Below are 57,671 nucleotides of genomic sequence, written 5' to 3'. Positions count from 1 at the left end.
CCGTGCGTATCTCCGAGATTAAAGGAGGCGCTCACGAAGGGATACCACGTGACGGTGATGACCGATGGCATTACCGCCCTCAGGTCTTTCTCTCATGACCCGTCCCGGTTTGACCTCGTGCTCACCGATCGGACCATGCCCGGCATAACCGGGCTCGAATTGGCCGGGAATGCCTTAAGATCAGACCGGACCTGCCGGATATTCTTTGTACGGGCCATAGCGACGCCGTCACGGCGGACATTTCCCGATCAATGGGTATCATGGCGTTTCTGATGAAACCCCTTTCGAGGGCGGAGCCGGCGGAGGCGATCCGAGGCGCTCTCAAGAGAAGGGGCCATAGGGTTTTATTGACGGTCTTACCTGAAGTCGATAGCATTGCAGAGGCCTGTCTGATCCATCGTGGAGCCGAAGGACTCTTTAAGGAGGTATCGGATGAAAACGTATTTTGCCCCTCCCGGGCGTTCACGTGACGATGAGCTGGCACGGGAGATAGAGGCGGCCGGCAATAACTTCGTGATCGATGAGGTGCTCCATTCAATTGGGGGGGTCATTGCGGTACTGAACGCACACCGTCAGATCGTCGCAGTGAATGACGGTTTAATTGAAATGCTCGGTATTCCTCATGGCCGTGAGATCCTTGGCCTGCGACCCGGAGAGATGGTCCATTGCATCCACGCCCAAGAGATGGAGGCCGGCTGCGGGACGAGCCGGGCCTGCGCTTCCTGTGGCGCGGCGATCAGCATAGTCGCCTCTCTTGCGACGAATAAGGCGGAAGAGGCAACCTGCGCCCTTACGGTCCGGAACGGAGGTAAGAGGAAGGACATGTACTTCAGGGTGCGATGCGCCCCCGTAATGCACTCGGAGACGCGACTTCTCCTCCTCTTTCTTCAGGATATCTCTTATCCTCAGAGGCTCGCCGCGCTGGAGAGGGTCTTTTTCCACGACATCAACAATATAGTGGCGACCATAGTCAATGCGACCCATATTCTCGCCAACCCGGAATTTGACGAGTTTGAGGACAAGCAGCGCCTTCTCGAGACCACCCGGAGCTGCTCCGTTCGTCTTGCAAACGAGATACAGATCCAGCGTTGCATGAGCAGGGACGATGGGAGCGCGTACCGGCTCGCCCATGATTCTCTGCCTGTGGGCCAGGTTCTGCAAGACTTGGAAGAGATCTTTTCCGCGAACGATCTCGTCAACGGCAAGCGCCTCTCTTTTCAGAAAGAGGTCCCTCCAGTCCACCTCGTGACCGACGCATCCTTGCTCGTGAGGGTACTCAACAATATAATTACCAATGCCCTTGAAGCAACGCCGAGAAATCGGGAAGTAAGGGTATGGGTCGAGCAGCTTCAGGGGAAAGTCCGGTTTTGCGTGTGGAATGAAGCATATATCGTTCCGGAGGTAGCCGCGAGGGTCTTTCAGCGCAACTTCAGCACCAAAGCGAAAATGGGAAGAGGTTACGGCACCTATTCTATGAAATTTTTCGGAGAAGAGATACTTGGAGGCGAGGTCGGTTTTACCACCTCGATAGAAGAGGGTACCACATTCCGGTTCACACTGGAAAATTCGGGAGACGAACCTCGGGGGCGGGAGGGATTTCCGTCCTCTTAGGTTTTATGCGTCCAATACTTCCCGGACCTTCCGCAGCAGCTCATCAGGTGCAAGGGGCTTGGCGATAAAATTGAGCGCCTCGTCGCGGACCCCCTTGGTGAAAATGATATCGCCCGTATAACCGCTCATGAAGAGGACCTTCACGTCCGGCCGTAGAGGGCGTATGGCCTCCCACGCTTCCTTTCCGTTTCTTTTCGGCATGACCACGTCAAGAAGCAGGAGGTCGATCGTGTCAGTCTGCTCCATGAACCGGCAGACCGCATCGTCCCCATCCATAGCTTCTATTATCGTATATCCCGCCCTGGTGAGCACCTCCCTCGCGAGCCTTCTGACCCCGTCGTTATCTTCGGCCACGAGAACGGTCTCCCCTCCTCCCGTTACTGGCTCTCCTCTTTGGAAGGTTCTCTCAATCTTCTGCTCTACCGCGGGCAGATAGACGGTAAAACGGGAGCCGTGGCCGGGCTCGCTCTCCACCACAATATGGCCGTTATGCTGGGTGATGATCCCATAGACGATGGAAAGGCCGAGGCCCGTGCCTTTGCCCACTTCCTTCGTGGTGAAGAAGGGCTCGAAGATCTTCTCCCTCGTCTTCCGGTCCATGCCTTCGCCCGTATCCGCGGCCCCTATCACGGCATAGGTCCCGGGGCCGGCCAGACCCAGTGCGGCAGCAGCCTCTTCATTGAAATGTTCCATCTTCGTGCTGATAGTGAACCTGCCTCCCCTGGGCATGGAGTCGCGCGCATTAGTCGCGAGGTTCATGAGCACCTGGTCTATCTGGGTCAGGTCCGCCCTTATGGTCGCACCAGGTTCGGCAAGGACCACCCGGAACTCGATATCTTCGGTGAGAAGCCTTTTCAGAAGCTTTTCCGCCTCCGCGATGATCTCGTTTATTTTATGCGGTTTCAGCTCCATCACCTGTTTGCGGCCGAAGGCGAGGAGGCTCTGGGTGAGGACCGCGGCCTTTTGGGAGGAGGCGAGTATCTGGTCCACGTACACGGTCTTCGGATCGTCCCTCTCCATGTGCATCTGAAGAAGGCTGCCGTATCCGATGATGGCGGTAAGGATATTGTTGAAATCATGGGCCACGCCGCCTGCAAGGGTGCCGATGGCCTCCATTTTCTGCGATTGCCTGAGCTGTGATTCCAGGCGGGTCTTCTCTTCCTCGGCACGTTTTTTTTGTGTGACATCATGGGAAAATATGGCGAGTCTCGACACTTTCCCGTCGCTGTCACACACGGGATTACAAAAGCTTTCAAAATGCCTTCCCGTCCGGGAATCTTCGAACCGGACCGGTTGGCCCGTGTGGACCGCCATGTCATAGTATCTCTTTCTCCTGACCGCGACATCGGGCTCAAAATAGTCATACTGACAGGTCCCCACGACGCTCTCCACGCTGCCCCCGAGTCTTTTGGCCACTACCTCGTTCGCCACGAGTATGATCCCGTCGGGATCGGTCATAAACATCGATTCCATGGTCGCATTGATAAGGGCCCTCAGCGTCTTCTCGCTCTCTTTCAGGGTCTCTTCCGCCTGCGTCCTTAGGGTAATATCCTCACAGCTTACGATCTGTCCCCCCGATTCGAGATGGACCAGTATAAAACTGACGATCTTTTGGCTTCCATCCTTGCAGGTTACGGTAAAGGACCTCGCCTCTTTTGTCCCCGTCCTTTCGAGATCGCCGACCCAGGCCGCTACGGCCCTGCGCCTGTACGCAGATTCGGGAAAAGCGGCGTGAAACCACGCGGCGCCGTCCGGGATATCCGACTGATCGTACCCGAACATCTCCCTGCACTTCGGATTCAGGTAAGTGAGCCTGCCCTCCCTATCGACCATCATCATGCCGAAAGGCGCATGCTCGGAGATTGCGGAGAAACGGGAGCTTTCGTAGGCGAGGATCGCCTCCGTCCGCTTCCTCTCCGTGATGTCGACCATGACTCCGATAAGGCCCGCCACCCTGCCCGAATTGTCATAATATGCGGCCTTGGTGAGGATGATATCCCGCTGAATACCGGAATTGTGTCGGATCACCGCTTCGTAGGACTGGATGCCCGGATGGGCGAAGAGCTCGTTATCTTTGCGGTAATAAACCTCCGCCACCTCTTTCGGGTGGATTTCAAAGACGGTTTTACCCACGACCCGGTCTCTGGCGATCCCCGTGTATTCCTCGAATGCCTTGTTGCAGCCCCGGTAGATGCCCGATGAATCTTTATGAAATACCGCATTGGGCATGGTGTCGAGCAGGTTCTGGAGGAACCGGAATTGGGAAGAGAGTGCTTCCTGAGCCTCGAGTCGTCCCTGTTCTTTCAATTCCAATGCGACCGCCATGGCATCGAAGGCCGCCGCAAGCCGGCCCAACTCGTCCTCTTCATGGGGCAGTCCGGTCCTTGCCCTGAGATCGCCCTTCCTTAACCGCAGGGAGGCATCCACCAGTTTATCGAGCCTTCGCACGATCACCGCCTTACCTATGACCAGAGCGAAGACGAGGGCAATGGAAAAGGCGATGCCGAGGAGGATGAGGTCGATGAGGAGAAGCCTTCTCGCATGAGCGAGGGCCTGTTTCTCCGGGAGACTGACCCGTATATAAAGATAGGGTGTTTCGCCCTCGGCAAGACGGAACCTCGTGTAGGCGTAGAGAGCCTTCCTCCCGTCGCGCTGGTAGGAGAAAGTCCCTTCCTCGGGGCCGCCCATCATGATGTTCATCACCTCGGGCCGATCGCTCTGTCCTATGAATTTTTCGGGAAAGGGATACCGGAAAAGGCGGACGCCCTCATAGTCCGTGAGGGCAAGGGCGGCGCCCTCGGGGAGCTTTTCATTGAGGAACTTCTGTCCGTAACGGTTGAGGTCGATACCCGCGGCGAGTATCGCCTTGAGCCGGCCTCGCCTGTCGAGCACGGGATAGGCGAAGTGGATGAGCGGAGTTCCCGTGATCCTCCCTATGGTGTAGCCGCCCACGGAAAAATCCTTTTTCATCATCGCATCGCGAAAATATTTGCGATCCCTTACGTTGCTGACCGTGGACCGCAGGCTCGAGGCGATGATGTCTCCATGGAGGTCGGTGAGGAAGAGGTTCCCGTATACGGGGTTCTGGGCCCGGATATCCTCGAACAACTGGTTGCATGGGTCGCTTCTCAGACCCTGAACATCGGGAAGTTTTGAAAGGGTGGCGAGGATCTGGCGGGTACTCTCCACAATACGGAGGTGTTCGGAGGCAAGACTGTTCGCCACCGCCAGGATGCTCAGCTCCGCGTCCCTCATCGCGTCTTTGCGCCGTTCGATGCCGGAGTAGAGGATGATCCCGAGCGCCGGCAGGAGGCAGATGAGGACCAGGAATAAAAGGTGGGCCTTAATGGATTTGTAGAACCGGTGGGTCACGAAACTCCTTTTTCTTATCTTTGCGCCCTCCGTGAAAGGGATCTCCGGCGAAAGGGGGTAAGGAGGTCATGCGCCGGGCACAGTCTATCACAGGGCAACGCCATATTCCAGAGACCGGGCTTTCTTACCGCCAACCGAGGGCGGCAACTCTTTCCCTGGGCCTCTCAATATTATCGGCTTTACGGGGCTTCGGCTTAAAAGGGCGAGGATAGGGGGTCTATATCACTTCCTCTCGCCTGGATTGATTCCCAAAGTTCGCACTCCCGTCGTTGACATGAACTCTTGATGGACCTATGTTTATGAATGGCCTGTCCGGTTTTCCACCAATTCGGCAACTGCTGCGATATGTAAGGCTTGCCCATGACGAGTAAATTCAGCATCGGATTATTGATCGTTCTTGGGGCGGTCCTCGGTTACCTTGCCTACCTTGTCATGGCGCCCTTCATTATTCCCGTCGCATGGGCCTCCATTTTCGCCATAACTTTCTATCCCGTATATCTTTTTACCCTCCGCTACGTGAAGCGGCCGGTTGGGGCCTCCCTCATTACGGTCACGGTGGTCCTGATCGTGATCCTCGGGCCTCTTTCGTATCTCTCTTATCTTCTGGTGGGGGAGCTTCAGGGTATTGCCGATACGGGTCTGACCATGGAATCGATGCGGTCCGCGTACCAAAACTCGGCCGTTCACGATCTTGCGAACAGGGTATTACCCCTGTTTCGCCTCGATGAACAACAGGCGATCGCTCATGCGGGAAGAGCTCTTACGAACCTGTCGAAGGGGCTGCTCCAGCGCCTTCCCGCGGGGTTGGGAAGTGTGATGAACGCCTTTGCGACCTTTTTTATCATGGCATTTATCCTTTTTTTTCTTTTTAAAGACGGCAGAACCTATGTGGCGACCATTCTCGAGTATCTGCCCTTTTCAGAGCGCAATAAGCAGCACCTGTCAAAACAGGCGAAGGATGTGATCGTTTCGACCATTTACGGCGGTGTGGCCGTGGCTTTGGCACAAGGGATGATCGGGACAATAGGGTATGTTTCCGTAGGAATGTCTTCGCCGGTGCTGTGGGGTCTGGCTACCGCTATTACCTCCTTTATCCCCTTTGTCGGATCACATATTGTATGGGTGCCCATGAGCCTTTACCTTCTTGTCACGGGGCACATCGCGAAAGCGCTTATCCTGGCTGCTTTCGGCGTACTGGGAATCGGTCTCGTAGATAACGTGGTGCGGCCGCTCTTCATCAGGGGCCGGGCAAGCATGTCCTTTCTCCTCACCTTCTTCGCAGTCCTGGGCGGCATCCAGGCCTTCGGCCTCATCGGCATAATCGTGGGGCCCCTCATAATGGCGCTCACCGTATCACTCATGACCATTCTCAAGGAATCATGAATCAGGGCAGATACAGGTAAAGGATAAGAAATGCATGAAGGGCAAAATCAACGGTACTACGCTTTTCCTTTCCTGCTCTTATCCAACACGCGGCGGACGGCCCGGGCCATCTCCCTTTTTATGACCGGCTTCATGAGATATTCCCTGATACCCGCCTCTTTCGCGATTTCGGGGGATACGGCGTCGCTGTGGCCCGTGCAGAGAATGATCGGAAGGTCCGGCCGAATCCTCAGGAGTTTCACGGCAAGGTTGATGCCGGGTATTTCAGGCATAGTCTGGTCCGTGAAGACCAGGTCGAAGCGGGAGGGGTCTTTGGAAAATATCTTGAGCGCTTTCACGCCGTCTGTCATGGCCGTGACCTTGTAGCCGAGTTTTTCGAGGGTGGCCTTCCCCAATTTCGCGAGCACCTCCTCATCATCGATGAAGAGGATACGCTCCCTGCCCCCCGATATTTCCTCCGCCGATTGATCGGAGATACTTTCCAATTTCGCCTTGGGAAGGAGAATCACGAAAATCGTGCCGGTTCTCAAAGAGCTGGTAACGGATATGTCGCCGCCCAGGCTCTTCACTATCCCATAGGTCATGGCAAGCCCCATCCCGGTCCCCTGGCCCACTTCTTTCGTAGTAAAGAAGGGCTCGAATATTCTTTTCATCACCTTTGCATCCATCCCGACGCCGGTATCCCTTACCGTGAGCTGGAGGTAAGGCCCCGGGACGAGGTTCGATTCGAGGGGCGAGCCGGGTATGACGTCGGTATCTGCAAGGGTGATGCTCAACTCCCCGCCCTTTTCCCGCATCGCATGGGCGGCATTCGTGGAAAGGTTCATGAGGATTTGCTGGATCTCGGTGGCATTTGCAAGGACCACGTCGGATCTCGCCTCGGGACGCATGATAAGTTGAATCGTGGAAGGCAAAGATGCCTTGAGCAGTTTGGCGGTTTCCTCGACGATAGATGAGACCGAAAGGGGACTTCTCTCGTACTTTGTTTTGCGGCTGAAGGCGAGGATCTGCCTTACGAGGTCACGTCCCCTCACGCCACTTTTGAGGACAAGCTCCAGGTGGCGACGGGTCGGACTGTCGGGGGGCGTATCGTCAAGGGCCATTTCAGTAAATCCGATAATGGCGGCGAGAATATTATTGAAATCATGAGCAATACCCCCCGCCAGCGTCCCGATCGCCTCCATCTTCTGGGCCTGGAGCAGGCGCGACTCGAGTGCCTCTTTTTCCTCCTCCGCCCGTTTGCGGTCGGTGATGTCGAGGATAGCTCCGACGAGGCCGCTGACGTTCCCCTGACTGTCGGTGAAAATCGCTTTATTGAAGATTACATCGCGGAGCACACCTTGGGCGTTTCTCAGTTGAGACTCGTAGTGCTGTTCCCCTCCGCCCTCGAAAAGCTCGTCATCCCTTAAGCGATAGATTTCCGCAAGCTCCGGCGGATTGATGTCGAACACGGTCTTGTCGATAAGACGCTCCCTTTTTTCACCGAAGAACGCCTCGTAAGCCCGATTGAATCCCCGATACCTGCCTTCCCTGTCCTTGTAAAACACCGGAATAGGGATCGCGTCGAGAAGGGTGATTAAAAAGGTTTCGCTCTCCCGCCGCGCCTTCTCGGCATAGAGACGGTCAGTGATGTTTTCATGGGTGATTACCAGGCGCAAAGGTCCGTTCTCGGGGAAGCGGGTGACGCGGCCGATGAACCACCGCTCTTTCTGCGATGTATGACAGGGGTACTCCATGCTGAAATCATCTACCACGCCCTCCATTACGGAACGGATTCCTGCAGCGAAGGGCGCGGCCTCGCCGGAGTCGTAGCCGGTTGCATGGTCGCACACGTTGAGATAATTCATCCCCACCGCATATTCGGGCGGTATGGGCGGGTTCTCATCGGCAAATTTCCGCCATGCCCGGTTCACGCTCAAAATCGTCCCTTCTTTATCGATGACGCAAAGAGCAGCAGTTAAAGCATCGATGGTGGCCCGGCCGGCCCGCTCCGATTCAAGGATCGACTCCTCCGCCTTTTTCCGGTCCGAGATATCGATCACTACTGCCCGTAATCCTGTGACCCTGTTGCCGCGCATGGCAACACTCGCATGGATGAAGGCGGGAAACCTGCTGCCTTCCTTCCGCACCATGGTAAACTCGCCGCCGCCCCTTCTGCCTCCGCGCAAGATTATTTCGATGGCTGCCTTCATCCGGCCACAATCCCCCGGAACGATGGCCTGAAAAATGTTGAGACCATTCTCAAGGTCTTTCGGGGTATATCCGAACATATGAAGGCCATGGAGGTTTACATAGGCGAGGTTGCCTTCAGAATCGATCTCCACTACGGTTCCGGGCAGCTGATCGATGAATTCCTTGTAATTTATCCCGTCCTCCTGCAAGACCTTTTCCGCCTGGTTCGGTGCGGTCTCCAGATCCCGGAGCGGTGAGATAACCCGGTTAAGAGCGGGGGGTTCGGTGAGCGGTTGCTGCGAGGATAACCCTTGTTCGTCTTCTGCGCCCTCCGGCTTGGTTTCCGGTCGCTCGGGCCCGTTGACGGTCGTCTTCCTGGTGCGTTTCGGTTTTGTCCTGGAGGTATCTTTCATACAGCCCTCCTATAATGATTCCCGTAGCGCCAAAATCGTAATATACAAAGAAGATTAGCGGAAACCCGTTCAAGTGTCAAATGGGCCCGGCCATAGCCCGCCCGAAGTGCGGTCCGGCGGCAATTCCGATTAATGATGATGCCGGCACAAAGCCCCGGAAGGGGCGGCGGGTGGAGCATAACCCTCAAATGTCCAATACATGACCTGTGCCGGAGCCGGGTTTCCCGTCCAGCACACGACGAACCGCCTGTGCCAATTCCAGCCTCGCAAGGGGTTTCATGAGGAATTCCCGGATGCCCGCTTTTCTGGCGGTGACCGGGGAAGCCGTCTCGCTGTGGCCGGTGCACAGGATAATAGGGGTATCGGGTTTTATCTTGAGAAGCTCCTTCGACAATTGGATCCCGGACATTCCCGACATGGCCTGGTCGGTGATCACGAGGTCGAACCGGAAGGGATCGGAAGAGAAGATCCTCAGGGCCTCCGCGCTGTCAACTACGGCGGCTACCGTATAGCCGAGCCTTTCGAGTACGCCTTGACCCCATTTGACAAGCATATCCTCGTCATCGACAAAGAGGATTCTCTCCTTGCCGGGGGGAATTTCAGTGCTGTGAAGCTGTTTTTGTTCCGGCTCAGCCGTCACTTTGGGGAGGAACACCCGAAAGGTGGAGCCCACCCCGAACTCGCTCTCCAGGGTGATGGCCCCCTGGAGATCCTTCACCATCCCGTAGACTACCGCAAGCCCCATGCCGGTACCCTTGCCCACTTCCCGTGTGGTGAAAAAAGGCTCGAAGGCCCGTTCCATCGTCTCGGCGCTCATGCCGATACCGGTATCATTTACCGCGAGCTGTAAATATTCTCCAGGCACTATGTCCGGCACCGCGATGGGAGAGCCGGGCCTTATGCTGACATCGGTGAGGCTGATCTCCATGGTCCCCCCTTCCTCCTGCATGGCAAGGGAGGCGTTGGTGGCGAGGTTCATGAGAATCTGTTGCACCTCCAGCGGGGCGGCCAGGACGACATCCGAGCGTGCGGTGTTGATAAGATTCATCTCGATGGTCGCAGGAATGGAAGCCCTCAGGAGCTGGATGGTCTCTTCGATAAGAGGAGAGACGGCGAGGGGGCTTCTGGCGTAATCGGTCTTCCGGCTGAAGGAGAGGATCTGTTTCACAAGGTCTCTGGCCCTCGTGGCCGATTTGAGGACATTATCGAGGTTTTTTTCTGCCAGGGGATGGTCCGAGATTTCATCGAGGGTCATTTCAGTGAAACCTATGATGGCTGCGAGGATGTTGTTGAAATCATGAGCGATGCCTCCCGCGAGAGTGCCGATGGCCTCCATCTTCAGGGATTGGCGGAGCTGTTCCTCAGCCAGGGCACGCTCCCTGGTTTCTTTCTTCAGACTTTCGTACGCCTTGCGCAGCTCTTCGGTGCGCTCGTCAACACGCAGTTCGAGCTCGTCACGGGCTTTGCGTAAAGCCATCTCGGCCTTTTTGCGTTCAGTCGTTACCTCGGTATACATGATGATGCCCCCTATTTCGCCGTCGGCACGGCGCCATGGCCGGCATTCCCACCGGTTATAGGTGATCGACCCATCGGGTCGCTCAAAATAATCATCGTCATTCCGCTCTATCGCGCCCGCGAGGCACCGCTGATGCACGTCCTTCCACCTTTGGGGCATCTCCGGAAATACGTCATAGTGACGTTTACCGAGCACATCCCCCTCCTTGACGCCATAATCCGAGAGGAAACGGTTGCTGACGGCGATGTAGCGAAGGTCGCAATCGTACACGGCGATGGCATTGGGATCGTTCTTGACAATGTATCGCATTATTTCTTCGCTCTCCTTGAGCGCCGTCTCGGCTTTCTTGCGGTCCGTAATGTCCCGCACAATGGCCCATAGGCCTGAGGGCGCGCCTTTGTCGTCCTTAATGAGGAAAGCTCGCAGCTCGACCGGAAAGACGATACCGTCTTTGCGGGTGTATTCCTTTTCATATACTTCAGAAAAACCTCGCACCATTACCTGCTCTTTGATAATCCTCGACTCGAAGCGGTGCCATTTTACGGGCGTAAAATCATGATAAGCCAGCCGGAGCAATTCCTCCTCCGAGTAGCCCAGCATATTGACGAATGATTGGTTCACTTCAATGATGTGTCCGGACATATCAACGAGCGCGAAGGCGTCGGTCATGGTCTCGTGGAGCCGCCGATATTTTATTTCGCTCACTCTGGTCTTCTCATGGGCTTCAAAAAGCTCGAATGCCATATCTATCGAAGACTTAAGGACGAAATCTCCGGAATCCTTGATCACATAGCCGTAGCGCGTGATGCCTCGCACCTTTTCCACCATCTCCTGCTCTGGATGGGAGGTGAGAAAGACTACCGGTACTGTTCTTTTTGAGAGGATCTGCCTTGCAGCCTCCGTACCATCAATGCCCTTGCCCGGATCGACGTCTACGAGAATAAGGCTGATATCTCGATTTTCAGCGGCGAGCCGGACTGCTTTCCTGCCGGAATCGGCAACGATGACCCGGTACCCGAATTGCCTGATTGTTTTGGCCTCGACCTTTGCAAGAATGGCCTCATCTTCAATGAGGAGGATGGTTTTCTGTTTTCGGGCGCCCATGGTCCACCAGTCGATAAGAAGGTTTCTCTCGGTGGCAGGAAGGCATGATCTTTCAAGGAGGCGGGATACCGGGAAATTCAGGTCTCCGCCTTTACGAAGCACCCTCTTTTATCTAACCCATACCACTTAATCTGATGCTTTACTTGACCAGAGTCAATAAGAGCGGAAGAAAAAGAAATTATTGTCCTCCGTCACGCCGGCCAAGCCCATTCCTGACGTACCCATACAACTCCTTCAGCGGGGACATTCCCGGCTTTGAAGCCACCCGAACCCGGGAGTCTCCTCCCGGAGTAAGCGACCTCCTCATTGTTTCCATGTCTCGAAAAAGGTTGCAGCAGCGATCCGAAATGCTCATATTGTGATTTGATGGGCCCCTCATTGAGCAGAGGCGGGGATGATCCCTTCGCAATAATAATGACAACGCCCTTCGCAAGGCATAGAGAAAAGTTTCGTTTTTCCGCCTTACCCGTAGTAGCATATGCAGGGCTCCACGTGAGCCGGGAAGCAAAGGACAAGAAAAAAGGAGGTGAACCAAATGAAGAAGGCACTCGTCATACTGATCGCATTACTCATAACCGTAGTCTTTGTCTCACCTGGATTTACACAGGAAACCACGACCCCGCCATCCTCTGCCCCGGACAGTGTCACTGTTCCCGAGAAAGCAGCACCCGAGCAGAAGGCCAAAAAGACGAAGAAGAAGAAGAAAACCAAAAAGATGAAGGTCAAGAAAGCAAAGAAGGCAAAGAAGGCTCCGGCAGCGTCAACCGGATCGCCTGATTAATGGTAACAGGGGGGGCTTATGGCCCCCTCTGGATCTCGCTTTCCGATTTAATCCGGAGAAGCCCGTCAGAAAACAGCAGACCCACATTTTTCGCTGATCCCGGATTATAGGGGGCAAATCTATCTCCTTGGCCCGCGCCATACTCAACCCTCTCAACCGGATTTGCACCCCACCCCCATTTCTGCTATTCTATTGATTATTTCCTATCTCATCGAATCCGAGAGACATCGTGCCAATGCAAAGTTTTTATGACCTTACGCTGCCCGAGCTGGAGAAGGTGATCGGGGCCCTCGGGAACGAGAAGTTCCGGGCCCGCCAGCTTTATAACTGGATTTATAACCGGGGGGTACTCGATTTTTCGGAGATGACAAATATCTCCAAATCCCTTCGCGGGGTCTTCTCGGACATGTTCTCCACCTCCACTCCTGTCATTAGCGATACCCTCGAATCGGAGGACGGCTCCATCAAGTTCGGCCTTCTGACCGAAGACGGGAGCCTGATCGAGAGCGTCTTCATGCCTGAAGAGGGGCGAAATACCTTGTGCGTCTCGAGCCAGATCGGCTGCCGCATGGGGTGCCGGTTCTGCGTAACCGGGAAGATCGGCTTCAGGCGGAACCTCTCCGCCTCGGAAATCGTGGGCCAGATCATGGCGGTGCGGCAACACCTCGGGGATATGCGCATTTCCAATATTGTGTTCATGGGCATGGGCGAGCCCATCGATAACCTGGACAACGTGCTCGTCTCCCTCGACATCATCAAGAACTCCCTGGGCCTCGATTTTTCCCACCGGAAGGTGACCATCTCCTCCGTAGGACTCATCGGAGGGCTCCAGTCGATCCAGACGAAGGTGGCGAGCCTCGCCATCTCCCTTAACGCGGCGAACGACGAGAAGAGGACCTACCTCATGCCCATAAACCGGATGTACCCCATCCGGGAGATCATCAGGTTCGTGAAGGAGTTCAAGGCGAGCGGACGGGTGCGGATCACTTTCGAATACGTGCTGTTAAAAGGGGTCAACGATTCTCTGGAAGACGCGAAAGAGCTCGCGGAGCTTCTGAAAGGCGTAAAGTGCAAGGTGAACCTCATCCCCTGCAACGAATCCCCCTATATCGAGTTCAAAACCCCTTCACCCGAAACAATCGAGCGGTTCCAGGCTTACCTCCATGAGAAGCGCTTCATCACCATCATACGGGACTCCCGGGGAAAAGACGTTTCCGGGGCCTGCGGCCAGCTCGGCATGAAATATCTCGAGGAGTGCGCCCCATGAAAGGCAGATTGCCTGCATACAGGGATTCCTTTTACTGCGGCACCGAACGGCCGGAAGGACTCCAGCTTACCCTTACCTATGACGATCACCTTGTCCTATGCGACCTCAACCTGGACCGCCGGTTCGACGGGTACAGGAACGTGGTCCACGGCGGCATGATCTTCGGCATCCTCGATGTGATGATCTGGTCCGTGATCTTCATGGAGACGAAAAAGATCTGCATGACGAGAAAAACAGAGTCGGAGTTCGTGAAACCCGTGATGTGCAACACCCTCCACAAGGCCAAGGCCCGGTACCTCTACACGGAGGACAGGGACTTCCACGCCGAGGCATGGATCGAGACGACCGGCGGCGAGATGTGCGCCCGGGTCGATGCCCTCTTCCGCGAGGCAAAGGGCCTGCCCCTCGGGCAGTTCATTGAGCGCTTCGATTTCTCCGTGGCCGACCCCTCGATAAAAGACCATTTTTATTCGATACTTCAGGCCCCCTGAACGGACATCCCGCGGGACGGGAAAATTGACAGAGGGGAGCCAACTCTGGTACATTTCCCCATGCCCGTACACCACCACCTGCCGAAAGAAGGGATGCTCTACCAGAGGGACCAGTACGCCAAAGGCGGACCCGGACGCTGGTATTGGGACTTCCGGGACAATATCGTCTTCTCCCAAATCCTGCCCCGCCACACGCGCATTGTCGATATAGGCTGCGGAGAGGGCATCGCCCTCGAGAAGCTTGTCTCCCTTTTCCCCGGAAAAGAAGTGGTCGGCGTGGACCTCGAAGAGGAGAACATCGATATCTGCACGAAATTCGGGTTGACCGCGATCCGCTCGAACGTCTATGACCTCGCCATACCCTCGGGCCGCTTCGATGCGGCAATATGCATCGATGTGCTCGAACACCTCGCGAAGCCCGCCGAAGGGGTGGCCGAGCTCTACAGGGTCTTAAGCCCCGGGGGCCGCCTCATCATCGTCATACCCCACGACCGGAATTTCCTCCTCTCCCGCCTTGCCCTCGGCATGATCAAGGAAGCCTTCTACGACGCGGGACACGAGCGGCAGTGGAAGCCCCGGCAGGTGACCGCCTTGCTTACGGAAACCGGGTTCGAGGTAAGGAAGGGAAAGAGCATACCCTTTCTTTTCTGGCAGACGAGCCTCCACCACGTGGTAATAGCGGATAAAGGGAATTAGGCGATGGCGGCACTATGAAGATCACGAAACGGGCGCAGGAGATTACCCCCTTCTATGTAATGGAGCTTCTCGAGAAGGCAAAGGAGATGGAAGCCAGGGGCGAGGACATCGTCCATATGGAGGTGGGGGAGCCCGATTTCCCGAGTCCTCTTTCGGTCAAGGAAGAGGCGGTAAAAGCGATACGGGAGAACAGGACGTTCTACACCCACAGCCTGGGACTCAGGGAACTCCGGGAGAAGATCGCCGGATCTTACCGTAAATCGCATGGGGTCAACATCTCCCCCGACAGGATAATCATCACCAACGGGACCTCGGGAGCCTTTATGCTCCTCGCGGCGGTCCTTCTCGAAAGAGGGGACCTGCTGGCCCTCGCCGACCCCGGCTACCCATGCTACAGGAACTTCGCCGTCTTTGCGGATGCCGCCATCATGCCCATCCCCGTGACGGAGGAGACGGGATATATGGTGACGGCGGAGCATTTCCGGGATCTCAGAGAGATGCCCCACGTGGCGGTGGTCTCCAACCCCTCCAATCCTACGGGCGCAATATATGGGCCCGGGGCCCTCGCAGACCTCTACCGCCTCCTCTCCGGCCGCGGGGTGACCCTTATTGTGGACGAGATATACTCCGGTCTCTGGTATGAGGGGCCTATAAAGACGGCCCTTGCCGTATCGGACGGGATCATCGTAGTCAATGGTTTTTCGAAGACCTATGCCATGACGGGCTGGCGCCTCGGATGGATGGTGGTGCCCGAAGAGCTCGTGAGGCCCGCCCAGAAGGTTGCCCAGAACGTCTTTATCTCTCCCCCCTCCATCTCGCAATTTGCGGCGCTCCACGCCTTCGATGCGGGCGATGAGCTCGAGACGATGAGGAGGACTTATTGGCAGAGGCGGGATTTCATACTCCCGAGGCTCAAGGACCTCGGATTCCGCATCCCCCTCGATCCCGAAGGGGCCTTTTACGTGTACGCAGGCATCGAGAGGTGGGGACTCGACAGTATGGAGTTCGTCGAAAGGGCGCTCGCAGAGGCCAAGACCGCCATAACCCCTGGATATGATTTCGGTTCCTTCCGCGCGGGCTCTCATGTGCGCTTCTCCTATGCAAACAGCCTGGACCGGCTCAAAGAGGGATGCGACCGGCTGGAGGCATGGCTCCGGACTTTATAGTTGGATCATTCTGCAATCATTCCGAAGGGCAAGGGCGCGGGCCTTCCTGAAAGGCCAATTGTACTATTGACAAACCCCGGCCGCTCTTCTATAAATATACACAATTTAAGTCTCCGGTCGTCGCAATGAAGGATGAAAATAGGATTTCACTCAAGGCTCCCATAAAGATAGGCATCGGTCTTCTCGCCCTGCTCCTTTTACTCAATTCCGTCTTTCTTTACCTTCTTGTAAAAGAAAGGAAGAGAACCCACGACCTTGTCAGGGCCGTGAACCAGACCAACGAGAAAGTGAGCCGGCTGCGGGAGGCCCTCAATAAAACTCCCCAGGGAAGCGCGCTGCTCGCATCGTTAACGGCCCCGGAGCGCGAGAAGAAAGCGCCCGCCCCTGCCCCTGAAAAATCATCGGTGGAGACGGTCCGCGCAAAACCAGTCGAGGCCCTCCCGGAGAAGGCGGTCCCATCCGCCCCGCTGCCGGGGAAGAAGACCGCTCCCGTAGAAGAAGCCAAAAAGACCCCGCCAATGGAAGAAGCGAAGAAGACCGCTTCGCTGCCGGAAGCCAAAAAGACCGTTTCCCTCGAAGAGGTAAAGGCGGCGACCCCGCCCCTTGAAAGGGCCGTGAAGCTCGCGATTCCCTCCAATTCGATACCTGCGCCTCTTTTAGTCGCGGACCAGGGCGAATACCTGCTCATATGCGAGAAGGATGCGAGGGCGCTCCACGTGTTGCGCTCCGGCAGCGGCAGATTCACCCTTGTCAAATCTTATCCCTGTATCCTGGGGGCAAATAACGGCGACAAAAAGAAGGCGGGAGATTTCGCGACTCCGAAGGGCATCTATTTCATGGTCCGCTATACCCCCGGCAATAAGCTTCCCGGCGATTACGGCACCGGCGCTTTTGTGCTCAACTATCCGAACCTCATGGACCGCAAGGAAGGCAGGAACGGGAACGGCATTTGGCTCCACGGCCACAACGATAAGAAAAACCTTACCGACCTCCTCAATACGAAGGGCTGCATCGTGGTTACCAACGACGTGCTCAAAGAGCTGGCAGGGATCATAAAACCCCAGGGCACCCCGATTGCAATCGTCGACACCCTCCAGTTCACGGAGCATCAAAAATGGCAGGCCGCATCGGAAGAGATCAGGGGCTTCGTGAGCGCATGGAGGCATGCATGGGAGAGCATCAATACAAAAAAATATTTGAGCTTCTATGCCCCGGATTTCGTCAACAGCGAGGGGATGAACTATGAAACCTTCAGGAAACATAAGGAAAAGGTAAACAGCAACAAAAAATCGATCCACATAAAAGTGGAGCATATCGCTGCCCTCATGGCCCAGGACAAGGACGCGAGGTTTGCGGTGGTGAGGTTCGACCAAAAGTACCAATCAAACAACTTCAAGAGTGACAGCAAAAAACTCCTCTATCTCCGCAAAGGAAAACAAGGCTGGCAGATCATAGGCGAGTCGGTATTTTAGGGTGCCGGATAGAGACCTCAATTTGTAACTACCTTATTTAATTAATCATCGTCCCATCTTTCGGGCCGGCTCGTCCGCAACCGCGACGGTCACAGGCGGCGATCCCCTGAAATCCTGCTAGCGCAAAAGGTAAAGTTACGATTTTTCTTGACAAATGAAGCTTAAGTTCCTGATAATAATGATATTCTATTGGAGAGGACCACGAGATGATTAAGCTGAAGGCCCCCGCGATGGCGGTAGCCTGTAAAAAATCATGTCCCGGGGCCGCTTTACAGGGATTCCATACCAGATCATCTTGTAATGGTCCGGGGTCGCGCAAAAAAATGAAAAGGTTAAGGTGGAAATGAACAGGATGCTCCATGCAGGTTTATTTCTTTGCATTTCTATTCTCTTCGCGTGCTTTGTGGGGGGATGCGGGGTCCGCACCCAGGAAATGAAGGTGGACGGCACGGTGAAGGTAATCGACGAGATCAGCGATACGGAAAAGTCGAAGATCCGTATGAGCATTATTAAAAATATCCGCGAAGGGCTGAGCCTCTACAGGCTTTCTCCCGGGGACGTGCTCGAGATCATGTACCACCTTTCCCTTACCGCCGAGGCCCAGGACTACCGGGTCGGCGTGAACGATGAGCTGAACGTCGACTTCTTCTATCAGCCGGGGTTCAACAGGACCGTCGTGGTACGCCCTGACGGCAAGATCACCCTCCCCATCAAGGGGGACTTCGCCGCGGCCGGGCTCAAACCCCTGGAGCTCGCATCGTCGATCAGCGAGACCTACGGAGATATCCTCAATAAACCGACAATCACCGTCACGGTGAATAAATATTCGTCGAAGATTACGGAGCTTCAAAAGGCCATAACCAATGCGCCCAGGGGCCAGGCAAAGCTCGTGACCGTAGGCCCTGACGGCAATATATATCTCCCCCTCCTGAGGGGAATGAAGGCCGCGGGCAGAACGATCGACGAGCTGAAAGACGCCATCGTGCTGGAATACAGGCATGATTTCAATAACCTGAATGTTTCCGTCCTCATCGAAACCCTCGCGGGAAACCGTACATTCGTTTTTGGAGAGGTCCAAAGGCCGGGCCCTCTCGTGATGGCGAAACCGATGACGGTGTTGCAGGCGATTGCCATGGTGGGAGGGGTCCTTACCACGGGGTCCTTGGGCAAAGTAAAGATCCTTTACTGGGATGACAAGAACCAGCCCGTGATCCGGACCGTCAACCTCAAAAATGCGATGCACAGCCTGAGGGTGGAAGAAGATATAATAGTCCCGAACAACAGCGTTATTTTCGTGCCGAGGACCGCGATTGCGGAGGCGGACCGCTTCGTGGACCAGTACATCAAGCAGCTTTTCCTCTGGCAGGGAGAGAGCTTCGCCTTAACATACGGCGTGTACAACGCACCTACCGTTGTCAGATGATGAAGATCAGCACGTATGGGGCCGATACAACTATCATAGGGGGATAAGGCCATGGCAGGGGAAAAAAGACTCATCACAACGAGAGACATACTCAACACCTTTTTCAAGAATAAGGTGATCATTTCGATCGTCCTTCTTGCCGCTCTCGGAGGTGCCCTCATTTACTGCGCCTTCACCTCGCCGCGTTACAGGGCGGAAACTAAAATCCTGATCAAAATGGGGAAAGCCCAGATCTCGGGCATGCAACAGTTTCCCCCGGAGCAGTTCAACATGGTCTTCCAGGAGAGGAGCCAGAACATCAGGAACGAGATGGAGCTTCTGAAAGGCGAATACCTTACCGAAAAAGTCGTGTCGAGGCTCAAGGATCAGATGAACGGCCCGGGATTCCGGAAAAGCTACTACGAGAGCGCCAAAGAGGAAGTGCGCAATTTCCTCTTCCGATATGGAATCGTACAGAAACCCGCTTCGACTGAAAAGAATATGGTCGGCGTCTTTTTGAAGGCCCTGGGCGTCACATATCTTGAAGATACGGATATGATACGGTTGACTTTCGACTGGACCGATCCGCAAATCGCCGCCATGGTAGCAAATGCCTATGCCGATGAGTATGTGACCCAGCACACGAAGGTGTATGAGACGCAGCGCTCCTATCGTTTTTATATCGATCAGATCGAATTATTCGAAAAGAAGCTGAGGGACGCGGAAGACGAGCTCCAGGGCTTCATCTCGAAATCAAATCTCGCCAACATCGAGCTGCAGAAAGAGATATTGCTGAGAAATATCGGCGACCTCAATAATCGTTTGAACCTCGTAATGGTCGACGCGGCACAGGCGCGCACAAAGCTCAAGAAGGTCCAGGAAATGGCCAGGACGCCCGGCGTATGGATCGAGACCCCGGACATCGGAAGCGCCATGCTCGACAAACAGGCCTATCTCAGGACTCTTGACGATTCTTATTTTAAGCTCAAGATCGATCGCGAGCGGCTCCTCAAGAACTATACGACTGCCGCGAATGAAGTGAAGGCCATCGACCTTCAGCTCGGCAACCTTCGGAGTCAGAAAGCGGAAAGTTTGACGAACATAGTCAACATGGAGCTTGCCCTTGCGGAAAATAAGAGGACCAGCCTTCAGCGTGAAATTTCCGAGGAAACGAAGAAACTTGACAGCGTGACCGCAAAGACCCTCACCCTGAAACAACTTCAGAGGACGAGGGACCTCGTGGAAGGCAACTACCAGATCTATAAAAAGAAGGCAGAGGACCTGAGGATATCGGACGACCTCGACGCCAGAAGGATTTCAAGCGTCAAGATCGCGACCCCCGCTATCCCGCCTCTCACACCCGCCTACCCGAGGAAGGGGATTATTATCGGGATGGCCGCATTCCTGGGACTCTTCTTCGGTTTCGGGTTTGCCGCGATCCGGGAATTCTTCGACCATACGTTCAAAGACGAGGATAATGTACTCACGAACCTCGGCGTGCCCATGCTTCTTTCGGTGCCTTTTAGCGGGCGCAGGGAAAGACGCTCGATCATAGACGATCTGGTCGCCATGGGAGACCGCATGAGGGGCAGGATCCGTACGGGGGTTCCGGCTCCCGTGGACGCCCACTCCAATATGAGCATGAGAAGCACGAGCGGGAGCTGGATATCCGTATTGTCCCTGAGTGCGCTGAGTCTCTGCATCTACTTTTCCGTGAACGGCTCCCCGTCCGACCAGTGGAATAACAAGCCTACCGCGTCAGAGCGCTACCTCGCCCAGGTGGTTACCGCGCCGAAGGCGGGCAGCGGTCATGAAGACCCTAGTGCGGGCGCCGGCATTGGCGATTCCCACAAAACACTTCTTGAGGCCCTTCCTTCAGATCCTGCCCGCGAAGAGCTCACGGCTGAGGCGGGACGGAGTAAAGCTGCCCCATCTGCAATCAGATCGGGAGAGGAGGCCTCTCCCTCCGTAGGGCGAAGGACCGAGCCGGCGACACAGGAAAAGAAGAAGCCGGTTGCGATCGAGCACACCGTGACCCGCGGGCAGACTTTGGTCGGCGTCCTGAGAGATGTGTTTTCAGTGCCCGATGATTTTATTTTCAATGAAGCAATAGAGCGTGTCAGGGCCGCAAACCCGGGAATAGGCGCCAACCTCTGGGTCGGGCAGAAGATATTGATACCGGAAGAGGTGGCTGAAAAAGGAAAGACGATCCGCAAGGGGAGCTGACAGGGAAATTGCGCTCCTTTTCTCATAGGAGGTTCGAATGGACAGGTATAAAACGAAGGAAGAACCATGATAGATAAACAAGAACTTTCCGATGAATCGGGTTATTATGGCGGTCCCCACGGTTTTCCGCCCGCCCTTCGCCTTATGCCCGGCCTATTCGACCATTTTTACCGGGTCACGTGGGACCTGCTCTCAGTCCCCAAGAAAACGAGAAAAGGCAGAAAAGGAAATTGCGCCATGGTGGTCGCATCATGCAACCGCCGCGAAGGCGCGTCGACCATAGCGCTCAATATCGCGAGTGCCTTCTCCAGCAGCTCGATGAAAAGCGTGGTCCTTATCGATGGAAACCTCCGGAACCCCGTGCTCCATGAGTATTTCGGGTGCGACAGGGAATACGGCCTCTCGGAGCTCGTCATGGAAGAGATATCCCTGAAAGCGGGCGTGGTCGAGGTCAGGCCGGAAAGGTTCTATTTCATTCCCGCGGGACGAAAAGTCCAAAATCCCATACTACTCTTTGAAACCCCTGAATTCATAAGGCTTCTTGATGAGCTGAGGGATATCCACGATCTCATCATCTTTGATTCCGCCCCCCTGACTCAATATCCGGAGACGCCCATTCTTGCGAGCCATGTGGACGGAGTCGTGATGGTGGTAGAAGCCGAGGGTACGAGATGGGAAGTGGCCTCGGCCGCAAAGCATAACCTCGAGACCGCCAACGCGAACATTTTCGGGGCCATTCTGAACAAACGAGAATACTATATTCCCCGCGCTGTCTATAATCTCCTGTAGCCCTTCGGGCCATGAGGCGCAAAGGGCAAGGCACCGATGTATCCCGCTTATCGTAAAGAATCATACGCCAGGATAGTACTCCCCTTTATTCTAGGGATAGGGGCTGCCGCTACCGCTATTTTTCTCGACGAGCTGAAGGTGAAAACCATCCTCGCCCTCCTGGCGGCCCTGGCGTTTCTTGTGGGGGTACTCTATTTTGCGAGCCGGAAGAACCTCACCTCCATCGCCATAATATTCCTCGGCCTGGGCATCCCCTTTAACCTCGACATCAACCTTCTCTATCGTGAGTACGTGGGGGTGACGAGCATCGACATAGGGCTGAGCCTCCTCTCCGCCCTTCTCTTATATGTACTTTTCCTGTACGAGCATTATACCAAGAGGACGACGGAGCCGACATTCAGGTATAACCGCACCCTCCTGTGGGCCCCCATTATTTACATCCTGAGCGGCATGCTCAGTTTCGCCAACGCGGCTTCCCCGGAGCTCAGCCTGCTGGAGTTGGCCCGCCTGGGATCGCTCCTCATAATCTTTTTTATCGTGATGAACCTGAAGGACAGGTCCCAGGTAGATACATTCCTGCTGACCCTGTCGGCTGGCGTGGTCATTGAAACGGCAATTGCCATGTACCAGTATTACACCGGCCACACCCTCGGTCTCTCCGCCCTGGGAGAAAGGGAGCTGGGAACCCTCGAGGTGTGGTATGCAGGCAGCCGGGCCAGTGGGACCATCGGCCATGCGAATATCCTCGCCTATTATTTCGAAATACTCATACCCCTCATGTTCGCCATGTTTCTGGGCGAGGAGAGGCCTCTGCGCAAGATATGGTACTCCTTCGTGACTATCGTGGGTCTGGTGGGCATCATGACCACCCTGTCCCGTGGCGGATGGATGTCCCTGCCCCTGCCCCTTGCCCTCGTCTTCTTCTGCCTCATAAGGAAGAAGATCACCCAGAGCAAGACCCTCGTGGGGCTTTTCTTCGTGGGAATGATCTTTTGCGGTCTCGGCATACTCGCCTATCCCACGGTCCAGAAGCGCCTGACCTATGAAGATTTTGGCTCCGCGGCCACAAGGGCGCCGCTCAACAAGGCGGCCTTGTCCATCGTGAGGCAGTTCCCGGTTTTCGGGGTGGGGCTCAACAATCTTGCCAAGGTCTTCAAAACCTACGATACCACCGGTGGTTCCAGTCTGTTCAGGACCTCGACCCACGTGGTCCACAACCTCTATCTTGCCGTCTGGGCCGAGACGGGCACCGTCGGCCTCATCGCGTTTTTGTGGATGTTTATTGCCGCATTGGTGATCGCCTTCAAAGTGATGCTGAGGGCCCCTCCCTGGCAACAGGCGATTGCAGTGGGAGCAGCCGCGGGCCTGATTGCCCAGCTGATCCATGGCTCCGCCGATCCCGGGTTCAGGATCCTGATGAATGTGTCAACCCTCGTCTATTCCATGTTCGGCCTCATAGGAGCCATGAGCATCCTCAGGAGAAAGGAAGAGAGCCCTGGTCTTTAGGCCTTTCCCCGATACCGCGCCCGGCCTCCGCCATTGGGGACCTGCTGTGGTGCGTCCTCTCCCCGCTTAAGCGCAATCCCGCGAACTTACCTGTGAGAAATGATTTCCTTAAGCTCTCGATAATAATAGTTACCTGGAACACCGAGAATTTTGTTGCCGACTGCCTCGCCTCCGTTACGCGGGATGATGTGGGGGTACCCCATGAGATAATCGTGGTGGACAATGCCTCCACCGACGGCACGGCAGCGGCTGTAGCGCAGTTCGGGGGAGTACGGTTCATACAAAATGAATCGAACGAGGGGTTCGCGAAGGCAAATAACCGGGCGATCCGGGAGGCGAAAGGGGAATATCTCCTTCTCCTCAACCCGGATACGATAATACCCGATCCTGCGATATTCAAGAACTGGATAGCATTCATGGACCGCTCGGCGGATGTGGGTGCGAGCGGTTGTGGTCTCGTCTTTCCCGACGGCAGCCGCCAGGTAGGAGACGCAGGCTTCAAGCCGGGGCTGATCACCGCCTTCAATTTTGCCTTTTTCCTCTCCAGAGTATGGCCTCGCCGATGCAAGGGCCTCTTTCTCAACGGCAACCCGGGCGGCAATGAGCTTGACGTGGACTGGATATGCGGGGCCGATCTCCTCGTGAGAAGGTCCATACTGCCCGTCACGGGTCTTCTGAACGAAGGGATCTTCATGTATGCCGAGGATGTGGAGTGGGGCTGCCGCATCAGGTCTTTCGGGTACCGGATTTGTTATCTGCCTCGCCTTAAGATCGTGCATCTCCAGGGCGGGAGTGCGGACCGTGGTGTTGAGGAGCGTATTTCCCCGGTCTGGCTCGAAAATCTTCGCAGGCTGTACCGAACGTACCACGGGGGCCATACCGCCTTTCTCTTCGACGTTATCCTCGCCTGGGGATACCTGGGCAGATTCCTGCTTTACCGCCTCCATAACCTGAGACAGGGGAGAGATATGAGCAGGAGGAAAGCACGGATGATGGGCGCCTATGCCGGATACCTCCTCACCCACATGTTCCGCCATCCCGCCGATAGCGCCTTTTTCAAAAAGGAATGAAGGGGAGCGTAGGCGGTCTTTCTTTGAGCCGGATTGCCGGGCCGGCCGTGAAGGGAAGGCCCATGCACCCGCCTCACCCGAAGGTCACACTCCTGATGCGCGCACGGGGAGCGGAAGAAAACCGCACCGACGGCGGCTCTTACGTTTTTCCCCTCTTATCCGATAAATAAAACAGAGAAAGAATGCATATGAGGATAGGGATCGATTTTCATCTGGCGGAGAGAGAGGGTACGGGAAACTGTACGTATATGAGGAACCTCGTGGAGAGGCTCGTCTCCCTCGACAGAACGAACGCCTATCTCCTCTACGTGACCGATTCCGCGTATGCTTATTACAGGACCTTCGATTCCTATCCCCACGTAAGCCTCCGCTCTTTGGGGGCGGGGTCGCCGCCCGTCAGAATGCTTCGTATGGGCCTTATGACCTATAAGGACCGGATCGACATTCTTCATGCGAATTATTACGGCCCTCCTTTTTTCAGGGGAAAACTTATCCTCACGGTCCATGACCTTTCTTTTCTTGCCATCCCGGAATGTTTCACCGCCTTCGAAAGGGTGAAGGACCAGATCCTTATCCCCCATAATGTGAGACGGGCCTTCAAGGTGATGACCGTCTCCGAATTTTCGAAAGAGGACATCGTCAGGAATTATCATGTGCCGCCCGATCATGTCGAGGTGGGGTATAACGGCGCGGGGCCCCTTTTCAAGCCCCTCGAGGATAGAGAGGCTGCCCGGGCAGTGGTGAAAAGCTACGGGGTCACAGGGGAGTACATACTCTACGTGGGAAGGCTCAATAAGAGGAAGAACTTGAGGAGCCTCGTTGCCGCCTACGGGGCGTTGAAAACGGAAAAAGGAATCCCCCACCAGCTGGTGGTGGGAGGCGTCAGGGATTTCCTGCCCCCTGACGAGATGGAGGAGATCAGCCGTTCACCCTGGAAAAACGAGCTCATTTTCACCGGGTTCCTGCCCGAGGAGCACCTTCCCCTCTTCTACGGCCTTGCAGATGTCTTTGTCTATCCTTCCCTATATGAAGGTTTCGGGCTCCCCTGTCTCGAGGCCATGTCTTCGGGATGTCCGGTAATAAGCTCCGACCTCACCTCCCTGCCGGAAGTGGTGGGAGATGCGGGCATACTCCTCGACCCCCTCGATGTGAAGGGTCTGGGTGACGCGATTTTCCGCGTGGTCTCCAATGACGCGCTAAAATCGGAGATGAGGGCGAAGGGATTTCAACAGGCGAAGAAGTTCGGCTGGGATAAGACCGCGATGAAAATGCTTGAAATCATGAAGGAAGTGTCCCGTGACCATTGAGCGTGAGATCAGGATGATACGCACCGGTTATAATCGCGCCCTCACGTGGGAGAAGGAAGCACACGACCCGCGCACAAAATTCCCGGAGAGAGATAAATAATGTCCGACCGGAATATCCTTGCCACCGTGATCATTCCCACCTATAACCGGGCCGAGATACTCGAAAAATGCCTTGACGCCCTCTCGAAGCAGACCCTTCCCCTCGCGGATTTTCAGGTGATCGTGGCCGACGACGGATCCGGGGACGATACAGGCCAAAGGGCGAGACGCTTTCAGGAGGAGGTGTTTCCCAACCTGCTCTACCTCCGTCAGCCGAACAGCGGCCAGAATGCCGCCCGCAATAATGCGATCCGCCACGCGGCCGGACCGATACTCTTCTTTTTCAACGACGATACCGTGGCGACCCCGGGGGTACTGGAGACCCATCTCGCGTGCCATAGGGAATATCCGGCCGAAAATGTGGCGGTCCTCGGGAGGATCACCATGTCACCCGATATGCCGCCCTCTTTATTCGCCAAATTGCACCTCGATACCGCCTTTGACCTGTGGAAGGGCCGTACGGAGCTGGACTGGCACGCCTTCTTCACGTGCAATATATCGGTAAAGAAGACATTTCTCGAGAAATACGGCCTTTTTGACGAGAGTCTCCGCTACAACGACGATGTCGAGCTGGCCGAGAGGCTGTCCCACCACGGTCTCAGGATCATGTACAAGCCGGAGGCGCTCGGCTACCACTACCACCACCTCACGGAGACGTCCTATCTCGAGCTTGGGAAACTGAGCGGGAAAACACTCGCCCTTTGGTACAAGAAATCGCCCCACCTGAAGGACGAGCTCGCCTCCGTCGGTTTTTATCTCGGGCTGCCGGCGAAGAAAAGGCTTAAATACCTGGCCGCGGGCATCCTGGTCAACAGAAGGACCATTCCTTTGATGCTGTTTCTTGCGCGGCGGCTCTCAAAGTCAGACGAAAATCTATCCCTCATGTTCTACAGGAAGATATATAAAGCTCTGGAGCGGGAGAATATACGACATGAAATGCGCCGCAAATAAGAAGAACAATAAGACGAGTACGAAACTGGCCCTCTATGGAGGGACCCCTGCCCGTCGAAAAGGGAAGTTCCTCGTCTTCGGGGCGCCCCTCATCGAAAAATCGGAGATCAACCGGGTGGTCGCCTGCCTGAAAAGCCGTTGGATCGGCACGGGGCCCCTGGCCCATCAGTTCGAGGAAGATTTTGCCGCCTACAAGGGAAAGCGCTTCGCCGTGGCGGTCAACTCGTGCACTGCGGCCCTCCATCTCTCCCTGCTGGCGAGCGGAGTAGGGCCGGGCGACGAGGTGATCACCACCACCATGACCTTCTGCGCGACGGTCAATGCCATCATTCACAGCGGCGCCACCCCCGTGCTCGTCGATTGCGATCTCCCATCCATGAATATCTCGCCTTCTCTCATAGAGGAGAAGATCACGGCGAAAACAAAGGCCATCCTCGTCGTCCATTTCGCGGGCCGTTGCTGTGATATGGACCCCATACGGAGGATCGCGAAACGCTATAACCTCATGATCATCGAGGATTGCGCCCATGCGATCGAATCGGAATACAGGGGCGAGAAATCGGGCAGCTTTGGCGATATCGGCTGTTTCAGCTTCTATGTCACCAAAAATATCATTACCGGCGAAGGGGGAATGATCGTGACGGACGACGAGAGGATCGCCTCGACCGTAAAAGTCCTCGGCCTTCACGGCATGAGCAAGGATGCGTGGAAAAGGTTTTCCGACGAGGGGTACAAGCATTACGACGTGGTCTTCGCGGGCTTCAAGTACAATATGCCCGACATAACCGCCGCCATAGGGGTGGAGCAGTTGAAGAGGATCGAGCCCTACTGGGAGAAGCGCAGGGACATATGGGATACCTATAACAGAAGCTTCGCCGACCTCGCCTGTACCGTGCCGGCGCCGGTGGAGGAAGAGACGCGCCACGCCTATCACCTCTACACCCCGCTCATCGATATCGACCGCCTGGGGAGGAGCCGCGACTGGGTGCTCAATGCCCTCACCGCGGAAAACATAGGGACGGGGGTCCATTATATCCCCATCCATCGTCATCCCTACTACCGGAAGACCTATGGCTGGAAAGAGGGCGAGTTCCCGAATGCGGAGCGGATCGGGGACAGGACCATCAGCCTCCCCCTTTCCCCGGCCCTTTCCCCGACAGACGTAGAGGACGTGATCCGGGCATTCCGGAAAGTCATGAGCGAGGCGAATTAAAATGAAGATCGCCGTCGTCTCGATCGTATTTAAAAAAACGCCTCCCGATGGATATGGAGGCATAGAGCGGGTCGTCTATACTCTCGTCGAGGGCCTCGTAAAGGCGGGTCATGATGTCACCCTTTTCGCCATCCCCGGCAGCTACTGCTCGGGAAAGACGGTGGAGGTGCCGGGATACGATCCTTCCAAGGCCCCGAGCGGCATCAGGCGGCCGTCGGATGTCATATCGGAAGAGCCTCTCTGTGCGGCCATGGAGGAGTACCTGAGGGCGAACCCGGTGGACGTGATCCACGACTGGTCTTTTCAGAACCTCTTTGTCCTGAGGCACCCGGAGATCCCTTCCGTGATCTCCACCTGCATTCCCCCGGCGCCCGATTACAGGAGGCAAAACCTGGTGGCATGCAGCGCGGCCCATGCAAGGCAATGCGGAGGCGCCACCCGGTACGTGCAATACGGACTGGAACTGGACAAGTATGACTACAGTTATGATAAAAAGGATTATTTCATCCATATCTCGAAGATTGCGAGATATAAGGCGCAGCACCTCGCGGCCCTGGCCTTCAGAAGAATACCCGAAAAATTGCTGATCGCGGGAAACATTGAAGACAAGCTCTACTATCATACGGTCTTGAAGCCGCTCCTCTGGTTCTCTCCCAATGTCTCCTATATCGGCGAGATACAGGGCACCAACAAATACCTTCGGGATGCACGGGCCCTCATTCAGACGCCCCGTTGGTTTGATGCCTTCCCCCTGGTGGTGCTCGAGGCTTTCGCATCGGGTACCCCGGTGATAGGATTTGCCGAAGGGGGCGTGCCGGAGCAGATTGTGCACGGGGTCAACGGCTTTCTCTGTAATTCCGTCGAGAGCCTGAGGTCCGCGGTCGGTCGGATAGACGAGGTGAGGCCCCAGGACTGCCGGGCTTACGCGGAGGAGCATTTTTCAGACGCCCGCATGGCCCGGGATTATGTCGAGCTCTATACGAGGGTCATGGACGGAGAGGTCTGGTAATCTCTCCCGGATATGAGCACGGCGCGACAATATCTCACCAACCTGATCGCACAATCGGTGGGGCGTTTGTGCACCTTCGGGGTCAATTTCTCCATCTTCGTCCTTATTGCACGGGCGGGAGGGACGGAATTCTTCGGCCGTTACTCCTACGTGATCACATTTCTGAACGTCTTCACCCAATTTGCCGATTTCGGCATGACCTCCGTACTGGGAAAGGATATCGCCCAGGTTCAGGGAGACAAGAAATCCTATTGGGGAAACTTTCTCGTGCTGAAGACCGCGTTCAGCCTGATATCGGTGGCAATTGCGGTCATCGCGGGGTACATGATGAGAAAGGACCTCTTTTTGGTCCTTCTCATCGGCTCCCTTTTTATACCCTTCCTCTCCGCCAGGTTTTTCGAGCCTGTCTTCCAGGTGCACAGAAGGCCCTGGCTCTCCATGTACTCGTCCCTTCTCTACGGGGCAGTCTACCTGCTCCTCTCCCTCTTGGCCCTGGGGTTCTCCGGCGACCTTCTCTCCGTCGTCCTCGCGTTCCTGATCGCGAACATAGTGTACGGCGTCTCCGCCTATTATTTTACCTCCAGGCTGATAAAGCCTTCTTTCGTCATCGAGCCGGCACGGATGAAGCAGATATTGGTCCTTGCCGTTCCCCTGGGGGTCTCTGCATTCTTTACGATCGTGAGCGGCAGGGTGCCCATATTCATGCTCGCAGCCATGAAATCCGACTTCGCCGTAGGCATGTTCAATGCTTCCTACCGATTCTTCGAGATATTTGTCATGGCCGGGGCGATTCTCGTGGGCCCCTTTATACCCATACTCTCCGCCAAGGCCATGCATGATCTCGCCTCGCTCAAACGAATATCCGTAATGATTATGGAGCTTGTGGGGATTTTCGGGGTCTCTTTCGCCATACTGATGACCTTCCTGGCCCCCGTCCTGATCAGGACTATCTTCGGTGAGAGCTTTGTTCCCGCGGCCCCGTCCTTAGCCATTCTGATGTGGGCGGGCATGCTCGTCTTCCTGTCGCTCTTCATGTCGGCCGTGGTCCTTTCGATGAGCGTCGTCCACTTTGCATACTGGAATACCGCGGCAGCCGCCGTGATAAGCATTCTCCTCAACTATCTCTGGATTCCGCAGTACAGTTTCGTAGGTTCTGCATGGGCACTGCTCCTGTGCGAGGTATTCTTGAGCTCCACTACCCTGGTCTTTGTGATCCGTCATGTGGGTAACCCTTTCCAGGCAGCTCCGTGGGTGAAGATCGCGGGCGCAAACCTTACCCTTCTGGGGATTCTCTATTTCCGTCCCCTGGGAGACGACCATCTTTTCCTTAACGTGGCCGCAGGCGTGGTGGTCTATGGGGCGCTCATATTCATTTTGAAGGTGTTCCCGTGGAATGCCATTCGCCTTCTCGGTGAAGTTGCGTCCAAGCTCAAGGTGCGTTATGCCTCGTAAAACCGCACGGCTGATGGTTTTGACCAGGAATGTTTTTTCCCTGTTTTACCAGCGGCAGGTGAAATTCACTTTCTCAATGGACCTTCTTGCGGAGTTGTCCCGGAGAGAATGGACGGCGCCGGACGGCTATTCCCTCCGTTCACCTGACCGGGAGGCCGACGCTGAAGCATGGGCGAGCCTTCTCAACTCGGACGGCAATTTCGGTGTCTGGACGGCCGAAAGGATAAGGGAAGAGATTTTCAATCGCCTGGCGACCCCTGATTCCGCCTCGGGGGTATGGTGGGGAAAGGAGCTCACGGGCTGTTTCAGCGCGTGTGACGCATCAGCCAAGGGAAAGAAGATCGGGATGGGCATGTGGTTTATCATCAAGCCCGCTCATCGCGGCAAAGGTCTTTCCTACCCCCTTTGCTTCCGCACCCTCGCCTATTTCGGCCGGGAGCATTATGATGCCGTCTATCTCACCAGCGATCCGTTCCGGTTGGCCGCGCTCAGCTTCTATCTGTCCAACGGGGCGAAACCCGTGTATACTTCTCTATTGAGTCCTCTTCAATGGTGGTATATCCGGATACGGCTCAAAAGATTTAAGATAAGGAATTCCCAATAGGGGCGGGAGAGGAAAGGAATCCCATGGAAAAGCAACTCAGCGAGCTGGAGGGTCTCCTCGGGAATATCTTTAAAGATAAGCCACCCCTGGTCCTCCTCGAAGCGGGATGCGGCTCCATGAGCCACATCCGCATCAGGGGAACGGAGAAAACAGTGGGCATCGACATCTCCGCGCAACGGCTGGAAAGAAACTCTTCTATCCAGGAAAGGATAGTGGGCGATCTTGAAACCTATCCCCTGCCCGAGGCGACTTTTGATGCGGTCATCTGCTGGAACGTGCTGGAGCACCTGTCGAGACCCGAAAAAGCAGTGATGAATTTCACAAAAACCCTGAAAGAACAAGGGGTCCTTATTCTCGCATTCCCGAACCTCCTCTCCGTGAAGGGACTGGTGACCAAGTTCACGCCCTACTGGTTCCACGTCCTATTTTACCGTGTGGTCATGGGCGACCGGGAGGGCGACGGGCAGTTCCCCACCTATGTCCGCCCCTTTATCGAGCCCCGACACCTAAAAAAATTCTTAGAGGCCCAGGGATTTCTTGTAAATTATTTTCGCCTCTACGAGGGACCGGTCCAGAAGAATTGGCGTGATCGTTTCCGGACCGTCGACTTCTTTTTTTCCGGAGCGGGCATGCTTCTAAAACTTCTAAGTCTGGGAAAGGTCGATGCCAATGAAACCGATTGTATCCTCGTGGCAACAAAAGAAGCGGCCCCGGTGCGCCGGGACGCGGTGACGGGAGTGAGACAAAATGTTCAATCCTAAGGGCATCGGCGCCCTGGTTCCGTCTCTCATCTTTATCTCCGGGTTTTTCTCTTTTGCCTTCGGCGGCCAATGCTATGTGGGAAAGGCCTCCTTCGCCGTGGTCCAGCCCTACCTCATCGAACGAGTCTGTTACCTCTATTCCCATGAGTCACGCACCTATAAGCCCGGCATGGAATCGGGGAACGTGGTGGCCCTTCCCAGCGTGGACCTTCATCCGGACCAATTGCACGTGGAGTACCTCAAACTACTGGGGGAAAAGAAATTCAGGGTCCTCGAGCGGAGAACCCCGGTCTTCAACTGCGGATATGACTTAGAGCTGATCAAGCGCAGTCCCGACGAGGCCTTAATGAAATCGGGGCCCCTGCCGGAGTTTAATTGCAGCGGATATATTTACCGAATGGTCCCCCTGAGGCTGGTCAACGAGAATACCTGTTACTGGGCTGCGGAAGCCGTGGTCCGGTGCGAAGAGCAGGTGCCTTTGCCGGATACACCCTTCACTCTTTTTGAAGACGAGCTGAGGGGGCCGGGGGCATCGTCGCAGTGACGATGAAACGCCGCTCCATTTCTTGCATTTTGTTGGGCATGTGCCTTTTTCTCGCCTTTTGCGGAGCGGGCAGACAGGAAACGACTGCGGAGCAGGGCGCCGCTCCCAGGCTCGTGGAGATAGGACCCGTGTCCGACGGGGTACTCGGCCTTACCCTCGAGGCGGGCGCCGTCGATTATGGCATGCAAAAACCCTACTCGCGCGAGTTGGAGGGCTCCCCTTTCCGGGACGAATCGGGCAATACCTGGATAAAACAAGGGGGAAAGACCATAGGCGCCCTCATCTGCAATTCCACGAAAGTGATGACCCTCGACCGGGTCGCGGGGGAAAAGCTCGACACGAGGCTTTCGGACCTTAAAGAGACCTATGTCGTCACCTCATCCGATGACCCCGACTACTCGAGAGGCGTCTCTCCCTCCACGGTATACAGGAAGAGCAAGCCCACCGACCTGGCGAGGGTGGCCGGCGGGTTCGACGCGCCCATGGAGCACCGGCTCTACCTCAGGTTCCCTTCACCGCTGAAAGCCGGGAGAAATTACACGCTTTCCCTCAAAATGCATAATCTCCCCGACCGGAAATTCACCTTCGATCCCCGCGTAATGAGAAGCGAGGCGGTCCATGTGAGCCATATAGGGTTCCGGCCGGACGATCCTTCAAAGGTGGCATTTCTCTCCCTCTGGATGGGAAGCGGTGGACCCATGGATTACAGGGGGGTCAAAAAGTTCTTTCTCCTGGACCAGGGCACGGGAGAGACGGTCTACGAAGGGGACATAAGGCTGTCAAAAGCCGCATCGGAAAAAAATGAAGACGCCTACAACCGGAATTTCAACGGGACCGATGTCTATTCCCTCGATTTCAGCAGCGTGACCAGGACGGGCGCCTACAGGATATACGTGGAGGGCGTGGGCTGCTCCTATGCCTTCAATATCGCCCCGGACGCGTGGGCAAAAGCCTTTTACGTTTCGGCCCGGGGCCTTTATCACCAAAGAAGCGGCATTAAGATAGGTCCGCCTTATACCACCTTTGAACGGCCGAGAAATTTCAATCCCGAAGACGGGGTAAAGGTCTATGAATCAAAGATGCCGCTGATGGAGACGGGCAACGGCCTCAAAGAAGGGAACGACGCCTTTACCTCCCTTCTCCTCGATAAAACGGGACGAACCCTCCCGAACGCCTGGGGCGGCTACTGTGACGCGGGGGACTGGGACCGCCGCATCCAGCACCTTGACGTCGCGCGGCTGCTCATGGACCTCTGGAGCCTCTTTCCTTCCTACTTCGACCGTCTCAAGCTGAATATCCCTACGGATCACCAGGCCCTGCCGGACCTGATGCAGGAGGCCCTCTGGTCGATCGATTTCTTCGGAAGGATTATGACGGAGGACGGCGGCGTGCGGGGCGGCATAGAGTCCGCGGGTCATCCGAAGTATGGAGAGGCGAGCTGGCAGGAGACCCACGACGTCATGTCCTACGCGCCCGATGTCTGGTCGAGCTACAGTTATGCAGGCGCGGCCGCCCGGGCCGCCCATGTGCTGGGAAAGCAGAGCCCCGATCTCGCCCGCCGATACCGGGAGAGCGCGCTGCGTGCCATGACATGGGCGGAGAGGGAGCTGAAAGAGCGTTATAACCTCTCCTATCCTTACCACCAGGTGAAGGACATGAGAAACCTTGCCTCTGCCGAACTTTTCCGTACCACGGGAGACCGCGGATGGCACGACCTTTTTCAGGCAACCACGGTCTTCGGGGCCGGCGGCACTCCCCTTTCAATCCATAAACGCCACGACCAGTCGGAGGCGGCATGGGTCTATCAGGGGACGGACCGGCCGGGAATGAATCCTTCTTTAAAGCGCAATTGTGTGAGCGCCATCATTGCCGACGCGGATGCACGCATCCAGAGCCAGACGAAGACAGGCTACCGCTGGATGAAGGAGCCGTGGAGACCTGCCTTCGCAGGTACTTTTACCGTCCCCGACTCTCTCTCCGTCATACGGGCCCACATTATTACGGGGAAAAAAGAGTATCTTTCCGCCGTGGTGCTCGCGGCCCAGACCGGAGCCGGCGCCAACCCCCTCAACCTCTGTTATACGACCGGAGTGGGCCATGCCTATCCCCGCCACGTGCTCCACATGGATTCGAGGGTCACCCGGCAGGCGCCGCCCCCCGGGCTTACGGTGGAGGGACCCTTAGATGTCGATCATTTGGGAGGACCCCAGAACCCGCTTCACATGTACGCGGGGAACTTCTGTTTTCCCGCGGCCGCGAGCTGGCCGGTGATCGAGAATTACTGGGACGTGTTCTGGTACCCCATGATGTGTGAATTTACCGTGCACCAGACCATCGCTCCCAATGCCTTCGCATGGGGGTATCTCGCTGCCCGGAAGTAGGCGGAAAACGTTATTGCTGCCTGGCGGGCATTTTTTCGTTCCCGCTCAGGAGAAGGGAGAGGACCCTGCTGTGGGGGAAGACATAGAAAATCATGAAAAGCGGACCTGCCAGGCCTGCCGCGAACGTACATGGCACGATCCAGGGCCCCGGCAGTGAAATGGACCTGGCAAGGAGCAGGTAGACCGGAAATATGAAGAAATACTGAAGAAGGTAAAGGGAAAACGAGTAGGTCCCCGCGGTCTCCAATATTTTCCGCGGAAGAAACCTGCTGTAGCAGAAACAGACGGAAAGAGTGAAGATGATGCCCCATAAGGCGTTGCTCAAGGGCAAAAGGAACCACCCGGTTTTCACGAAGAGTATATAACCGGCTGCAAAAAACAGAAGGGCCGCCGGAGGGAGCCATTGCTTCTTCAATAGGGCGAGGAACTGCTCCTGGACCGTGGAAACAAGCATCCCCAGGCAATAGAACATCCCGTAGTGGAGGATCAGGCTCGTTCCGAAAAGGGGGATATCAGGCTCGAACACCTGAGGAATGAGAAGGGCCGCGATTATGAAATAGGGGTTGGCGGCGGCAAGAAGGGGCGTCAGGGCGCGCAGAATGATAATCACATAAAGGAACCAGAGGAAGCGCGCAGGGTTCTGGGCGGGAAAGACGAGGATGTCGAAAAAAAGTCGCGTGGGGACAACCGGACGGACCGCCAGGTGGGGAACGAAATATTTGAGCAGGCTGAAAAGAAGGCTGACGCAAATATAAGGTATGATCAGACCGGGGAGGCTTCTCCCGGTTACCCTGATCCATTCCGACAGGGATCGCGCCTGCCGGTCCTTCAGGGAAAAAAAACCGGAAAGAAAGAAAAATAGAGGCATGTGAAAGGCATAGATGACTGAAAACAAGAGAGGAAATACGGACCTGATCGGTTCGCTATGTCCCAGGGTCACGAGGATTATACCGATGCCACGGCTCACCCGCATTTCCGGTATATATCCGTTTCTTGCCATTTCCGAGTCTATACTTCATTATAAAAGACCGGTATTGTCAAGGAAAAATCGTTTGAAGACCGACTCTTTCGGCCTGAAGGTCGGCGCGGGTAAGGCACTCGATTTCGGGTGCGGCGCGGGCAGGCTCACCCTCGGCCTTTCGCAATATTCCGATCACGCCTGCGGGGCCGATATCGCTCTTTCCATGATAGACCGTAACGCCATTCCTCTTCTTGCCGCGCCCGCGGGAGAGGGGACGCGCAAGCCCGAAAAACCTTGACTTTAAAGGGCCCATAGAGTAAGTATTTCCTATCGTTCCGCACGTTCGTGAAGGGGAAATTTGAAAAAAGAAAATAAGAGTCGCCCATTGAAGGTTGCCATAATAGGTACCCGCGGCATTCCGGCATGTTACGGAGGATTCGAGACTTTTGCGGAGGAGCTTTCCTTGCGTCTGGTCGAACGGGGCCACGAAGTGACCGTCTACGGGCGGTCGAACATCATACATTACCCGGAGCCCTTTTATAAGGGTGTTCGGCTCGTGATCCTTCCCACCATCAGCCACAAGTATTTCGATACCGTGGTCCATACCTTCATCTCCATGCTCCATGCCATGTTCAGGGATTACCAGGTGATCCTCCTGTGCAATGCGGCGAACAGCCTCTTTTCCTTTATCCCCCGTCTGACGGGAAAGAAAGTACTCATAAACGTGGACGGGATTGAGCGGATGAGGGCGAAATGGAATGCCGTCGGCAAGCTCTGGTACCGGATGGGAGAGATAGGGGCGTGCATTTTTCCCAATGTGGCAATTTCGGATGCCTTGGTGATCGAGCATTACTATAAAGAGACCTACGGGAAAGATACGGTCTTCATTCCCTATGGGGCAGAGACGGAGAAGGCCCGTACCAGGGCGGCTCTCGACGCCTTCGGCCTTGTCCCCGAGGACTATTTCCTCTACGTGAGCAGGCTCGAGCCTGAGAATAATGCCCATCTCGTGATCAAGGCCTTTGAGAAGGTCAAGACGGAGAAGAAGCTGGTCATCGTGGGGGACGCCCCCTACAGCGAGGAGTATATCAAGAACCTCAAATCGACGAGGGACCCGAGGATCATATTCACCGGCTTTGTCTTCGGCGACGGCTATAAGGAGCTTCAGTCACACGCCTACGTCTATATCCACGCCACCTCCGTCGGGGGGACCCATCCCGCCCTCATCGAATCGATGGGCTTCGGCAATTGCGTGATCGTCAACGGAACGCCCGAGAACAGGGAAGTGGTAAGGGATGCAGCCGTCATTTTTGACGAAAACAGCGAGACGAGCCTTCAGGAAAAACTTCAGATGGCGACGGACGGCGGGATCTCGGTGACGGAGTATCGGGAGAAGGCTCGAAAAATGATCGAGGAAAATTACACATGGGACAAGGTGACCACGTCCTATGAGGAGCTTTTCAGAAAAACGCTAGGCAAGGGAAAAAGGAAATAGCTAACCGTCTATGATACGAGAGCACGAGCGATATTTCTCCCCCATCATCTTTTTTTTCGATTGCCTCTTCATTATCCTCTCCTATGTCCTCTCCGTCTCCCTTTACATGAAGCTCCTCCATGCGCTCCATCCCTACGTGCGCTTCGGAATAATAGGGGCCAGTTCTATCTATTGGGACAGGTATCTCCTGACCCTGCCTTTCTTTTTTATGATCTTTGTCTTTTTTTACCAGTTCTGGTACCGCCACCGGGTGCTCCAGGCGAAAAAGATCAAAACTATGGCGCTTCAGACGGCGATCCCCTGCCTCTTTACGGGACTCATTTTCATGGCCTTCGTCCTGGTCAACTATTCCTTCAGAGAAGATATTTGGCTCGTTTTTGCCTTTGTCTTTTTCTCGTGGGTGTTCCTTATGATGGACAGGCTCCTCGTGCTGCTCTACATAAGAATGGAGCAGAAGAAGGGCAGGTACACGAAGTATCTTCTCATCGCGGGGACCGGTGAGCGGGCCGTGAAGGCGGCAGGTCTTTTCGAGGGAAACCCGGGTTGGGGGTTCGAGGTGCTGGGGTTCCTCACCAATGAAAAGACGGAGGTGGGCCGGGAGATCTCACATTATAAGGTCCTGGGTCTCGTGGACGACCTGCCCCAGATCCTCGAAAAAAACGTGGTCGACACGATCTTTTTCACCGGCGGGACGGACAGCACCACCCAGATACGGAACCTCGCGAACCGTTGCGAGATGATCGGGATCGATTTCGTTCTCGATGTCTCCACCCTGCTCGCCAAGACAATCGGCGTCTCCGCCGAACCCCTCCAGGACATGTCGACGATCCTGTTCAAGCCCCTGCCTTACAGCCCGGAGAAGCTGTTTCTCAAAAGGGTATTTGACGTAACCGTCTCGGGGATCCTGATTGCGCTCTGCACCCCCTTCTGGATCATCATCCCCCTGCTGATCAAACGGGATTCCCCGGGCCCCGCGCTCTACATCCAGGACAGGATCGGCAAGCACGGCAGGCCTTTCAAGATGTTTAAATTCCGCACCATGGTGAGCGGTGCGGACAAGATGCTCGAGAAGGTGATGCACCTTAACGAGATGGATGGGCCTGTCTTCAAGATCAAGGAAGACCCGCGCCATACGAGAATCGGAAAGCTCCTGAGGAGCACGAGCCTCGACGAGCTCCCCCAGCTGTTCAATGTCTTCTTCGGCACCATGAGTCTTGTGGGACCGAGGCCGCCAATCCTCAAGGAAGTCCTCCAATACAGGCCATGGCAGCGAAAGAGGCTTTCCGTGACCCAGGGCGTGACGTGTCTGTGGCAGGTGAGCGGGAGGAATGAGATAAAATTTGACGAATGGATGAAGCTGGATCTTCAGTATATTGAGAACTGGTCTTTGACTCTCGATTTCAAAATCATATTGATGACTGTGAAGGCCGTGTTATCGAGAAAAGGGGCGGCCTGATGGTCCCGGATCTCGCAAGGGGGTTAGGATGAGTTTCTTCAAACGGGTATTCTCCTTCGGAAAAGACGAAGAATACGACGAGGCGATACGTCTTTTCAATAAACACCAGTACAAGGAGGCGATAGAGAAGTTCGAGGAGATCCTCAAGCGGAAAACCTCGACTACGAGCCTCCATCATAACCTGTCCCGCGTCTATCTGAGCCAGGCCCATCGGAACCTGGGGATCATCTCTTTTGCCATGGGAAACTTCTCCATTGCCCTCCATGAGTTCCAGAAGGCGCTCCAGTTCAACCCCGATTATACGGAGCTCTATCATTTCATCGGAGTGGCGCAAAATAACCTCGGCGACTTCGAAGGCGCCATCAAGAGCTTCACCGCGCTCCTCGATATCGAGCCTTCCAACCTCCCCACCAGGCTGAAGCTCGGGGTGGCCTTCCATAACCTCGGCATGTGGGACAAGGTGATCTCCCTTTACCGGAAGATCCTGAAGCATAACCCCGAATATGCGGATATCCACTACCGCCTCGGCCTTGCCTACCTGGGACGGGGTTCTATGAACGATGCCATCGATTCCTTCGAGAACGCCCTGGCAATTAATCCGAATTACCTCCAGGCCAGGATCAAGGCATCTCTGAGCTATGCCTACCTCGGAAAATATGACGAGGCCCTGACGGAGCTGACCGCGGTCGAGGAGAAATTCCCCACCTATGCGGATATCCAATACTATCTCGGCATCCTCTATACGGGCTGCGACGAGCCGGAGCAGGCGATCGCCCATTTCAAGCGCGCCCTTGAGATCAACCCCACCTATAAAAACGCAAAGGCGAAGCTCGGTTTTCTCTATTGTCACCTCGGGCGCGTATCGGAGGGCATCAAGGAGCTTGAGGGCGCCCGTAAGATCGATCCCCAGGACCATGACCTGAAGATGACGATCAATGCCCTGAAGTCGACAAAGGGCCCGGAGCGTGAAAGGGAGGGGGAGTTCTCGGGCATCCTCAACACGGTCCTGGGCGGCGAGCGGCAGATCGCCCAGACCATGCACGAATTCATCAAGCATATCGAGATCGGTCCCGATGTGTCGGAGATCGTCTCCATAATCATGAGCGTCTCAGAGGAGGACAGCTCCTTGTGCGAAGCCCTTATCCCTCTCGTGCAAGAGCACATCGACAAGCACTCCAATTACCCGGACCTTCACGACAGCCTGGGCACCCTCTACCTGAGGCTTGGCGACCTCAAGGAGGCAAGCCTCTCTTTCGGCCGGGCCGTGGAGCTCAATAAGAACTATCTCGGGGCCCGGTTCAACCTCTTCTATACGTTAAAGACCCTCGGCAAAAACGAAGAGGCCCTCGAACAAGGCCAATTCATCTCGGCAAAGAATCTGCCTTATCCGGATTTTTACTGCGCCCTGGGTGAAGTCTATCTCGCGTTGTCGAAGTTCGACGAGGCCCTCGCGAGCGTGGAGAGGACCCTCGCCCTCAACCGGAGCTATGCCCGCGCTCATATGCTCATGGCCCAGATATACGAAAAGCAGGGGAACCACGAACTGGCCCTCGAGGAGCTCGACAAGTGCGTCGTGTGCAAGCCCCCGAGGGAGATCCAGACGGAGATAAAGCAGATGACTGCCCGCCTGAAAGACAGCCACTGACCCGGAACCTCCTTTGATCTGAAGAGACGATGATAACCCTTACAGAGATAGGCGCCCTGGTGCTCGGTCTCATTGCGGGCTCGGCGGTCGCATGGATATGGGCCGCATCCGCCTCGCGCAGGAGCATCTCGGAATCTGCGGCCGCGGCGGGGAGCGCCGAAGCCGTCGGGCAGGAGCTGCGCCGCCGGATTGAAGCCGACGAGCGGGAAAAGGCGGCGTTAAGAGTTGAATTGACCCGCGAGCAAGGCGCGAGGATCGAAGCGGCAACGAGACTCGACGCAGCGGAAAAGAGCCTGGAAGCGGAAAAGAGGCTCCTCGAAGGGCTGAAGAAGGAGATGTCCGACACCTTCAACGCCCTTTCGTCCCGGGCGTTAAAGGCAAGCAGCGAAGACTTCATAAGGGTCGCATCCCTCCACCTGGAAAAGGTAATCGAGATCGCAAAAGGCAATCTCGGCGAGCACCAGGCCGCCATGGACGGCATGATCGCACCCCTCAAGGAGACGCTCAGGCGCTACGAAGAAGAGCTGAAGGCCATGGAGCAGGGGAGGCTCAAGGCCCACGGAAGCTTGGAAGAGCAGCTGAGGGCACTGGCGCTCAGCCACGAGAGCCTGCAGAAGGAGACGGGAAACCTCGTCTCCGCCCTCCGGAGGCCGGAGATCAGGGGCCGCTGGGGCGAGATGCAGCTTAAACGGGTGGCCGAGCTCTCCGGCATGTCCGCCCATTGCGATTTCACCGAGCAGTGCTCGATAGATACGGACAAAGGCAGGGTGAGACCCGACATGGTGATCCACCTCCCCTCGGACCGGGAAATAGTGGTAGATTCGAAAGTATCCCTCGACGCCTATCTGGACGCCGTCGCCGATCCCACGGAGGAAAGCAGGGCCGCCAAAATCGTACGACACGCCCAGCAGGTGAGGGCCCACATGAACCGCCTCTCCTCAAAAGAATACTGGAGCCAGTTCGCCAAATCCCCCGAATTCGTGATCCTCTTCATCCCGGGAGAATCCTTCCTCGGCGCGGCCCTCGACAAAGACCCGTCCTTGATAGAGGATGGCATCCAGAAAGGGGTGATCGCCGCTACACCCACCACCTTCATCGCCTTACTCAGGGCCATAGCCTTCGGCTGGAGGCAGGAGCAGATCACGAAAAACGCTGCTGAGGTGAGCCTCTTAGGGAAGGAGCTCTACGACAGGGTCTCCACCATGGCAAAACACTTCGAAGACCTGGGAAACCACATCAGAAAGACCACCGATGCGTATAATAAGACAGTAGGCTCCATGGAAGCACGCATCCTCCCGAGTGTCAGGAGATTCAAAGACCTCGGGGTCACAGGCGCGGCAGAGATACCCATAATAGACCAGATAGACGCAATGCCGAGAAGCACGGAGGGGCTCAAATCGGAGAACCCGGAGGAGGGAGGAAATGGAGAATAAGGCGCAGCTGAGGATAGTCCTGAAACGGCTCATGGAAGAGAACCGCTACGACCTCGAAGAATACGGAAAATGGAAAGAACGGGCGGAAAAAGCAGGAGAAACGGCAGCAGCCGAGAGCCTGGAAAAGGCGAGGCAGTGCATAGCCGAAGGGAATAAGGCCCTCGGGAAGGCGCTGGAGGGAATCACGTAAAGACGCAAAAAAAAAGATACCTGAAATAGAAGAAGCAAAAGCCGGAAAGGTGAGAAACGTAAGAAGGGCGGGAAAAGGATATATCCTTTTCCCGCCCTTCTATGTGAAGTTGGAGCGACGGCAGGTCCGACCCTTCGATTATGCCGATTGCTAATTATCTGCTAATAGATTTAGCATTAGCAGATAATTCGGGCCGGACCGTTATAGGGAAGAGGTCAAAAGTGAAAATCACGGGGAAGACGATCGCGAAGGCCATGGCGAAGGCCACAACAGCAACCACGGCAACTGACACGGCAAAGGACATGTAGGCCACGGCAAAGGACAGGGCGTTGCGTCGGGTTTTGCGCGTGGGGAGCGGACGCGCGGGCTTCGGGGGCAATTCCTTCCGCTCCGCCTGCTCCGTTGGCTGGACCCAAGACGCTCCCGGGCTCCTCGCGCTCAGTGCGCAGATTGTCTCGTGAGTGCGGTACATCGGTCGGCCGCAAACCCGGCTGGTCCTGTCCGGCCCGATCCACCTATCCGGCGCGCGTGCCGACTACGCCGTCACCGGAACCCTTCGCTGCAGGGTCCCCCAGCCACTACGCAAGTCGCTCCAGGAATTACCCCCGAAGCCCGCGCGTCAGGGGAGTGGGGAGGGTTGGCTGTTTTTAGTGCCACTCCACGACATGGCGGAGCGCAGGGATACGTCAGGAAGCGTGGGCCAGACGGGCTGCCAGATCTTGTGCTGCCACAAAATAGAACCTCTTTCCCCTTACCTTTTTTTCGAGCAGCTTCGCATTGGTGAGGTCTAAAATATCCGTGCGTGCGGTTTGATGCACTACGTGGTATGTCTGCATGAGGTCCTTGAGGGTGATCTCAACCCCCGGATCTTCGAGTACCCGCCGAAGGACCTCCTGCTGCCGATGGTTAAGGCCGGGGAAGGCGGAAAACTCCCGGGCGGAAACCTGTCTTTCCACTCCTTTCCGCTCAAGGTATTCATGGAGCTGATCGAGGGCGGCAGAGATGGTCTTGAGATTAAAGGCGATGAAATAAGTCATGTCCCCTTCGTCCGTCTCGGAATAGAGAAAGGACCGGTAATAGTCTGCGCGCGATCTAAGGATAGATTTTGAAATGGAAATATATTCAAACAGAGGATAATGATTTCGCAGCATGTTCCAATAGAACAAGGCTCGGGCTGTCCTGCCGTTCCCGTCGTGAAAGGGGTGGATATAGGCGAGCCAGAAATGAAGAACGATACCTTTGATGACGGGATGGATGAACTCCTCCAGAGCCCGGTTGGCAAAGTCGCACAGTTTTCCGATTTCCTCCTCAATATGTTCGGGCGGCGTAGGCACGTGGAGAATATCCCCACGAAAATTCATGACATAGACGGGCTTGTCCGATGCGGTGCGGAACCTTCCCGCATGGGCCTTACTATCGAGAGTATCCCTGGTCATCGACTCCTGCAGCTCCTTGAGCAGGACAGGGGATGCAGGAAATTCGATTAAGTCTTTGATTCTCGATATGGTCGCGTAATTATTGTAAATCATCTGCTGCGACCGGTCCTTTGGTTTTTCGCCGCGTTGAAGCATCTCCTTTGCCTGATTTGTCGTAGTAACGGCTCCCTCGATCTGACTGGAGGCAATTGCCTCTTCCATGATCGAATTAAGAAGAAACAGTTTTCTTTCACTCCCTTGTACCGCGAGATTCCCGGTGATGACAGCTCCCGAAGCATCCCGATTTATCTGATAAAGATATTCCAGAACGCGGTCGGGCTGCCAATAGGTGAAGTTATTATTGGTGTCGCGGTTTACCAGGGGAAGGTCCCTTGCGTTGAGCGTTCGGGACAGCTTGAGTGCCGCCCAGGCGGATTCACGGGAAATTCCCTCCGGTACGAGATACTTAAACTTATCCCAATATATATAATCCCGATTGCCTTTCCGGATAGCCTCCTGCAGAGCACGAGGGGGAGAGGCGAGAATCTCGGAAGAGATATATTTGCGCCAATTCAGCGGAGGTTTTTCCGGAATCTTCATCTTGTACTCCCTTCGGGTTTTCGAGTGCTAAATATCTGCTAATAATTTTAGTATTAGTATAACACGACAATTACCAATTATCTACTAATAAGCTTTAGTATTAGCAGATAATTCGGGACTGGGATAGGGTAAGAGGTCTAGCGCGAAAATTACCACCAATACCACAGCGTCGGGTTTTGCGCGATGTGAGTGGGACGCGCGGGCTCCGGGGGCAATTCCTTCCGCTCCGGCTGCTCCGTTGGCTGGACCCAAGACGCTCTCGGCTTCCTCGCGCTCAGTGCGCAGAATGTCTTCGGAGCATGGTAAATTGGTCGTTCGCAAACCGGCTGGTTTTGTAGGGTTCAATCCACCTATCCGGCGCGCGTGCCGGCTGCGCCGTCACCGGAACCCTCCGCTGCAGGGGCCCCCAGCCACTCCGCAAGTCGCTCCAGGAACCGCCCCCGAAGCCCGCGTGTCAGGAGGAGTAGGGAGGGTTTGGCTATTCGGCCCTGCAAATGATAAATTATTACGAAATTCAAATTTCAAGGTCCGACTCTTCTGGTTTAGCAAGAAACTAATTATTGGTTTAACGTTTTTTACATGGGAGTGCCATTAGTTCAATGAGAGTATGTGGAAAATAACCTTGAAAAACGATGTACCTAAATGGTACAAAGTTACAAACATGCATGAATTCAATAAATGAATAGTATTAATGATAAGCTGAATTTTGAGACTTTTCTTACATTCTATAGGTTCGGAAGATTTGACGAACACGAACTTCAGCTGTATTGATCTTTTTGCAGGTGCCGGAGGATTATCTCTTGCTGCAATGAATATCGGTCTCAAAGTGCAGGTTGCCATAGAGAAAAACCGGCATGCCTGTGACACCTACAGACATAATTTAATCAAAACAAACAAAATCCCTAGCCTATACGGCGACATACTTGATGTTTCCCCATCTTTTGTTGCCAAAAAACATTTTTCAGAAGGCAACTGCTGTGATATTGTCTTGGGTGGCCCACCCTGTCAAGGGTTTTCCGTTCATCGACTCAATGATGCCGGTGTTGATGATCCTAGAAATAAATTAATATTGCGATACTTTGAATTTGTAGATAGGCTGAAGCCCAAAGTTTTTTTGATGGAAAATGTTCCCGGAATTCTCTGGCCTCGTCATCAAGAATATCTGAATAAATTCTATGAAAAAGCTAGAACGACCGGTTATTATCTTCATGATCCAGTAATTTTGGATGCAAGGGACTTTGGAGTACCTCAACGCAGAAAACGTGTTTTTATCCTAGGGGTGAGGAATGATGTTCCATTCGGTACAACTTGGCCACCATCACCGACCTGTGGCAACGAAAAGGCCAGAAGGGAAAATCCTCGGTTAAAGCCTTGGCAAATGGCAAGAGACATTTTCACAACGCCTCCACCACCGGGGGATATGAACAATTATCATATGACGCATTCATTGGAAATTGTTGATTTATTTAGGTCAACTCCATTAAATGGAGGAAGTCGCCTTCAGTCGAAACGTACTTTGCCGTGTCACAAAAATCATACTGGACATAAAGACGTGTACGGGAGGATAAACCCCTTACAACCAGGGCCCACCATGACAACGGCTTGTGTAAATCCATCCAAAGGAAGGTTCGTCCATCCGACGGAACATCATGGGATTACCATCCGACAAGCGGCTCGTTTTCAAACTTTCCCAGATTGGTTTACATTTAAGGGTGGGTTGATAGCTGCGGGAGAGCAGATTGGGAATGCAGTGCCCATTAAGCTTGGAGAGGTTTTGCTTAGCAACATTCTGCTGGGGCTCCAAAAAGGATTATCGCAGAATTTATCAAATGGTACATAAGGGATAGAATGGTCGAATCAATAGCGTTTAAAACTAGGGCAAGAACCATCGATCATCTCGGTCGCGAACAGATTGCTGATTGTCCTACCGCAATTTCCGAACTCTGGAAAAATGCCTACGATGCATATGCTCGCGAAGCATCTCTGCACATTCTTGATGGAAATGTGCCCATAGCAGCCATTTTTGATAACGGGTTTGGCATGAGCTATCAGGAATTCGTAGAAAAATGGCTTGTAGTTGGCACAGAATCGAAGGCATATGATTTAGATGTACCAGCGGATGATCGCAATGGTCTACCTCATAGAGAAAAACAAGGCCAAAAGGGGATAGGTCGTCTTTCATCAGCCTATCTCGGTTCACTACTTTTTCTAGTTTCAAAACGCAAAAATACATCTTTCGTCGCTGCTCTTATTGACTGGCGTCTTTTTGAGAATCCATTCCTCTACCTGCAGGACATTGAAATACCGGTTGTAGAATTCGATGAAAAGAATGACGTGTGGATGCACATCGGAATTTTATTCGACAAAATGATGGGCAACATATGGGGGAACGGGAATGACGGAGCTCGCGATGAACGAATTGTATCTGGATGGGAAATATATGATGCCTTAGAAAAAAAAGAAGGGCGACCTTCTACTAAGGCGGCCATAGAAGAGACTTTAATTGCGACAACCTTTACTGAAAGACATCTTGAGAACTGGCCGGTTTGGGCGAATGCGTCTTCGCATGGAACGGCAATGCTCATGGCCAATATTACGTACGATCTGGAGGCACAGTTATATGGAACCGCGACCGCAACCGAAGGGGATGCGCTCCAAAGTGCAAAAGATAAACTTTTCCAAACGCTGTCGAACTTCACTGACCCTTTTGTTGATCCTCATGAGGCGGTGACATATTTCGGAGCGGATGATTTTAGGTATTCTGTTACCGCTTGGGAGGGTTCGTTAAGTCGCCCCATTATCTCAGATGAACGAGAATTCGATTACGAAAATCTTGAGGAACTGGAGCACGTTCTTGAAGGCGAAATTGATATTAATGGAATTTTTCGGGGAAAAGTTAGGGTCTTCGGTAAATGGCTCGAAGGTGAGATAATCATCAATCCTGCGTATGCGGTGCCCACTCGTTCGGATTCGCGAGTAGGTTCATTCCATCTAAGGATTGGTACGTTTGAGCAACGGATCGACAACACAACCCATCCAGCCGAAGTGCATGCAAAACTCATGGAACAGGCAATCAAATACGGAGGATTCTTGGTCTATAGAAATGGCCTTCGTGTCATGCCCTATGGACGTGAAGATAATGATTTCTTTGAAATTGAGTTACGCAGAACGAAACATTTTGGACGGGAATTCTGGTCTTATCGGCGTCTTTTTGGTCGCGTAGCGCTGACTAGGCAGGAGAATCCCAATTTACGCGATAAAGCAGGTCGTGAGGGTATCATTGATAACAAAGCAGCAAAAGTATTTCGCGATATTATTATAAATATTCTGAAGGAAAGTGCGCGGCGTTTTTATGGGACCAATTCAAATATAAGGGATCAAGTGCTTCCGGAAATTCAAGAAAATTACGCAAAACAGAAGGCCGAGGAAGCGCAAACGAAGCTTAAAGCGCGAAGAAAAAGAGAATTTCGTGCTCGCTTAATGACTAATCTGCCTGAGATACAATTAGTAGAACGCGAACTTACTCAACTGGCAATGACAGCTCAGGCCGATTCATTGCCTACAACCGAGGTGGAGTTGCTGGCTATAAGACGGCGCCTATTAGAACTGAAGGAACATCGAGCGCAGCTTGCACTTGGCCCGGCACCCAATGTCTTGGGAACGATGGAATCAGATTATAGAGATTTTAAGAGCCATGATAGCCTTTCCGGTGATCTTATTGCCAGGCTCACCGTCTCCGTCTCTCATCGACTGGAAAAAATTAAACCGAAATCATCTAAAGACGTAGCGTACTCTGAGATTAGTCGGAATGCTGTTTACTTGCAAAACCGACTTAGAAAATGGGCCGCTGAAACAAAAGATATTCTGAGCAGTGAGATCAAACGAATTTCGGACTTAATTGATGATAGGAACAAGCGCTACCACAGCAAAATGTTACCGTTGCTCGATGACTTGGAACACGGCCGAACAACTCTCGGTCAGGTTCTCGATAAGCTTGAACTTGAGAGGGAGAAGCAAGACCGCGAAAATTCAGATCTTTTCGAACCATATGTTGCAACTTTGAAAAGCTTGCAGGAAAGCATAGATATTGAGACTATGCTCACCTTTACTATGGAACAATCGGCAGATTTGCGTCAAGAAATCGATCGGTTGAATGCTTTGGCGCAATTAGGCATAACGGTGGAAATTATAGGTCACGAAATTGAAGGTCTCGAAATGACTATTTCGCGAGGTTTGGAACATTTGTCAGAGACCGCAAGAGTTAATCCAACGTTTGAGATGGTCCGCTCCGCGCACAATGCGCTGGTTGATCGGCTCCGCTTCCTTTCTCCATTGAAGCTTTCGGGTGAGAAAGCCAAAAATTGGATTGATGGGAAGAAAATCATTGATTATGTCGAGGAATTTATGGGGGAATCTCTTGAACGACGAGACATTTCTCTTACCGCTACTTCGGAATTTCTTAAATTTAGCGTATACGAACAGGCGTCCCGGATCTTTCCAGTTTTTATCAACTTAGTTAATAATGCCGCTTATTGGGTCAGTCAGTCACGCGGAAGTGCTAAAAAGATCTTACTTGATATAATTGATGGAAAAGTGGTCGTAGCCGACGACGGCCCCGGTGTAGAGAAGGACGACCTAAAGAATCTGTTTACCCTTTTCTTTACCAGAAAAATTCGCGGTGGGCGAGGAGTCGGCCTCTACCTCTGCCGTGCTAATCTAGCCGCAGGAGGTCATACGATCAGATATGCGACCGAAAACCGCTTCTGCAGGCTTCGGGGAGCAAATTTCGTTATTGATTTCAAGGGGACTAGATATGAGTAATTATACGGAATCAATCGTGGGTTATGATCAACTTATCCAAGAAGTTTTTATTGACCCGATTAGAACGGTTATTGTCATTGATGATGAGTACCCTACATTGGATAGTTTTGCTGCAAAAGAATTGAACCTGGAAGGTGCCTGGAAGGGTAAAAATCAAGATGTTGAGCATGTTCGTCAACTTCTCGAATTTGCCAGAAAGAAAGAAAGTCCGTGGCTTGTCGATGTTCATGACGGTAGGAAAATAACTGTTGCAAAGGAGGAAGTGTTCGCGCCGCATCTGCATCATTCCGATTTACTAATACTAGATTACAATCTCGAGGACAGTCTAGGAGTAAAAGGCGAGGCGGCGATAAACATATTGAGGAAGCTTGCTGAAAACGATCACTTTAATTTGGTTATTGTCCATACGAAAGACGATCTTGAGATGGTAGTCCGCGAAATTGCATTAGGCCTGTCTTATCCTGATGCTGCATTGCGTTTAACAGAGGACGAACAGGAATCATTGAACAATGCTTTGGAGCAATGGGAAAATGAAACAGAAGAAATCATCTCATTGCTTGACAGAGAAATCTCGGAGAGTACATATCTGCAAGTAAGAACACGAAACACAGAAATTTGTGCCGCCCTCCTGGGGACACCCGAGGGATCGAGAATCATCGACCTTTGGAAATCAAGACCCAGAGAAGTCAAAATTAATCCAAGGGATCTCGCCAAGTGGCTCTTACTGCAAAAACAGGGGAAACTTACGAAAAAGTTTTCCTCGCACGATCTTGGAGGGGTTCAGGTCAGCAATTCAGGTGACATTAATTGGATAAGAACCGACCGGTTATTTGTGACGGTGCTCTCAAAATCGCACTCTCCAGAATCCTTTGAGTGCAAGTTATTAGAGGCCATAAGAACATCATTTCCGTCGCCTCACCGCCTTTTATTAGCTAAAATGAGAACTGAAATTGACCAACATGGAGTAATCGCTGAGGCGGCAATCCTCCGCAATAAACATATTCAAGTGGAATGGTTAAGTGATTTTCTCGAACCTGATCCGGTCGATCAAAAAGGCATTATTTATAACACAATAGAGAGGCACTGGGAGGCGCTTGGGGACCAACTGCAATCAACCCTCAGCGATTTTGCGGAACGATTATATGCAAGTTTTGCCAGATTGGACACGGGTGAGGTAATAAGTGAGTGCGGTCTTGACAAAACGGATGTTGGCTCGCCCGACACTCTGATGTCCTTTAATTGGTTTACAAGCACAAAACCGATTGATAGATCACATTTAACAACCGGCCATGTTTTTAATATCATAGGTCAGGAAGAAGGACTTTGGATCTGCCTATCTCCTGCTTGCGATATGGTTCCAGATCGGACATTAGATTCAAGCCTTGCAGATTGTCGTCCATTTATAGCTGTGCAGCTTCACAGAATAACGCGTAATAATGCTTTAAGAAATGCTACTAAGAACATTTATCTTTTTCTTCAAATAGGAGGAAATATAGAGGCTTTCAGCATTCATAAAGAGGGCGATATAATTTCAAATCCCGAATGGAAGCAAATGCTGGCTGGCAATAGGGGAAGGTTTCATGAAGGCACAAATCTCAGCGTAGGTTGGATTGACCAAAAAGATGGAGTGCTAGGCCTTTGTTGGAGCGAAGCATCTGCTCTAGCTCAACTTCGCTCAGAATATGCACTTAACTTGCTTCAACGTATAGGTATTTTTCTTTCTCGCCCTGGCTTAGGAATTAATTTCAAAGCACTTTCAGGATAGCAAAAATGGACAGACTTTCTCCAGACAAGCGATCCAGCAATATGGCTGCGGTGCGAGGAAAAAATACTTCTCCGGAATTAACGGTGCGTCGGTTGCTTCATGCCATGGGATATCGATTTCGTTTGCACGCAAAGAAATTACCCGGTAAACCGGATATCGTGCTCGCCAAATATAAAATTTGTATTTTTGTGCACGGTTGCTTTTGGCACCAACATGCAGGCTGTAAAAGAGCGACCGTTCCCGGTACTCACAAAAAATTCTGGGAAGACAAATTTCGCCAAAATATAGAACGAGACGCTAAGATACAGAAAGAACTTGAAAATTCGGGTTGGCATATAATTATTATTTGGGAATGCGAAACCAAAACACCTACCAAGCTATGTCATGTTCTCTTTGAAGATTCAAAAATAGGGCTAGCGATGGGGACATAGCTAGATAATTAGTTCTGAGGGACAACTGCAAACAGCGCGGACGTCTGATAGACTACCACGCGAGAATGAATTTGTACCCTTGTGCAAGATATCGAGGCTGAGCGGCAGGTCGAGGAGAGTGGAATAGCCGGAATATTTCTGCTATAATTCAATATCAATAGGCACAGAGGAACCCCATGTTAAAGAGACGCTTTGCCGTGTTCGGCATCATTATATTTGCTGCATCATTATTTCCCTGGAATGCTTTCGCAATAGATCGTGTTCAAAACAACGACTTTACGACGCAGACCTGGACAAAGGAGAAGAAACATTCCAAAGCCGGACAGGGAAAAATAACTTCCAGCAAAAAGCCGAAGGCGACCAAGAGAAAAGCCTGAAGGGGCATCTTCGGGTGATAGGGCATCACCTAAGAAACCGATTCGCAACAAAAATGTTTCTTTATTTCCTGAGCATCGCTGACAGTGGTGCTGACTTCCGTTCATTCTAATACGCATTTGATCCAACCTGATAGGGGGCGCTGCTGACGGACAGATGTCCGGCAATGAGTGAATTAGGGACGCTCATTAAATTATCAAATTTATTTATCAATATAGTTGCGTACATGCCCAATAAATAGCTGCCCATGCCCTGGACCCGCCTTACCCGCGGATAGCCATAACACCCAGACACCGCCGTCCCCTCCGAACCCTCAATTCTTTGCCCCGGCATTCTATTAATCCTGGATTAATAGAATGCCGGCTGCAGTGGGCACTGGAAAAAGGGCGATGGTTCAGATGGGCCGCCAGATGAGCATTAGAGCCTGTCGGCGTATATTCATACGCCAGAAGGCCTAAGCGGAACCTGGTGGTGCATATGGGCCATTTCCCTTTTTCCAGTGACCGTCCACGTGAACACCAGCATTTCTTTCCCTCCCCTCTTTGCTTAAGTCCCTGCCCGCACACACGATAATTCTATTGATACGCTCATCCCGCGCAAGGAGAAGAAATGAACTTCAGAAAGACTTTATGCCTTCTTATTGCCCTTGCCTTTATCGGCCTTACCCTGATAAGTGCCCCTCCCGCCCATGCAGAGGCCCGGCAGACGGTGGCACAGATCATACACTCTTATTTCAAGGACAATAACCTGCCCGGGCTCGTGGTGAGCGTCAAGAAACGGAACCAGCATTCCCTCTACGTCCATGGGAAGGCGAACCTGGAGCTCAACAGCCTGATGCGATCGGACAGTATCTTCAGGATCGCGTCGGTCTCCAAGCTTTTCACGACCCTGGGCATTCTCGTCCTGAAGGACCGGGGGCTTCTTTCCGTCAATGACAAGCTCTCCTCCTATCTTCCCGCCTTTCCCTACGCGGACCAGATCACTATCAAGAACCTTCTCCAGCACACCTCCGGCATCCCCGATTTCTCGGAGATCGAAGGATATGACGCCAACCGGGCGAAGGACTGGACCCCTGGGGAGCTTGTCACCCTCACCACCGACTACATCAATGCAAAAGGAAGCCTCGACTTCGCCACCGGCACCGATGCCGTGTACAGTAATACGAATTTCGTGCTCCTGGGCCTGATCATCGAGCAGGTCTCGGGCAAGGCGTACAGTGAATTTATCGCCGAAAACGTGGTGACGCCCCTTGGCATGAGGAAGACCGGAGTGGGCAGCGACACGGATCTCGTGCCTCATCGGGTCTCGGGCTATACGGTCGACAATGGCAAGACCGTGAACGCCACGTTTGTAAGCGTGGTGGCGCCCTTTGCCACCGGGGATTTCCTTTCCACTCCCGCTGAGGTGGTGAAATTCCAGAAGGCCTTCACCCCCGGCGTGCTTCTCACCCGGGGGACTATCGACGAGATGATGGAACAGACTATCCTCAACAACGGGACCCCCTATGTGAATCCGGGCACCGGCGGAGACTCCTCTTTCGGCTACTGCTGGGAGCTGATAAAAATGGCGGGCAAAACGGAATGGGTCTATACCAAGAGCGGGGGCATCTCCGGTTTCTTCGCCTATTTCCTCTATTTCAAGGGCGCCGACGTAGCCGTCGCCATTTCCACCAACGCCCAGGGCAATTTCAACCTCGTCCAGCTCGGCCTGAGCATAGGCACTGCATTAAATGCCATGAGATAATAATTCATTCACTATATGGTAGGCGCGGATAGGCGTCCTTACCACGGGAGTCCCGACCCACCTTACGCGCATTAATAATGCCGGCACACAGATTATCTTATCTGATCCCCCCGATCCCTACCAGCCGCTGTCAGGTGTTCATGTGGTTTATGCGGGACTAAATGTTCCCCTGGTCCTGCTTCACGGAGTCGGGAGGGTTTCATGCTCCCTGCGCCTTGCGAGCGCTGTTGGGTCTCCCGCTTGGAGAGCAGGAACGGCCCGAAGGGCAGCCACTCGTGTTGAGGAGGTACGACGAATTGGGTGGCTGAGTGCTCGACGGGCCTTGGTGGGTAACAGGCGCAGCCGAAGCGGGGAGCATGAAACCCTTGCGACTCCGTGGCCACCCAATTCGGAAAATACATCAGATTCGATTTTTGATTCGGTCCAAAAGGAAGAATACGATTATAAACAAATCGGGGGCCGGTGGTACCGGTCCCCGATTAGGAGCAATTCCATGGTCTGACGGTCTCCTGAACTTTCTCTCCCACTATTTTAGCGGGGGTAGTATAAGGACCCGAGTTCCGACCTGTGATCAATACGGATAATAGCCGGGATTGTACGCGGAATTATAGGCATAGCCCGGAGCATATACCGGAGTAAGTCCCGGAATGGAGTTGGGACCCGATATGGAGCCCGAGTCTTTTACGAGCGGAGTCTTATCCATGCTCAATTCAGCGAACATTTTGCCCTCCTGGGGCGCCGCTGCCTGCGTCAGAGTTCCGAATACCAGTGAAAACATGATGAGTGCCGACAGAACACATACCGTTTTTTTCATTTCTAACCCCCTTAGTGTAGTGTGGAATGAAACATTCCTGAAAGGGTTTATCGGTCTCACTATGGGATTTCTTAAGGTTTTTTTAAATATTTTGTATACATAAGTTCGATGCGCGACTATCCTGAATAAATAGTGCCTCCAAACGCCGAAAAAGGAAGATGTGCCGCTATGTGGCTCTAATCCTCACCTCCTGGCCCTTTACCGCCGCCGCGAAAGCTTGGAAGCTTCCCTTGAAAACGCCGAATTCGAGGTATCCCGAGCTGCCGATGAGGCACGTGACCTCCTGTTCATAATAGCTGCGGGATAAGGCGTGGAATTCCATCCCACCCGTCTCTATCACGAAAGGAGCCGCGAGGAAAGGCTTGATCCTCTCTCCGGAAATGTTGGTGATGCCGTTCCCGAACCTGTCGAATCGCACGATCTTTCCTCTTATGAGATTTTCTTCCATTTCGGGAAGAAGTCCGGGCAGGGTGACAGGATCGTGTAGGGCGGGACCGAACTCCCGGGGCATAATTCCCCGTGAAAGGTGGGCGGCCGCGGGGGAGAAGATGTCTCTGCCGTGAAATGTGGCGCTCACCGGCAGGTGCATAAACGCCTGATTCTCAACTACATAGACTTCAGGGGCTTCGCCCATCACAAGGGTGAAGATGCCGTTGTCGGGCCCCACGAAATAACGGCCCTCACTCACCAGGATAATGGGTCTCCTCGCACTGCCGACAGTAGGATCGACTATGGCCGCATGGATGCTCCCCTCTTCGAACCAGCGGAAGTAATCGCCGATCATGAATGCCGCTTCGGTTATATCCTGTGATTCAATTTCATGGGTGATATCGATGACAGTCGCATCGGGGTTGATGGAGGCGATCACTCCCTTCATGATGCCCACGTAGGCATCCTTCAAGCCGAAATCGGTAAGAAGGGTGATGATCTTCACGGTCAGGACGTATGGAGCCTGGTAATTCCTGTTTTGAAGGGCTTTTCGATGACGCCTTTTTCCGTGATGAAGGCGGAGATATACCGGGCCGGCGTCACATCGAAGCTATAATACCTTGCCTTGATGCAATCGAGGGTAATGGGCGTTTTCCTGAGATACTTGACCTCTTTCGAGTCCCTCTCCTCGATTACAATCTCCCCGCCGGTCCTGGTACTCCTGTCAAAGGTCGAGACGGGCGCGGCGACGTAGAAGGGGACGCCGTGCTCGCGGGCCGCCAGGGCGATCATATAAGTGCCGATCTTATTTGCCGTATCGCCGTTTCGGGTGATCCTGTCGGCGCCCACGATAATCTTGTCGATTTTCTGCTTATATAAAAGGAGGCCCGCGTGGTTGTCGGGCACCAGCTCCACGTCTATCCCCTGTTCCGTGAGCTCGTAGGCGGTGAGACGGGCGCCCTGAAAGTAGGGCCTCGTCTCCGTGGCGATCACCTTTATCCCCTTCCCTTCCTCATGGGCCGCACGAATAACGCCCAAAGCGGTCCCGTATCCGCCGGTGGCGAGGGCCCCCGCGTTGCAGTGGGTAAGTATGGTATCGCCGTCGTGAATGAGTGCGGCCCCCAAACGGGAGAGGGTCCTGTTGTTCTCCACGTCTTCCGCGTGGATCGCTACCGCCTCCGCGGTCATGAGGTCGAGGAGGGCGTCGTGGTCCTTGCAACGGCCATAGGCGTCGTTCATCCTTTCAACCGCCCAGGCGAGATTGACCGCAGTCGGTCTCGTGGCGATGAGCCGGCCCGAGACGCGCGCCATGTCCGCCGGGCTGACCCGTCCCTTCTTCGAGAGGAGCCCTGCCAGGGCGATCACCACGCCATAGGCCGCAACCACGCCGATGAGCGGCGCACCGCGCACCACCATCGTACTGATGGCCGCCTCCACGTGGCCGAGCTTCGTGCACTCCATGAATTCTTCACTAAAAGGCAGTTTTCGCTGATCCAGAAGAAAAAGAGAGCCTTCTTTCCAGAAGATGTGCTCCTTCATAGCCATTTATTAATTATTCTCCTTTGAGCTTCTTCAGGAGAAGCTCGTTTAAGAGCTTGGGGTTTGCCTTTCCCTTCGTCTCCTTCATGGCCTGCCCGACGAAGAATCCGAGAAGCTTCTCCTTGCCTGCCCGGAAATCGGCCAGCTCTTTGGGGGAGCGGGCGAGGATGGCGTCAATGCTCGCCTCTAAGGAGGATTCGTCGCTGATCTGGACCATCCCCTTCTCTTCCACGAGCTTTTTAGGGGAGATGGACCGTGCGTAGACTTCGGGAAAGATCTCCTTTCCGATCTTGTTGCTTATGGTCCCGTCTTTGATGAGGCAGAGGAGCTCGGCGAGAAGCACAGGCGTGAGGGGCGCATCCTTGGGAGAGGCATTGCCTGTCTTGAGCTCGCGCAGGAGCTCGCCCATTATCCAGTTACTCACGGTTTTGGGCTCGGGAAAGAGCTTGACCGCCTCTTCGAAATAGTCGGCAAGGGCCCTGTCGGAGACGAGTATCTCCGCGTCATAGCGGGGGAGGCCGAAGGCAGTGATGAACCGCTCCGTCTTCGCCGCGGGCAGCTCGGGAAGGGTCTGCCCTATCTCGCTGATCCATGCATCGTCGACCACCAGGGGAAGGAGGTCGGGCTCGGGGAAATAGCGATAGTCGTGGGCCTCTTCCTTGCCCCTCATCGAGTAGGTGACCCCTTCGTCGGCGTTGAAGAGCCGCGTCTCCTGGACGATCCTGCCCCCCTTCTTCAAGACCTCGATCTGGCGCTCGATCTCGTAGGCGAGGGACCGCTCGATATAGCGGAAGGAGTTGAGGTTTTTCATCTCCGCCCGGGTGCCGAGTTCGGGATCTCCTACCTTGCGAACGGATACGTTGGCGTCGCAGCGGAAGCTCCCTTCCTCCATGTTGCCGTCGCAGATCTCGAGGTAGACGAGGATGTCCCGGAGCGATTTCAGATAGGCGGTGGCCTCTTCGGGGGTAGCGATGTCGGGCTCGCTCACGATCTCGAGCAGAGGCACGCTGGAACGGTTATAGTCGACCATGCTGTAGGTGCTGGTCTCGATGGTCGCCTCGTGGACGAGCTTGCCCGCGTCTTCTTCCATGTGGATGCGCTTGACCCGTATTCTCTTGGTCCCGCTATCCGATGCGATGTCGAGGTAGCCGTCTTCACAGATAGGCAGCTCGTACTGGGAGATCTGGTAGCCCTTGGGGAGGTCGGGGTAGAAATAGTTTTTCCGGGCGAAGATGCTCTTGTGGTTGATCCTGCAGTGGAGCGCGAGGCCGAGCTTGATGGCGAAGTCGACCACTTTCTTGTTGAGCACGGGCAGGGCGCCGGGCAGCCCCATGCAGGTAGGGCAGGTATGGGAGTTGGGCTCGGCCCCGAACTTGGTAGAGCAGCCGCAGAATATCTTCGTATCGGTCAGTAAATGAGCATGAACCTCAAGCCCCATCACGCCTTCATAATCACTATGGTTCACATTGCACCTCGTCCTAGTATTGCCGTTATTATACGATAGAAGGGGCGGGTTTTACAATTTATAAGGGGCTGCGGGGGCGGGCGGAACGGCTATCGGGGGGGGAGGCTGCGGGTTATGCGCAGGAGTTCGCTCGGACGGCTGCTGAATCGGAGGGAATGCTCCATCTCCGCCGCCTGGCTCCGCTTTGGTCCTCTGCCGTACATCGAGTACGGAACCCGTGAAGCAATCACTTTCCCCGTGGCTCTGTTTCCTGATTTTAGGGGATTTTTATAGGGTAATCAGTGAAGAAGTCGCTCTGCCTATGGTGACATATCCCTCCTTCTCGTGGTCTGTGAG

Annotated in this window: 43 protein-coding genes (1 of these 43 running past the window's edge); 34 read left to right on the top strand and 9 right to left on the bottom strand. The window is 54.2% G+C overall.

Going from position 1 to position 57,671, the window contains the following annotated elements; genetic code table 11:
- Both VGJ94_12590 and VGJ94_12585 read left to right on the top strand, forming a co-directional pair.
- Positions 1 to 273 carry the 3' portion of a response regulator gene (locus VGJ94_12590; protein HEY3277450.1) on the top strand. It extends 18 nt beyond the left edge of the window, so the window shows 273 of its 291 coding nt (coding positions 19-291); its start codon lies beyond the left edge, outside the window; it ends in the stop codon at positions 271 to 273.
- A 159-nt stretch (positions 274 to 432) separates the two neighbouring features.
- On the top strand, positions 433 to 1,611 hold the full coding sequence (locus tag VGJ94_12585; protein HEY3277449.1) for a PAS domain-containing sensor histidine kinase: 1,179 nt from the start codon (positions 433 to 435) through the stop codon (positions 1,609 to 1,611).
- A gap of 3 nt (positions 1,612 to 1,614) precedes the next feature.
- On the opposite strand, the gene VGJ94_12580 is transcribed toward VGJ94_12585, so the two are convergent.
- Positions 1,615 to 4,983 (bottom strand): PAS domain S-box protein, encoded by a 3,369-nt coding sequence (locus VGJ94_12580; GenBank protein ID HEY3277448.1) that lies wholly within the window; start codon positions 4,981 to 4,983, stop codon positions 1,615 to 1,617.
- Positions 4,984 to 5,343: 360 nt separating this feature from the next.
- On the opposite strand from VGJ94_12580, the gene VGJ94_12575 reads away from it, so the two are divergent.
- On the top strand, positions 5,344 to 6,366 hold the full coding sequence (locus VGJ94_12575; protein HEY3277447.1) for an AI-2E family transporter: 1,023 nt from the start codon (positions 5,344 to 5,346) through the stop codon (positions 6,364 to 6,366).
- A gap of 56 nt (positions 6,367 to 6,422) precedes the next feature.
- Here the strand turns inward: VGJ94_12575 and VGJ94_12570 are convergent, their stop codons facing one another.
- Entirely contained in the window at positions 6,423 to 8,951 is a 2,529-nt protein-coding gene (locus VGJ94_12570) for a PAS domain S-box protein (GenBank protein ID HEY3277446.1), read from the bottom strand.
- A 184-nt stretch (positions 8,952 to 9,135) separates the two neighbouring features.
- Positions 9,136 to 11,673 (bottom strand): response regulator, encoded by a 2,538-nt coding sequence (locus VGJ94_12565; protein HEY3277445.1) that lies wholly within the window; start codon positions 11,671 to 11,673, stop codon positions 9,136 to 9,138.
- Positions 11,674 to 12,106: 433 nt separating this feature from the next.
- Between VGJ94_12565 and VGJ94_12560 the strand changes: the two genes are divergently transcribed.
- From VGJ94_12560 to VGJ94_12465, 20 genes are all read left to right on the top strand, one after another.
- A complete protein-coding gene (locus VGJ94_12560; GenBank protein ID HEY3277444.1) occupies positions 12,107 to 12,352 on the top strand; it encodes a hypothetical protein in 246 nt (81 codons plus the stop codon).
- Between the two features lie 235 nt (positions 12,353 to 12,587).
- Positions 12,588 to 13,619 (top strand): 23S rRNA (adenine(2503)-C(2))-methyltransferase RlmN, encoded by a 1,032-nt coding sequence (rlmN, locus tag VGJ94_12555; protein HEY3277443.1) that lies wholly within the window; start codon positions 12,588 to 12,590, stop codon positions 13,617 to 13,619.
- Positions 13,616 to 14,110 carry a hypothetical protein gene (locus VGJ94_12550; protein ID HEY3277442.1) on the top strand — a complete coding sequence of 165 codons (495 nt, stop codon included), beginning with the start codon at positions 13,616 to 13,618 and terminating at the stop codon, positions 14,108 to 14,110. Before rlmN ends, VGJ94_12550 begins: the two co-directional genes overlap by 4 nt.
- A gap of 60 nt (positions 14,111 to 14,170) precedes the next feature.
- The gene (locus VGJ94_12545) at positions 14,171 to 14,806 is read left to right on the top strand and encodes a class I SAM-dependent methyltransferase (GenBank protein HEY3277441.1); all 636 of its coding nucleotides are present in this window, start codon (positions 14,171 to 14,173) and stop codon (positions 14,804 to 14,806) included.
- 14 nt (positions 14,807 to 14,820) lie between these two features.
- Positions 14,821 to 15,972, top strand: a complete 1,152-nt coding sequence (locus tag VGJ94_12540; protein HEY3277440.1) for a pyridoxal phosphate-dependent aminotransferase — start codon at positions 14,821 to 14,823, stop codon at positions 15,970 to 15,972.
- A 125-nt stretch (positions 15,973 to 16,097) separates the two neighbouring features.
- Positions 16,098 to 17,444, top strand: coding sequence for a L,D-transpeptidase family protein (locus tag VGJ94_12535; GenBank protein ID HEY3277439.1), 1,347 nt, complete (start codon positions 16,098 to 16,100; stop codon positions 17,442 to 17,444).
- Between the two features lie 343 nt (positions 17,445 to 17,787).
- Positions 17,788 to 18,867, top strand: a complete 1,080-nt coding sequence (locus VGJ94_12530) for a polysaccharide biosynthesis/export family protein (protein ID HEY3277438.1) — start codon at positions 17,788 to 17,790, stop codon at positions 18,865 to 18,867.
- Between the two features lie 51 nt (positions 18,868 to 18,918).
- Entirely contained in the window at positions 18,919 to 21,072 is a 2,154-nt protein-coding gene (locus VGJ94_12525; GenBank protein HEY3277437.1) for a Wzz/FepE/Etk N-terminal domain-containing protein, read from the top strand.
- A gap of 66 nt (positions 21,073 to 21,138) precedes the next feature.
- Entirely contained in the window at positions 21,139 to 21,861 is a 723-nt protein-coding gene (locus tag VGJ94_12520; GenBank protein HEY3277436.1) for a CpsD/CapB family tyrosine-protein kinase, read from the top strand.
- A 36-nt stretch (positions 21,862 to 21,897) separates the two neighbouring features.
- Positions 21,898 to 23,367: an O-antigen ligase family protein gene (locus VGJ94_12515; protein HEY3277435.1), complete on the top strand. Its 1,470-nt coding sequence runs from the start codon at positions 21,898 to 21,900 to the stop codon at positions 23,365 to 23,367.
- 92 nt (positions 23,368 to 23,459) lie between these two features.
- A complete protein-coding gene (locus VGJ94_12510) occupies positions 23,460 to 24,437 on the top strand; it encodes a glycosyltransferase family 2 protein (GenBank protein HEY3277434.1) in 978 nt (325 codons plus the stop codon).
- A gap of 188 nt (positions 24,438 to 24,625) precedes the next feature.
- Entirely contained in the window at positions 24,626 to 25,744 is a 1,119-nt protein-coding gene (locus VGJ94_12505; protein HEY3277433.1) for a glycosyltransferase family 1 protein, read from the top strand.
- 99 nt (positions 25,745 to 25,843) lie between these two features.
- A complete protein-coding gene (locus VGJ94_12500) occupies positions 25,844 to 26,794 on the top strand; it encodes a glycosyltransferase family A protein (GenBank protein HEY3277432.1) in 951 nt (316 codons plus the stop codon).
- On the top strand, positions 26,775 to 28,007 hold the full coding sequence (locus VGJ94_12495; protein ID HEY3277431.1) for a DegT/DnrJ/EryC1/StrS family aminotransferase: 1,233 nt from the start codon (positions 26,775 to 26,777) through the stop codon (positions 28,005 to 28,007). Before VGJ94_12500 ends, VGJ94_12495 begins: the two co-directional genes overlap by 20 nt.
- 1 nt (position 28,008) lies before the next feature.
- Complete coding sequence (locus VGJ94_12490) at positions 28,009 to 29,016, top strand: glycosyltransferase family 4 protein (GenBank protein HEY3277430.1); 1,008 nt, start codon at positions 28,009 to 28,011, stop codon at positions 29,014 to 29,016.
- A gap of 12 nt (positions 29,017 to 29,028) precedes the next feature.
- Positions 29,029 to 30,468 carry a flippase gene (locus VGJ94_12485; GenBank protein ID HEY3277429.1) on the top strand — a complete coding sequence of 480 codons (1,440 nt, stop codon included), beginning with the start codon at positions 29,029 to 29,031 and terminating at the stop codon, positions 30,466 to 30,468.
- The gene (locus tag VGJ94_12480) at positions 30,458 to 31,072 is read left to right on the top strand and encodes a hypothetical protein (GenBank protein ID HEY3277428.1); all 615 of its coding nucleotides are present in this window, start codon (positions 30,458 to 30,460) and stop codon (positions 31,070 to 31,072) included. The genes VGJ94_12485 and VGJ94_12480 overlap by 11 nt, the downstream gene beginning before the upstream one ends.
- A gap of 23 nt (positions 31,073 to 31,095) precedes the next feature.
- Positions 31,096 to 31,833 (top strand): class I SAM-dependent methyltransferase, encoded by a 738-nt coding sequence (locus VGJ94_12475; GenBank protein ID HEY3277427.1) that lies wholly within the window; start codon positions 31,096 to 31,098, stop codon positions 31,831 to 31,833.
- Positions 31,820 to 32,377 (top strand): hypothetical protein, encoded by a 558-nt coding sequence (locus VGJ94_12470; protein ID HEY3277426.1) that lies wholly within the window; start codon positions 31,820 to 31,822, stop codon positions 32,375 to 32,377. Before VGJ94_12475 ends, VGJ94_12470 begins: the two co-directional genes overlap by 14 nt.
- Before the next feature lie 2 nt (positions 32,378 to 32,379).
- Positions 32,380 to 34,758: a glycoside hydrolase family 9 protein gene (locus VGJ94_12465; protein ID HEY3277425.1), complete on the top strand. Its 2,379-nt coding sequence runs from the start codon at positions 32,380 to 32,382 to the stop codon at positions 34,756 to 34,758.
- 10 nt (positions 34,759 to 34,768) lie between these two features.
- Here VGJ94_12465 and VGJ94_12460 read toward each other — a convergent pair whose 3' ends face one another.
- The gene (locus VGJ94_12460; GenBank protein HEY3277424.1) at positions 34,769 to 35,758 is read right to left on the bottom strand and encodes an acyltransferase family protein; all 990 of its coding nucleotides are present in this window, start codon (positions 35,756 to 35,758) and stop codon (positions 34,769 to 34,771) included.
- A 52-nt stretch (positions 35,759 to 35,810) separates the two neighbouring features.
- On the opposite strand from VGJ94_12460, the gene VGJ94_12455 reads away from it, so the two are divergent.
- From VGJ94_12455 to VGJ94_12430, 6 genes are read left to right on the top strand one after another with little or no spacing between them, the layout of a single operon-like run.
- Entirely contained in the window at positions 35,811 to 36,017 is a 207-nt protein-coding gene (locus tag VGJ94_12455) for a hypothetical protein (protein HEY3277423.1), read from the top strand.
- Positions 36,018 to 36,077: 60 nt separating this feature from the next.
- Positions 36,078 to 37,214, top strand: coding sequence for a glycosyltransferase (locus VGJ94_12450; GenBank protein HEY3277422.1), 1,137 nt, complete (start codon positions 36,078 to 36,080; stop codon positions 37,212 to 37,214).
- Between the two features lie 10 nt (positions 37,215 to 37,224).
- Complete coding sequence (locus tag VGJ94_12445; GenBank protein HEY3277421.1) at positions 37,225 to 38,670, top strand: sugar transferase; 1,446 nt, start codon at positions 37,225 to 37,227, stop codon at positions 38,668 to 38,670.
- 28 nt (positions 38,671 to 38,698) lie between these two features.
- Positions 38,699 to 40,315 (top strand): tetratricopeptide repeat protein, encoded by a 1,617-nt coding sequence (locus VGJ94_12440; GenBank protein HEY3277420.1) that lies wholly within the window; start codon positions 38,699 to 38,701, stop codon positions 40,313 to 40,315.
- Positions 40,316 to 40,344: 29 nt separating this feature from the next.
- Entirely contained in the window at positions 40,345 to 41,748 is a 1,404-nt protein-coding gene (rmuC, locus tag VGJ94_12435; protein ID HEY3277419.1) for a DNA recombination protein RmuC, read from the top strand.
- Entirely contained in the window at positions 41,738 to 41,938 is a 201-nt protein-coding gene (locus tag VGJ94_12430; protein HEY3277418.1) for a hypothetical protein, read from the top strand. The genes rmuC and VGJ94_12430 overlap by 11 nt, the downstream gene beginning before the upstream one ends.
- Positions 41,939 to 42,624: 686 nt before the next feature.
- On the opposite strand, the gene VGJ94_12425 is transcribed toward VGJ94_12430, so the two are convergent.
- Entirely contained in the window at positions 42,625 to 43,953 is a 1,329-nt protein-coding gene (locus tag VGJ94_12425; GenBank protein HEY3277417.1) for a Fic family protein, read from the bottom strand.
- A gap of 742 nt (positions 43,954 to 44,695) precedes the next feature.
- Between VGJ94_12425 and VGJ94_12420 the strand changes: the two genes are divergently transcribed.
- The 5 genes from VGJ94_12420 to VGJ94_12400 all read left to right on the top strand — a co-directional run bounded on the left by VGJ94_12420 (position 44,696) and on the right by VGJ94_12400 (position 53,088).
- Positions 44,696 to 45,793 carry a DNA cytosine methyltransferase gene (locus VGJ94_12420; protein ID HEY3277416.1) on the top strand — a complete coding sequence of 366 codons (1,098 nt, stop codon included), beginning with the start codon at positions 44,696 to 44,698 and terminating at the stop codon, positions 45,791 to 45,793.
- A gap of 8 nt (positions 45,794 to 45,801) precedes the next feature.
- Positions 45,802 to 48,774: an ATP-binding protein gene (locus VGJ94_12415; protein ID HEY3277415.1), complete on the top strand. Its 2,973-nt coding sequence runs from the start codon at positions 45,802 to 45,804 to the stop codon at positions 48,772 to 48,774.
- A complete protein-coding gene (locus VGJ94_12410) occupies positions 48,767 to 50,539 on the top strand; it encodes a response regulator receiver domain (GenBank protein HEY3277414.1) in 1,773 nt (590 codons plus the stop codon). The genes VGJ94_12415 and VGJ94_12410 overlap by 8 nt, the downstream gene beginning before the upstream one ends.
- Before the next feature lie 5 nt (positions 50,540 to 50,544).
- Positions 50,545 to 50,970: a very short patch repair endonuclease gene (locus VGJ94_12405; protein HEY3277413.1), complete on the top strand. Its 426-nt coding sequence runs from the start codon at positions 50,545 to 50,547 to the stop codon at positions 50,968 to 50,970.
- Between the two features lie 984 nt (positions 50,971 to 51,954).
- Positions 51,955 to 53,088 (top strand): serine hydrolase domain-containing protein, encoded by a 1,134-nt coding sequence (locus tag VGJ94_12400; GenBank protein ID HEY3277412.1) that lies wholly within the window; start codon positions 51,955 to 51,957, stop codon positions 53,086 to 53,088.
- Between the two features lie 571 nt (positions 53,089 to 53,659).
- Here the strand turns inward: VGJ94_12400 and VGJ94_12395 are convergent.
- The 4 genes from VGJ94_12395 to gatB all read right to left on the bottom strand — a co-directional run bounded on the left by VGJ94_12395 (position 53,660) and on the right by gatB (position 57,335).
- A complete protein-coding gene (locus VGJ94_12395) occupies positions 53,660 to 53,902 on the bottom strand; it encodes a hypothetical protein (protein HEY3277411.1) in 243 nt (80 codons plus the stop codon).
- A 166-nt stretch (positions 53,903 to 54,068) separates the two neighbouring features.
- The gene (locus VGJ94_12390) at positions 54,069 to 54,836 is read right to left on the bottom strand and encodes an SAM-dependent chlorinase/fluorinase (protein ID HEY3277410.1); all 768 of its coding nucleotides are present in this window, start codon (positions 54,834 to 54,836) and stop codon (positions 54,069 to 54,071) included.
- A 2-nt stretch (positions 54,837 to 54,838) separates the two neighbouring features.
- Complete coding sequence (gene mtnA / locus VGJ94_12385; GenBank protein ID HEY3277409.1) at positions 54,839 to 55,876, bottom strand: S-methyl-5-thioribose-1-phosphate isomerase; 1,038 nt, start codon at positions 55,874 to 55,876, stop codon at positions 54,839 to 54,841.
- Between the two features lie 7 nt (positions 55,877 to 55,883).
- Positions 55,884 to 57,335: an Asp-tRNA(Asn)/Glu-tRNA(Gln) amidotransferase subunit GatB gene (gene gatB, locus VGJ94_12380; GenBank protein HEY3277408.1), complete on the bottom strand. Its 1,452-nt coding sequence runs from the start codon at positions 57,333 to 57,335 to the stop codon at positions 55,884 to 55,886.
- Positions 57,336 to 57,671: the final 336 nt, after the last annotated feature.

The organism is Syntrophorhabdaceae bacterium (genome assembly GCA_036504895.1).
In the GTDB taxonomy this organism is placed as follows: domain Bacteria; phylum Desulfobacterota; class Syntrophorhabdia; order Syntrophorhabdales; family Syntrophorhabdaceae; genus PNOM01.
This window is presented reverse-complemented; position numbering and strand designations above follow the sequence as displayed.

Excerpts from the sequence above, each read along its gene's own strand:
- VGJ94_12585 (HEY3277449.1), top strand. The coding sequence starts at position 433 with ATGAAAACGTATTTTGCCCCTCCCGGGCGTTCACGTGACGATGAGCTG.
- VGJ94_12575 (HEY3277447.1), top strand. The coding sequence starts at position 5,344 with ATGACGAGTAAATTCAGCATCGGATTATTGATCGTTCTTGGGGCGGTC.
- VGJ94_12570 (HEY3277446.1), bottom strand. The coding sequence starts at position 8,951 with ATGAAAGATACCTCCAGGACAAAACCGAAACGCACCAGGAAGACGACC.
- VGJ94_12560 (HEY3277444.1), top strand. The coding sequence starts at position 12,107 with ATGAAGAAGGCACTCGTCATACTGATCGCATTACTCATAACCGTAGTC.
- rlmN (HEY3277443.1), top strand. The coding sequence starts at position 12,588 with ATGCAAAGTTTTTATGACCTTACGCTGCCCGAGCTGGAGAAGGTGATC.
- VGJ94_12550 (HEY3277442.1), top strand. The coding sequence starts at position 13,616 with ATGAAAGGCAGATTGCCTGCATACAGGGATTCCTTTTACTGCGGCACC.
- VGJ94_12545 (HEY3277441.1), top strand. The coding sequence starts at position 14,171 with ATGCCCGTACACCACCACCTGCCGAAAGAAGGGATGCTCTACCAGAGG.
- VGJ94_12540 (HEY3277440.1), top strand. The coding sequence starts at position 14,821 with ATGAAGATCACGAAACGGGCGCAGGAGATTACCCCCTTCTATGTAATG.
- VGJ94_12535 (HEY3277439.1), top strand. The coding sequence starts at position 16,098 with ATGAAGGATGAAAATAGGATTTCACTCAAGGCTCCCATAAAGATAGGC.
- VGJ94_12530 (HEY3277438.1), top strand. The coding sequence starts at position 17,788 with ATGAACAGGATGCTCCATGCAGGTTTATTTCTTTGCATTTCTATTCTC.
- VGJ94_12525 (HEY3277437.1), top strand. The coding sequence starts at position 18,919 with ATGGCAGGGGAAAAAAGACTCATCACAACGAGAGACATACTCAACACC.
- VGJ94_12520 (HEY3277436.1), top strand. The coding sequence starts at position 21,139 with ATGATAGATAAACAAGAACTTTCCGATGAATCGGGTTATTATGGCGGT.
- VGJ94_12515 (HEY3277435.1), top strand. The coding sequence starts at position 21,898 with ATGTATCCCGCTTATCGTAAAGAATCATACGCCAGGATAGTACTCCCC.
- VGJ94_12505 (HEY3277433.1), top strand. The coding sequence starts at position 24,626 with ATGAGGATAGGGATCGATTTTCATCTGGCGGAGAGAGAGGGTACGGGA.
- VGJ94_12500 (HEY3277432.1), top strand. The coding sequence starts at position 25,844 with ATGTCCGACCGGAATATCCTTGCCACCGTGATCATTCCCACCTATAAC.
- VGJ94_12495 (HEY3277431.1), top strand. The coding sequence starts at position 26,775 with ATGAAATGCGCCGCAAATAAGAAGAACAATAAGACGAGTACGAAACTG.
- VGJ94_12490 (HEY3277430.1), top strand. The coding sequence starts at position 28,009 with ATGAAGATCGCCGTCGTCTCGATCGTATTTAAAAAAACGCCTCCCGAT.
- VGJ94_12485 (HEY3277429.1), top strand. The coding sequence starts at position 29,029 with ATGAGCACGGCGCGACAATATCTCACCAACCTGATCGCACAATCGGTG.
- VGJ94_12480 (HEY3277428.1), top strand. The coding sequence starts at position 30,458 with ATGCCTCGTAAAACCGCACGGCTGATGGTTTTGACCAGGAATGTTTTT.
- VGJ94_12475 (HEY3277427.1), top strand. The coding sequence starts at position 31,096 with ATGGAAAAGCAACTCAGCGAGCTGGAGGGTCTCCTCGGGAATATCTTT.
- VGJ94_12470 (HEY3277426.1), top strand. The coding sequence starts at position 31,820 with ATGTTCAATCCTAAGGGCATCGGCGCCCTGGTTCCGTCTCTCATCTTT.
- VGJ94_12465 (HEY3277425.1), top strand. The coding sequence starts at position 32,380 with ATGAAACGCCGCTCCATTTCTTGCATTTTGTTGGGCATGTGCCTTTTT.
- VGJ94_12460 (HEY3277424.1), bottom strand. The coding sequence starts at position 35,758 with ATGGCAAGAAACGGATATATACCGGAAATGCGGGTGAGCCGTGGCATC.
- VGJ94_12445 (HEY3277421.1), top strand. The coding sequence starts at position 37,225 with ATGATACGAGAGCACGAGCGATATTTCTCCCCCATCATCTTTTTTTTC.
- VGJ94_12440 (HEY3277420.1), top strand. The coding sequence starts at position 38,699 with ATGAGTTTCTTCAAACGGGTATTCTCCTTCGGAAAAGACGAAGAATAC.
- rmuC (HEY3277419.1), top strand. The coding sequence starts at position 40,345 with ATGATAACCCTTACAGAGATAGGCGCCCTGGTGCTCGGTCTCATTGCG.
- VGJ94_12430 (HEY3277418.1), top strand. The coding sequence starts at position 41,738 with ATGGAGAATAAGGCGCAGCTGAGGATAGTCCTGAAACGGCTCATGGAA.
- VGJ94_12425 (HEY3277417.1), bottom strand. The coding sequence starts at position 43,953 with ATGAAGATTCCGGAAAAACCTCCGCTGAATTGGCGCAAATATATCTCT.
- VGJ94_12415 (HEY3277415.1), top strand. The coding sequence starts at position 45,802 with ATGGTCGAATCAATAGCGTTTAAAACTAGGGCAAGAACCATCGATCAT.
- VGJ94_12410 (HEY3277414.1), top strand. The coding sequence starts at position 48,767 with ATGAGTAATTATACGGAATCAATCGTGGGTTATGATCAACTTATCCAA.
- VGJ94_12405 (HEY3277413.1), top strand. The coding sequence starts at position 50,545 with ATGGACAGACTTTCTCCAGACAAGCGATCCAGCAATATGGCTGCGGTG.
- VGJ94_12400 (HEY3277412.1), top strand. The coding sequence starts at position 51,955 with ATGAACTTCAGAAAGACTTTATGCCTTCTTATTGCCCTTGCCTTTATC.
- VGJ94_12395 (HEY3277411.1), bottom strand. The coding sequence starts at position 53,902 with ATGAAAAAAACGGTATGTGTTCTGTCGGCACTCATCATGTTTTCACTG.
- mtnA (HEY3277409.1), bottom strand. The coding sequence starts at position 55,876 with ATGGCTATGAAGGAGCACATCTTCTGGAAAGAAGGCTCTCTTTTTCTT.